This window comes from Pseudomonas sp. LBUM1669, assembly GCF_059695705.1.
In genome coordinates this window covers 6,366,826-6,424,496 of sequence record NZ_CP166784.1, presented here as the reverse complement: position 1 = coordinate 6,424,496, position 57,671 = coordinate 6,366,826, and the positions used below count along the sequence as shown (strand labels likewise).

Genomic DNA, 57,671 nt, shown 5'->3' with positions numbered 1-57,671 from the left:
GCAGCTGTTACGCGGATTCGCGAACATGCGCGGATCATCATCGACAGCGGCAGCACCACTGCCGCGATGATCCCGGAACTCGGCCAGCAGCCGGGCCTTGTAGTGATGACCAACTCCCTGCACGTGGCCAATGCGTTAAGCGAACTCGAACACGAACCGGTGCTGTTGATGACCGGTGGCACCTGGGACCCGCATTCCGAGTCCTTCCAAGGCCAGGTCGCCGAGCAGGTACTACGCTCTTACGACTTTGACCAGTTGTTCATCGGTGCCGATGGCATCGACCTGGTTCGCGGTACCACCACCTTCAACGAATTACTGGGGCTGAGCCGGGTCATGGCTGACGTCGCCCGTGAAGTGATCGTGATGGTGGAGGCCGACAAGATCGGCCGCAAGATTCCCAACCTGGAGCTGCCCTGGAGCAGCGTCCATACCCTCATTACCGATGAACGCCTGCCACTAGCGGCACGCGATCAGATTCAGGCCCGCGGCATCAATTTGATTTGCGCGGCTGTCAGTCAGGAGAAATAGCATGTGTGGAATTGTCGGCGCAGTCGCAGAACGTAACATCACCGCCATCCTGCTCGAAGGCCTCAAGCGCCTGGAATACCGTGGCTACGACAGCGCCGGTGTGGCGGTTTTCACCAACGACGAAAAGCTCGAGCGCATGCGTCGTCCGGGCAAGGTCAGCGAGCTGGAAATCGCCCTTGAAGCGGAACCGCTGGTCGGTCGCTTGGGCATCGCCCACACCCGTTGGGCCACTCACGGTGCGCCGTGCGAGCGCAACGCGCACCCGCATTTCTCCGGCGATCTGGCCGTGGTGCACAACGGCATCATCGAGAACCACGAAGCCCTGCGTGAACAGCTGAAAGCTCTGGGTTACGTGTTCACCTCGGACACCGACACCGAAGTCATCGCCCACCTGCTGAACCACAAACTCAAAGATCTGTGCGATCTGACCGTGGCCCTCAAAGCCACCGTTAAAGAGTTGCACGGTGCTTATGGTCTGGCCGTTATCAGTGCCGATCAGCCGGATCGTCTGGTGGCAGCGCGTAGCGGCAGCCCGTTGGTGATCGGTCTGGGCCTGGGTGAAAACTTCCTCGCTTCCGACCAGTTGGCCCTGCGTCAGGTCACCGACCGTTTCATGTACCTGGAAGAAGGCGATATCGCCGAAATTCGCCGTGACAGCGTGCACATCTGGGACGTGAACGGCCAAGCCGTCGAGCGTGAAACCGTGCAGTACCGCGACGGCGCCGAAGCGGCCGACAAGGGTGAATTCCGCCACTTCATGCTCAAGGAAATCCATGAGCAACCGTCCGTGGTTCAACGCACCCTCGAAGGTCGTCTGAGCCCGAACGGTGTCCTGGTGCAGGCTTTCGGTCCACAGGCTGCCGAGCTGTTCGCCAAAGTGCGCAACGTACAGATCGTCGCCTGCGGCACCAGCTACCACGCCGGCATGGTTGCCCGTTACTGGCTCGAAGAACTGGCCGGTATCCCGTGCCAGGTCGAAGTCGCCAGCGAATTCCGCTACCGCAAAGTCGTGGTGCAGCCGAACACCCTGTTCGTCACCATCTCCCAGTCCGGCGAAACCGCCGACACCCTGGCCGCCCTGCGCAACGCCAAGGAACTGGGTTTCCTCGCCAGCCTGGCGATCTGCAACGTTGGCATCAGCTCGCTGGTGCGTGAATCCGACCTGACCCTGTTGACCCAGGCCGGTCGCGAAATCGGCGTGGCCTCGACCAAAGCGTTCACCACGCAATTGGTCGGCCTACTGTTGCTGACCCTGTCCCTGGGTCAAGTTCGCGGTACCTTGGCCAAAGGCGTCGAAGCCACCCTGGTTGAAGAACTGCGTCGTCTGCCAACCCGTCTGGGCGAAGCCTTGGCCATGGACAGCACCGTGGAGAAAATCGCCGAGCTGTTCGCCGAGAAGAACCACACCCTGTTCCTCGGTCGCGGCGCGCAGTTCCCAGTGGCAATGGAAGGTGCCCTGAAACTCAAGGAAATCTCCTACATCCACGCCGAAGCCTACCCGGCCGGCGAACTGAAGCATGGCCCCTTGGCGCTTGTGGATAACGACATGCCCGTGGTCACCGTGGCGCCGAACAACGAACTGCTGGAGAAGCTGAAGTCCAACCTCCAGGAAGTCCGCGCCCGTGGCGGCCAGCTGGTTGTCTTCGCAGACGAAAAAGCCGGCATGACCAACGGCGAAGGCACCCACGTTGTCCACATGCCGCACATCCACGACATCCTGTCGCCGATCCTCTACACCATCCCGCTGCAGTTGCTGTCGTATTACGTGGCGGTGTTGAAAGGCACGGACGTTGACCAGCCGCGGAATCTGGCTAAGTCGGTGACGGTGGAATAAGTTATCCACAGGTGATCAAACTATTGGTCTTCAGGATTAAAAACTGTCTCTAGGTATTAAAAACTGTCTCGTTTTGGAGTCTCTCGGGGCTCCAAACGACGTCATTGCTTCTGGCCATCCCTGCTTTGCAGAATTCCGAGACGCTCGCCCTTGCTTCTGACCATTCTGCCCAACGAGTCCTTGCGCTCCTTTTTGGAGCGGCATATCTATCTGAATTCGCAAGCCCCATCTGCAATCCCTCTCATGAAAATCTCGCGCTTCTACATGAGGGCATCAGCAATCCGCGTAATCGCTGGGGCTATAGGCAGCGACAACTGTTACGGTTTTAATCGTCTCCTGCACGACCATACCAGCTACCCTCAACTTGCAACTTTCAGACAAGCTTTCCAAGTAGGTTATTCAGGAAGCACGTATCTATCGAGTACAACAAGGTTTGAAACCGAAGATATACGACCTGCCTTCTGCATTGCGTGCGTCAAAGAAGATATTGAATCGATAGGATTTGCGTACTGGAGGAGAGATCATCGCTACGTGAATGTGTGCGCCAAGCATAATGTCGTTTTACTAAGAAAATGCCCAGTTTGTAAAAAGAGCATTGAAGTACACGACCATGGATATGGCTATTCCCTTTTATGGAAAGGATGTAAAGGGCGTCACGTCTATGAATTCCGTGAGACAATAAATAGCGATGCCAGCGAGCAAACCTATTCAAAGATATACGAAGAAATAGGGCAATCAAGATTTTATCTTTTACGTGATGAACTAATTCAACACCTTAAAGAAAAGGCCACAGACATGGCATCTAGTGAAGAAATTTCAGAAGAAGAATTGGAAGCAGTTGAGGCTCGCCTAGAGTTCTTCAGGTTCTCTATTCCGAGAATTGATTCAGATTACAGGCCAGATCACCGTTATAGCCAACAATTGATACAAGTCGTAGCAACCATGTATGGGAGCTTCGGGTCGTTGGTGGATGATATTCGTCAAAGAGGTGGCTTAGTGAAATGCACGGATGATTCGATGCACGTAGTACGTGAATATAAGCCATTGAATTTTTAATCTTAATCGACCTTTGGATCAAAGATTTCATTGAATGCATCCAATAAACTCTCGTCCGTTGGCTTTTCAATGCTGGTACGCTTAGGACGTTTAGTGCTTGGGGGGCTTGCGTCTGAGCCAAGCTTAAGATTTTTGTGTGTTTCCCGCTCAGTCGCGGTCAGTGCGCCCTCGAATACAGCTTGAGCCGCACGGTTGTCACGATCTTTCCTAGCAAACTGAATTACATTGGATCGAATTGGTATACCGAATGGGCAGCGTAGATCTAGGCGACTGGCCTTATTTTTCTGAATAGCTTGGCGCTCCAGTTCCTCCACGTCATCTCGATGAGAAAAGTAGGAGCTTGAAATGTAAGCTCGGTGCACATCTTCAAGACCTATCCACATGCGGTTTGAGTTCCGAGCTTCTAAGTAAGAAAGCTTTAAAAGCTGCACTGCGAGCCGTTTGATTCCAAAACTGCCGCGATAGACTTCTTTTGCCAAGTCCTCGACGTTAGCACGAATTCGCCCGTTGCTGGCAGCTATGCATTCGCTTATGTAATCGGACCAAGGCTTGGAGTCTGGTTCATCTGGAAGCATCACTCTTGGCTCTGATAAGAGGCGCTGTCTATCTTCGCTGTTACGTCTAAGAAGTTTATGGATCAGACTATAATTCGATACGAAAACCATTGGTATATTCAGGCCAGACATAGTTAGGAGTAGATCCGTTACCTTGGCGGCACCTTGTCCGGTATTCACGTGCTGCATTTCTTCCAGTACTGCCAGCGATATACCGTTCTGATTAGCGCGCTGTTGGCATCTGTGTAGCAGGATTGCAACGTTTTCTCGTGTCGAGCCCTCATGGCCCAGGAAATTCATTAGAAGTTGCTTACCAGACGCTTTGCCGCGAGCGCTAGCGTACCAGTGAGAGTAAACGGCATGCGGCTGCTGATAATGACCAACTTCTATTTCAACTGGGCCGGGCATGACGCGTCGCAACGCATTGATAGTTTCAGTTTTTCCTACGCCTGCTAAGCCGGTTAGACAGATGGGAAATACCTCACCAGACTGTGGGTAGTACATTCTATTGACATAACTTCTTTCTGTGTCAAAGTTCTTGGCTGAGTGAGCGGCTGCTCTGCCCACCACCTCTGCAATGAATTCAAGGGTAAATTTATTGGGAACGAAAATTTCCTTTAGTACGCCGCCAAACAGTTCTGCTGCCAAATTAGGTTCAATGCTGTCTAGTTCGCTAACAGGTTCTGGTCGGATTGTAATCTTCTCGCGAAGATAATCCATATTCGTCAAACCATTGAAGCGAGATGTCATAAGGCTAATCATGACTTTATTCCCATCAGGCGCTTTTGGTCTTCCAAGTCACGTTGGGCAACAGAGTCCTTAACGGCGCGCCCCAGTTTCTTAACGCCCACGTCCCACTCTTTACTGGTTTCCTCTTCGAAGGTTGTCTTATGCTGTTGATCAATAGCTACCTTCTCGTGGCGTCGCTTTGCTTGCGCACGAAGGCGAGCTTCATGTATTACTTGGAGATCTTCTAGCGAAATATCGGCGCTTCCCGGTTTTATGCTTGCGGTGTAGACGAAGCTGAGTTCGATTAATTCACCTTCAATCTCGATCCATATATGACGCACGCACATGGTGATACTGTAGGCCTTCACGCGAATCACTCCGCTCCGCGCTATCCTATCAAATACTCCAGTGTCAATTAATGACGTTGAATTGTATTTGCGCCCATAGAAGTAAACGCCGTCACTACGTATTACCGCTGGAAGTGGAGTTAAAAACTCTCTGACCGCCTGCTTGAAGGGCATCAGACTCCCGCTATTACGCCCTCGTTCGTCTAAATACGTCCAAATATTTAATGGAGTCGGCGCGAATTCTTCAAGCCACATTTCTTCTGTCATATAGGAACTGCGATCGGAGGTCTCGTTATCTTTTATTGCTCTACGGACTTCCCGGCGTGCCATCTCCACTAGATTGAGTCCGCTATGAATGTAGGACGCTTGATCCTTAGTTTGCTTATCCCTAGGATGAGATGACTCTACCGTCGCTTTGGATTGTCCAGAATGTGTCGGGGTCAATTCAACGCGGCTTAGCCATTCGATGGCTTCCTCGGCCTTCATATGTGCAGCTGGACCTCTGTCGAAGACCAGCTTGCTGGACAGTCCAATACTTGGCCACTGATCGGGTTTAATCGTAATGCCAAATAATTCACAGTATTTGACCTTATCGACTGCTGCGCAAAATAAGGCCATTCGATATGCTTCCATGCTTTCACGGCCTTTAGCGAATCCAATACCAACGACGGCCCCAGATACAGCACATACCGCTCTTACCACGCAAAAAGCGTCTAGAGCAGCACCTTCAATAATTCCAGAGATCTTCTCGCTCGGATAAAAACCGTCATACTCGACCAGCTGATTTAAATTGCATAGTTGCGCTGAAAAGCTTCCCTTGTCGCCTGACGCTGCACGGGCCGCGCTCGGTCCTTTCAAATCTCGGGTAAGCGATGCGGGATCGGTTTGTTTTTTGACCCAATCCCAAAATTGATTTGGGCTAGGAAAAGGCTCACCCTTAGGATGAAAGAACTCTCGGCCCCTCACACCTTCACGAACTCGGCACCCGAAAGTTTTTCGGAGAGCAGCTCCATAAATGTCATCTTGGGTCTTGTCGGCCCGCTTAAACTCCAGAAATCCTTTTAGAATTTTTTCTTTCATTTCGGGTGTGATGGGAAACCCGCTATTTCCTCCAAAGCGAGAAGGGCGGCCAAGCTTCTTTGTTGTCTTCTCACTTCTGTCCCAGGTGCCGATCCTATGCAAGCTGGGCATGAGCGCCCATTTCGATTTGCCAAACACTAAGAAGCTGAAAAACCACAACCGTAGCCTCCCCGGATGCTGCTTAGGCTCATAGTTTTTCGCGTGTGCGTTGATGATCGCTTCGGGATTGTCGGAGGCCAGAATTTCCGCTGCCCTAGGAACCAGCTCAGTTATGGCAAGCAAGCGGCGGTTAACCTTATCCTCGTATCGCTCCTTTGGATCGACACGGCGGCTCTCTCGCCAAGAGCTTTCAATGCCCGCAGATTCGTCGAGCCATGGTGGATTGGCGTGCATGTCCATCTCAACGAGCTCTCCGGCTTCGAGCGCGGCTTCGAAGCGCAGCCTTGACATAGTAATGAGGGTGGCACGAGTTCCACGCTCGTCGAACTCGACCAACCGGACTCTGTTGCTCCCCCCATCGTTTATGAGAAAGTGATAGGCCACTCCATTGACAAGTTCACCGCAGCCTTCAGGTGCGATTAGTCGAGATCCTGTCATCATTGAGCAGTTTCCGAGAAGAATGATCGGTAATGCTCAATCACATCGCACCGTGCATGCTCAAGCGGTTGATCGATCTGAATGTATTTAAATAAATCGACAGCTAGATTTCGATCCCAAATATCTTGATAGATGCGTGTGATAAATTGATCCCGGTTACCCCATTTTTTTCCAAACGCTATAGCAACTGGCGCAAGGGGACGACCGCAGATGAAATCCTCATCTAATTGCTGACTGAAGTCCTCCAGCAACTGAGGATTTAAATCCAGTGGACGGTCGTGCGCACCAAAAATTTGATCCAAATTTGCCATTACAATCGGATCAATCTCATCAAGTGATAAATTTACTGTTCTGATTCCCGCGCTTAAATAATATTCTTCCTCTAAGCGGAGCCGCAGGTCAGCAAGTTCACGATCTTTCCGCCTAGTCGCGAGCGATTTCAAAGAAGACCGTCGTTTTTCCATGAAGTCGTATTTTGATAACTTGATGTTCCAGTTAACTGCATACGGAGCAGCGCCTGGAGCATTGAGATAGAGCAGCAAGTCTCCGAGGTAGGGGTACGCTGCCCACTTGCGCTCGCCGCTTGAGGTTTCGACTACCACCTTTGCGTGGTCCATACCGATCTGACTTGCGATGGCTAGCGTACCTGCTAGCGGTTTGAGATTGGTTCCTTGTACTAGTGGGTGACCATGCAGCGGGTGGACGTGCGCCTGCGGGTGAAGCAGCTTCTGCTCGTGTATATCGAAGACAGCCGGATGGAACAGGGCCAGTTGGGTAAATACTCGTTCAGGAATGGAGAGCAGGTGAAGCGCACGCTCAAGCTTCCGGCTGTTGAGCCGGCAAACCCGTGAGCCTTTAGGTGCCTCGCCAGGTACGGCGAATATCGCGGGTAGGTAGTCATCACCCCAGCGGAAGCTACCCTGGCGATCTCTAATTCGAGTGAGAGTTTTTTGAGAAATCATTGTTATCCATACCCATGCCACTTGGTTAGACCCGCAGCAGGTGGCCTAACTTAGTAAATGCGTACAACAATCATACGCATACGCCGCGCTGCCTTTCGGCACACGGATTTCGCTTTTTTAGGGATGAGGGGAACCCGCAGAGCTTGACGCTCCGCGTATGCGGATAGACAATGATCGTGTCAGGGGTCCAATCTTGACACAGGGGCCTAAGGTAAAACTTAGGCCCTTGTCTATTCTGGCTCCCGATAATTTACCCAGAATTAATCATTACGTTCTTACCTAATTAATATATATTCTTTTATTGGCTATATTCATCCAGTAGCGCAACTTAGTGTTAGCCGAACCCTTAACAAAATTGGGGTTTAAGCATACGCCGCTAGAACGCGTTTTTTAGATCAATTCGCAGTTATGTCTATAGCGTTACCTCGCATGGTAACTCTATGAAACGTGGATTGACAACTGGAAAAAATCGCAGAAAAAAGGCACCCCCTGACACGGCATCATTACCATGTTGATGTAGAGCGGCAGCGCTTTATAAATGTGTGCAAAAGGTCTCAATTCCCTCTCTGGATGAGGGGGAAGTTATCCACATATAGATTTCCTTATAGTATAAAAGGGCCGCGAGTTAATTCGAATAAAACTATCCACAGCTGTTCTCTGACTATAATAAGTTATCCACAGAAAAATTGACCCACGCTGAAAGGGTCACCCGGATTGGATAGCAGCCCGCATGCACACTGCTTACCTGGAGGCAAATATTGAATGGCTGAGAGGTGAGACCTTTTTCAGCCTTTGCAGTCGCCTACATCTACTCTCAGGAAACCTCCGTCCCGGTGCTACTGCGACGCAGCTGTTTGGTCTGTCTGAGCGATGCATCAAACACGACCTACCCTGCGGGATGGATGCCTTCGAACAGAACAGTGGTAGCAGGTGGGGCGATGCTAGGCAGATCATCGAGAAGCACACGATTTTTCCCTTCTTCGGTCCCTTTCAGTCTCAGGTAGCGGTCAATGACGCATTGACCCGATTGAGAAGCCCAGTAATGGGGGCGCTGAAATATCAGCTCGGTCTGGTATGCGGAGGTTTTGGTGCAGACCATCCCCTGAGGGCTTGCCAGTCGTGCATGAGGCGAGATATCGAGCTATGTGGCGTTTCGTACTGGCATCTCGACCACCAGTATCCTGGCGTAGTGATCTGCTCGACGCACAGGGAAGTGCTCAGTGAGTGCACACGAAACCGGCGGTGGTGCGGCCGTTTCAATTGGACATTGCCTGAGGAGACCACTTTAAGCGACATGAGTTATGGAGCATTGAAGAATGAGGAACAGGAGAGACTCGCTTCGATGTCCGATGCTTGTCGCGACTTGGCCGGTTTTGGACTGAATCAGCAGTTCGATTCGCTGGTAGTCGCTCACGTCTACCGGCAGTGGCTTCCTAAGGGCGGAGCGCCCCAGAGCCTGTTGGCTCATTTGCTTCCCCTGCGGAGATTTCATCCGTACGGAGGATTGCCGGCAACTGTGGAAGCTGCCGGCAGTTTTATCGCTCAGATGACGCGTTCTCCGCGCCAGCACGTTCACCCACTGAAGCACTTGGTGATGCTCACCTGGCTTTTCGGTGATCTGGAGTCTTTTGTACAGTGCTACGAGGTAAGCTCCAGACAGCTAGCAACGCCGGTCCTGCGAGATGACTGGACGAGCCCCCTGAAAGACAGGACACCGTTTCCCCCTTAAGATAAGGGATAGGCAAACGGTTATGTATATGACTAATAGTAGTGATAAGGGTGGGGAGTTGCTGGGCCAGGAACGGCGTCGCCGTTGGAGCCCAGAGCAAAAGCTGGCGATGGTTCGCGAGAGTCTGCAACCAGGACAAAGTGTTTCGGTCGTGGCCCGGCGCCATGGCGTGAATGCCAACCAGCTCTTTCAATGGCGCAAGCTTTATCAGAATGGCAGCCTCTCGGCGGTCAGTGCCGGAGAGACCGTAGTGCCGGCATCTGAGTTGGCCGACGCACTCAAACAGATCCGTGAGTTACAACGGATGCTGGGCAAGAAAACCATGCAAGTCGAGATCCTTCAGGAAGCCGTGGAGATTGCTCGGTCGCGAAAATGGATTGCGCACTCACCCTTGTTGCCGGGGGACGACCTGTGAAGCTGATCAGTGAAAGTCTCGGTGTAGCGCGCTCGCAGTTAACAGCTCGACTCAATCCTAAAACGGTACCTGGCAGGCGTCGCTGCGTGCTGGACGATGCCGCGTTGGTCAAAGAGATTCAGTCTGAAGTCAGTGAGTTGCCCAGCTATGGCTACCGTCGTGTGTGGGGCTTGCTCCGTCGTCGGCGTGAACAACAGAGTCAGGCGCCGATCAACGTCAAACGGGTCTATCGCGTGATGCGCGATCATCAGTTACTGCTGGAACGACGGATTAAACAACCCGGCGTGGCACGCCGCCATGAAGGCAGGATCGCTGTTGCCTCCAGCGATACCCGCTGGTGCTCAGACGGGTTTGAGTTTCGCTGTGAAGACGGCGACAAGCTGAGCGTGACCTTTGCCCTGGACTGCTGCGACCGCGAAGCCATCGGCTGGGTGGCCAGCCCGACCGGGTACAGCGGCGACGATATCCGCGATCTGATGCTGGAAGCGGTGGAAACACGCTTCGGTGAAGAACCGCCTGCCACCCCGGTGCAATGGTTAAGCGATAACGGCTCGGCCTACATCGCTGAACAGACACGCCAGTTTGCCCGACAGATCGGCTTGCAGCCGGTGACGACACCAGTGCGCAGCCCGCAGAGCAACGGCATGGCCGAGAGCTTCGTCAAAACGATCAAGCGCGACTACGTCGCGCACATGCCCAAACCTGACCGGGAAACGGCACTACGCAACCTGACGATTGCCTTTGAGCATTACAACGAGGAGCATCCGCACAGCGCGCTGAAATACCGTTCACCACGGGAATTTAGGCGCTTGGCAGCGGCATCAATTTAACGGGGTATAGGTGTCCGGTTTGATAGGGGCCAGTCCAATGACATCATCCAACAGCCTAGGGACCTCGTGCCGATTGATATTACTAGAGGGCCTCCGAGACCGAAGCGGTTGAAACCTCGACTCAGGGCTGTTTTGCTCAGGCGTCTTGCCGAGGGGGTAGCAAAGCGGGTGATTTGTGATGAGTTCCAGATCACCATCTCAACGGTAAACAAGCTGCTTCGATCCGAACGTGGTGTTCAAGCGTCTTGGTTATCTCGGCAAATTGATCTCAGCCAAGCTCTTCATCGTTCACGATGGTCCGACCTCCGGCAGCGGTTCCCGTCGCTCTCTCTTACTGAGCTTCGAAAAAAATGCCCGTCGTTGTACGCTTGGCTGTATCGCAATGACAGAAAGTGGCTGGACGTGCAGACCGTTCAGATGTCCAAGCCTTGTAGAAGCCGCCCTGCGCGAGTCGATTGGGGGAGCCGAGACGATAGCCTTCTACGCGAGCTGAGAGTGGAGCTAATTCGGGCGTATGGAGCGGATCATGATATGCATCTCAAGCAATCGCAGATTTTTGCCTTGATGCCTCGCCTCGCCCAGAGCTTGGAGCGAAGGGATCGTTACCCACGGACTCGTGCATATGTGAAGCTGCTATCCATACGGTAGGCCTCACTGGCATCTAGGGTTTGCATCATGAGCTCATTGGAAAAGCTGCCGATGCTGTAGGCACATCCCAAAAGATTGTCTTCTTGAAGGGCGCCGATATCTAATATTAGGTTTGAAAAAATATCTACCATTAAATGGCCGATTCCGGCCATTTAAATCTAACGCCATTAGCAGCTATGATTATCGGTAGTCTTCGTAAGGGGTTTCTTCGACCGAAAATTCAATACCGCCCGACAGACCTTGAACGCTTATATTCATGTCTTGGATTGTAAATTCCCCATCATCGACCTCATACGACAAGTCGATCTCCACCGTAAATTCTAGCGTTCCTTCTTCTTCCTGTGTCGTATCTTCAAAGGTGTATATGACATCATCCTCTCTGTCATATCGACCATTTGCATAGTCTGGGCCAGTCACCTTGACGCTGTAGCGAACTTCAACGTCGCAAATTATCTGGCAGTTCTCGTCATCAATGTGGATGATCGATGGCTCAAAATCTCGTACATCCAGTATTGAGAATTCTTCTACTTCTGCATCTTCCCAAGTCGATGAGTTGTAGGCATCCGCTTTCTCTATCTGCGATTTGATGCTGAGTTTGATTTCCTCTTCATGCTCGTCGATATAGTCTTTGATGAATTTTGAACGATCTTCATCATGAGCATTGTAGAGGTCAAGAAGCTTACTCAAACTCTCAATTTGAATAAAGCGAGGATTCTCGTCACAAAATGTAATTAGATCTTTGTCTTCGGAAACAACATAGATTTCTTCTCGACCCTTTAAAGCGCCACGAACAGCCAAAAGGGTAAATGCGTCAGGAAATTCATTTTTTTTCTTTCCGCCTTGAAACGGCGGTGTTTGATCGAAATACATCTCGACAATTTCATTTCCATTAACATTACTCAAGTCAACTATTGTAGTGTTCGACTCATCGAGAAAGTCATCGAAAACTTGAATTGCGTGCTTTTCGATTTCTTTTTGATCGAATGGTACGAATAGATTTTTTATTACGTCATCATTTGAGTTTGTTAAGATTTTCGCTTTGCGGCGAAATGAATTCACTCCGTTTATAGCATCTCCGATGTGCTCCCCAATTTTACGTTTTACTTCTCGGACTACTATCGTGCTGGTGATGTGATTTAGCTCACCATCATTACAAATATCTTTGAATGACTCCAAGGTCTTGGAAGAAAAGTCCAAACCAGCCTTCACGAAAAACTCTGTATCTATGAATACATTCCTTGTTTGCAGCGGCATCGCGACCTCCTGAGGTGATGGCTATCTGATTGTTTATACTCTCTGTGCCACCTATGCCAATCAACCCTCCTTTAGTTGACCATTTCCCGCACTGCTCAGCCGCAGCAGTCAAACGATCTGGATCGAATCACGAAAGCTTTAAACGCATCGTTGGCCTGGAGGTTGTCGGTCAAGATCTCTACAGGACAGCACGTCCTTGTATTTGCTGCCGGACTCGCTCCTGTTCCCGAGCTTGGACCTGTAGCGCGATAGCCGCCTGGATTTCCACGTAGAGTTGAGCATTCTCGTTGTCACGGTCAGCCACCGTCACAACAAGGGAGTAGGGCTCCTTATCTGCTACATCAGGGTGATTCCAATCGCGATCTTGGCGTGTTACCACCACAAACCATTTCTCGTTCGGGGACCGTTGCTTAAAGGTCCACCGAGAAGATTGCACCGTGCCTCGGCTTCGTAACTGCGCAGAAATTTCTCGGTTGGGTGTAGCGTCGTCGTTACGTGCGTCTGCCTCTTTCTGCTTTTCGCGATTAAAGGATTTCTGCACAGTTTCAAGGGAGTCTCCTTTGACCAGCCGATAGCTAATTTGAGTAGCAAGGTATTCCATGCGCGTTGTGCGAACTGCGGGTGAATACGCCAAGCTGATGCTCAGCTCGCGGGTGCCCCTGGCTTTCCGTAGGTAGGAGGCTGGCAGGGGAAGCTCATAGAATTGGCAGGAATCCTTCTCGATTGTCTCCTCACATACAAGCACAACGCAGTGATCTGAAGACCTGAACAGATCGCTTTCACTGACTTGGCCATACCCTCCAACGTCTCGGGGCATGTCTCGTTGCCAGGTGGCCTTATTTGCCTTGTAGGCTGCCTTCAGTTCATCAGGGAATGTCGAGTCAACTTCCTCTGGCAGATAAGCGTGGTTAACCAACATCGCCCTTAGCAGGTTCGCCGACGCATCGGGGTACTCGTTTAGCAACCTGCCTGCTAGGTGCGTAACGTAGGGAGCGGAGAAGCTGGTACCGCTGATCTCCTTGAAAATAGTATTGCCTTGGAATTGATGGTTTAGAGTCAGAACCCCTAACCCTCGCATATCGGCTTTCCACTGGTTCGCAGCTTGGCGCATAGGGCTGGCCAAGTTGCCACCTGGTGCGATTAGCTCAGGTTTCAGGGCACCCTTCACTGACGGGCCGTGGCGAGTGAATGGGGATGGTTGGTGTTCGGATGCTGGCGATAATTGGTAGATCTCAGGGTACTTCTGGCTGTCGTATGTCGCGTTGTGGCGGGAGACACTGCCCACGGTCAAGACGTTCAGGGCCGGTGCTGGATCTATAATCACGCTCTGTTCGTGAAGCAAATACTCCGGGTACTCCTCCCGCCAGCTTTCAATCGGCATTGGCGGTTCAGAACAGCCGCGGAAATTACCTGTGGAAACGACGAACAGGACATTATGCTTGCGCGCTAATACGTCGAGTATGTAGGCAAGTCCTCTCACGTGAGCGCCGTCGTAGGGCGCGTTTGAGTTTCCTAAGGACAAGTTGAAGATCCTGCATCCAAGGCCTACGAAATATTCAACTGCTTTGGTGAGCGTTGACTCCACTGAATGTTCGTCGTAGATCGCATCGTTGGTGTGCGGGCATTTGCGCATCACCTTTCCATTGTATAGCCAGAATTGCGGCTGCCAGAAATTGCTTCGATCACAAGCTTCGACGTCACCGTACAGGGCAATGCCGGCCACGGCTGTACCATGCCCTGCTTCATCGAACTCATCCTGCTCATCGACGAAAGACTGGCTTTCCCCGATAGCGGACTTGAGAAGTGGGTGATTTGTGTTGATACCGCTATCTAAAATACAGACTCGTGCGGCATCACGGTTTGGCGAGGGAATATTCAGGGGAAGCGCTGCGATGTCTCGATTTAGCTGAGGAAAACTGATCCCGGTCGTGGGAATGAGGTCGACTAATCTGACATCGCGGTGATTGAGCAATAGCTCCGCTTGGGCCATCGTTACCTCAACCCTGTACATGAGAAGGCTATCAAGGTTGATGCTGTCGATTTTCTTCACACCGATCTGCGCAAGCCACGCTTCGAAAGTAGTGAATAGTCGAATCCGTACAGGATGATGGACCACTTGGTGCGGCCATAGCTCAATGTCTAGCTTGAATGTCGGTGTCTTCGGAAGGCCGATGTTACGTACCGCCCAGCTTTTGCGATCTTCAGCAGACCAGCTTTCGATGCCTTCGATTGCTTGCAGGATTTGGCCATATGAGAGTTTCTGGCCGGCTATGCCCAGTTTGTTGATGTGGTCTTGGAATTTGGCTAGTCCCTCTTCAGTGGCAAATACAATGCACAGCTGCTTGTTTTCCTGACTTACAAACTCCAATCCATGTTTTTGAAGATCTTCGAAGGTCAAGGCTCCGTCGTACTGGATCTTCAACACGAATGGGGAGCCTTCGGCTGATGCAACTTGCTGCTTTGCGGCGGCTGCGGCAGTGGCAAAGTAACCATTCAGCTTTTGCCCGTGCCCACGGAGGTCTTCGCGCTTGGTAAATTTTGGAGGCTGTTTGGCGCGGCGGCGATTGTCCAAGTTTTCGCGAGCTATAGTCAGGTGCTTGTAGGTCGCCAATTCCATCATCCTTGAGTTGGGGGATTAATGCCTTCGGAGTCCTTCACGAACGAGCGCACTGCGCAGCTCCTTGATCGTCAGAAACTCCTGGCCTCTTAATATCATACGCTTCGCTGCACGACGAACTACACGCTCTACGTCGGCGCCACTCTTTCCCTCGAACTCAGTCAGAAGCTCTTTATCATCCAGCTCGAACTGTCGGCGAATACCTCGAAGTTTTAGCTGCAGCAGGGAAGTTAGCTGCTTCTGATCAGGTAAGGGAAACTCGATCGCTTCATCGAACCGGCGCCAGATCGCAGAATCGAGGATATTTTCGTGATTGGTAGCTGCCAAAATCAGACTGCTACCGTCATAAGCGTCCATCATTTGAAGTACCGCATTGACGACGCGCCGCAGCTCGCCATGCTCGCCGCTATCTCCCCGCTCCTTACCTATGGCGTCGAACTCGTCGAACAGAACGACTAAGGGGTGCTTAGCGATGAAGTCGAAGACCTTTCGAAGGTTCGCTGCTGTCTCCCCCAGGAAGGAAGATACGAGCGCGTCAAGGCGAACGATGGCCAAGGGCCGATCCAACTCGAATGCGATTACTTCCGCTGCAAGCGTCTTGCCGCATCCAGGGGGACCGAAGAAGATGATTTTCCCTGAGGGCTTCATTCCGTAGCTTCGAAGCACATCGGACCGGCGATGCTCTTCAAGCATTTCCTCAATCATTACCGAGCTACTTTCCGGCAAAATGATCTCATCCAGCGAGCGCTTAGGTGGCCTAATGTCCAGCAGTGGAAGTCCGCGTTCTTTATCCACAGGGATATCAAACTCAAACTGAGGTTTTTTAGACGATGGCTGCGCATGCATGTCACCGCCATATAGAATTCTCTCAAGATCATTGGCGAGAAGATGATGTTGCTTTTGCCGCTCCTCTTCAATAATCGCTTCAGATGCTTGACGGAACGCAACGGTATCCCCGAGCGCGCCAGCTTTCACTAGTTGTCTAAGTATTTTTCCGTTAGCCATTTATGTACTCCTGCGGATGCGTTTGGATTCAGAGTGGTCAACTCATGAAACCGATCCTTGCCCTAAGCAGTAAGAACTAACAGGATAAAATTATCAGAGCTAACATGTAACATGAACTCCATTTCGTATTCTTTATTATTACTAAGTCTATGTAAACGAACCAGTAATATCTGATGACGAGCGTATCTGTGAGCTGTTGATTTGTCCAGTGAGATCACTATTCAAGAGGCCATTTGTCGCTGATTTGGGACGGATGGCACTCTACCGGTCGTCTGGCGAGCGTTAGTGGATCTGAACATAGGTGACAGTTCCGACGCATGCCTACTTTGCTGGTCTTTACGGGACGTCGTGGTGAAGGGGGCAACCTTGTTGAAGGGGGTCTACAATTACGCATGCTTTGCATTTTCGGTGGTAACCGGCTGAAAAAACTGAGCCGCGAGCATAAGAATGCCTGGCTGCGACATGTGGAAATCGCAGTCAGAAAACAGATCCAGAGAGCCTACGACTCGGCGTGGAGCTAGCGCGAGTAGCGGCTATTAAGTGACTCCAGGAGAAGATGATGACTACCCCTAGTGAGCGCAGTCGGGCGGTGATTCAGACGCATGAATTTCTGAACGAGCTTTCTCGAGACGACTCGCTCCCCGAGAAGGTGCGCCATGACGCGAAGTTTTTGTTACGACATTTTCCGGGCCGCGCTGAAGTCGTATTAGCAGGACGCCTTGAAGAAGAGGCAGTTACCCTACCGATACCATTTATTTTTCCCGTATTTAGCTCCTCAATTGAAGAGTAGGTTATACAAGAATCGTGAAGTAGAAACTGGCCGAAGGTTATACGAGACGATGCTGTTTAGTAGGTTTGGCAAATAAACTACACGAAGCTCTTGAGAGTTTGACGCAACGTATTCGCTTAGGGCCTGAAGCATCCGATGCAGTCACTGGGTAGATCCATGTTTCAATACCTCCCGGAGATTATTTTGTCTGTCGCCAGAACCATCTCATGTCGAATCAAGCGTATGACGAAAGGGCGTCCCTTTTATCGCGACGTATTCACCACGGCTGGTTCTTCATCAGCAGTCAGTAAAGCTCTATCTCAAATGATCCGAGCAGGCCTGCTGCAACGTGTCGCCCGAGGGATCTATATGCGTCCCAAGTGGAGCGAGTACATCGGTCAGGTTTACCCTAGCCCATTAGCTGTCATGGGAATCATTACCAGGGCGAACGGCGAGGTCGTCCAGATTCATGGTGCGGAGGCGGTTCGTAGGTTCGGGCTCAGCACTCAAATGCAGGTATTGCCAACTTATTACACAAGTGGCTATACGAGAGAAATCAAGGTCGGAAATGCTGTGATCCGGCTAAGGCATGTTTCAAAAGAGCGTTTGCAGCATGCTGGTACGAAGGTGGGACTAGCGCTTACCGCGCTCTACTACCTCGGCAGAAAGGGATCGTCCGAGCTAGTCATTTCCAGGATCTGCGAAGCGTTAAACGATCAGGAGTTAACGGCACTGCGGGCCTGCGTGATGCCGATATGGATGCAGGCAGCACTGAGCCTATCCCATGGGCGGAGTGGAGAATCGTAAGTGACATGCAATCGCTTTGGGCGATGGCGTCCACCTAATTTAGATGGACGCCATGCCACACGCGACGTTATCAGGACGTGTGTTCCTCGGACGGCTACACTTTTCATTGAAGTTTGAAGATGCTGACGACCATGGTGTGCAGCGATGCGGCTCGTCACTCGCTGCTAGTACCACTGCATAACCTTATTGCTAGCCCGGGCAACGATTGCCGGGCAACGGCATCAATGATGTCGCCTTGACATCGTTAGGATATCAACTATTACTTCTCGTTATTACCGTCGCTTCACCTGCAAAAGCTGCCACCTACAAGGATGAATCAGATGAGCACTGCTCGGTTTTTATTCCTTGTGATGACGCCCGTTTTCACGAACGGCTGTAGCGTTATAAATATTTATGATGACGGGGTGAAAGTCAGCCGTTACATCGGACTTCCTATTTACTCGCTAGAGCCTAATGGTGGTGCAATTTACTTTGACGTAACAGGCTTTGGACTCATTATTAGCCCAGGTGGAGTATCGCTTGGTTATGTTCAACAAATATATGCACAAATTCCAAATGGCGACTGTTCAGTCGTATTTTTTACTCGTAGTGAGGCCCAATCAGCAGCGGTGGTCGCCTATTTAAAAAAGGCAAACATAGACCCCTCAACTATTTGCCTGACGCATAATAAGGACTGATATGAGAAGTTTAATACTAGCGTCATCATTATTTGCTGCAGGATGCTCTCCACTGCAACAAGCCCCGCTTATGTATACATCCAAACAGGTTTTTGGCGTGGACATATCTGCCCCTACGACGGAGTCCACCGGGGTAACCATGAATCTCGGATTTAAAAATGTTGACGCAGCATATGTTCCCATTGCTGTATCGAAAGAGGGGGCTGACCATATAAATATAGTTAGCGCCACTTACGGTTCAAGCGACGGCGCTCAAGGTCCTTCCTCAGGGGATCTTCAAGTATCGCGAGTCAATGCCCTGAAGGCTGCGATTTTAGGTGAGCAGACCGCCCAGAATAACTTGAAGTCCGCTAATGATGAGTTTACCGCAGCGCAGCAATATAATACCTATATTTCCGCAGGAGACACTGAGCAAGCGCAAAGCCTAGTAGCGAGCAGCGTATTTAATTCACCAAACCTGACTAGGCACAACGCACTTATCACCCTGAACAAAGAAATTCCGTCGAACGACATAACCGGGCTAAAAAGCGCGTTAATTGGCGCAGAAGAACTCCTTAGAAAGGCAACCTACAATGTCGAAATGGCCAAGAAAGATTTAGCAGAGCTGCTATATGTGCAGCGCAGCGACGCGATGTCCGTGTATGGAAGTTTCGGTGCCACGACTAACGGAAGTGCGAGCTCACTCAACAATAAATTAGGCAAAATGTTTTCCACTGGCGTTGCAGCGCAAAATTTAACAGAAGGTATCGCTCACGAAAGTGAGGCTTTGGCGAGAGGCCGTTTTTTAGCCAGCTGTATTGAGTTGGCCAAATCCGTGGACACGGCGAAAAAAGCGCAATTTTCTGAAGACTGCGCCAGAGCGGCTTTATATGCCAGAGAGCCATGAAGTTACGCTTTTGCGCAATGTAAATCCCCAAATTTTGTCGCTGATGCCCAATTGACCCAGCTACTGAAATTTGGCTGACCCAAGCCTTCGCGTCGTAAGTATTAGCAGTTCTGACTTTGAGCTGATCACTGATGGAGCAGCGTTAAGTCGGCATCTAGGTTAATTCTGCATCAGCGATAACACAATGTTGCACAATGGAATGTGAGTGTGTGCAGGACGAAAATATTCAAGAGTGGACTTTCAACATCGCCATACAGAGCTACTCTTCCTAATCCTAGAGTCTTTTTCGTCGCGCTGAGGTGAGCCATGCGCAAAATAGTCGCCATAATTATCGCATGCTTGATCGCATCGACTGTACTAGCCGAGGAGGACTGCACGGGAGCTAAGCACGTGATAGGCGAATTTAACAGCACGTTGCTCAGCGATGGGTCAATCGCCGGCTGGGCGAGAAATCATGTAAACGTTGATGGCATGAGGACTGCCTATCATAAGGTGGGGACGTCCAAAGGAGCCATGACTACTGTCTGTAATGCTGGGGAGGCATATCTACCTAATGGCACATCATTTCATGGAGCGGATGACTGCAATGCTTTCATAGAGCTCTACAGAACTGCGTTAAAAAAAGGATGGAAAGATCCTAACATCGGAGCTATCCGGTGGTACGGCGTGGTTGGCACAGACGAAGCTACTATTGCCGGTCGAACCGTTAAGGGGGTAATACCAACAGAACAACCTGACGACTCTGGTTTTTTTGTATCACCAACGAAACTGGCAGACTCGAAGTACAAAATTACAAATCAGCAACGCTATCTAAATGCCGAAGTGATCCCTTACGCAACTATAACTGACTCCAATAAACTAACAAGCCTCGGCATAAAAGTTGGAACATTCGGCGTAGCTTACAACAGAATCACACAACAAACTGTGACATTTGTCGTTGGTGATATTGGACCACGCGTAGGCGAGGGGTCATTCGCTTTAAGCAAAATGCTGGCGGGCGAACCTAATCTCCTTGCGACGAAAGCGAACTTGAGGCGTGTCAGCATCGATGCTCCAAACATTCTATGGGTGCTATTTGGTACCCGCACCGGTCTAGCTGAGAAGCCATACACGGATGTCATTATTAAACAAGCTGCAGACAAAGCCTTTGATGCATGGGGGGGTACATCCAGGATTGACCAATGCATTGCGAATGGAGAAATCTAAGGGCAATACGAAAGTACCGAACACGACTTAGGCGATGCAAGATAGCTTGCTGTTTACTTTGTGCGCAGCCTCTAACAAGGCGCTCAAATCGTTCGCTTCGCTCACTGGGACCGAGTTCCGTGGCCATTTAACCTAAATGTTTGGCCCTACCTTAGAAATCACCCGTGATCGTCACTACCGCCTCGTCCTCTGGCTTACCTTCATCCACTTCGAGGAATTACTAATGGAAAAGTTACATGCTATCGCTTGCGCATTAATCGCAAGCTTTATTTCGATAAATATAGGCCATGCAACCGAAGGTTCCGCAGTCGCAGCAGTCGCGGTTGCGCCAGATGCCGACGCCTGTCGGTACCTGCCCGGCGCGCCGTCGGCGACACGATTGATCGACCGCGCAAAGTTTTGGTTAAAGATGGAAGAAATCGTCCGACGTCGAGAAATATTCGAGTACGACTTTGAACAGCCATTGAAAGAAGCAGGCGGGAAGCCCGTAAAGGACGCATCCGGTAAGCCTGTGCTGAAAAAACGTCATGAAAAAATCTCCTTCAATTACAAGAAGGTTAGATCGATCCTCAACGGCGTTCCGAGATGCACGATCGAAGGCATCTTCGATTATTGGGAGACTAGTGGAGGCGGCGACCCCAAGGTGCTCGCACTTTCACTATCCACTGCCCTGAAGGAGTCCAATTACACTTTGCAACCCGGATATATCGAAAAATTCACAAAAACCAACCCTCCTGCGTACGCAAAACCGGATGAATTCGGTCGTGCTTACTATGGCCGCGGCCTGACGCAGCTCACCAAGATCGGGAACTACAAGACTTTTGAGAACCGACTCGGTATAAATCTAGTCAATCAGCCTGAGTTGGCCGCTATACGCGAGTATTCCATTCGAATTCTGGTCGACGGTGCACGACTTAGTCTGTTCAATACAAAGTATGGCAAAGTCGAAACCTATTTGAATGACACGACGTCCGATTGGGTAAGGGCACGAGGCTTGGTTAATCCGGGCAGTTACCGCAAACGCACCACGGGCTACTTGGCTTGCCGGTTCTACGACGCGCTGCAGCCAGCTTACATACAGCCCGCGCCTGTTCAAGACGCAGCATTGTGTATGCAGCTCAGTCGACAGGTAGACGACGGCCCGCTCTAAGTTGTTATCTAATCCTATATATTGCAGGCCCAACAAGGCACTACAGCGGACGGGTTCGACGCCGCTGAGTTTTGGCGTTGACCAGTGTCCGCATTGGGTCCAGTGTGTGTAAAAACGCTTCGTCAAAATTGAAGTGCGCGCGTCTACGTTAAATCTGAAATTTATCGGCACGTCAGCAGATGTGGATTTCGCGCAGATGTGCGATTTCCAGTCAGGTTTTGAGCACCTGTCGCGCTCGAAAACGTTTTTATGTTGATGCTGACCCCGATTGACCCAATTGCCGACGCAAGACTGTCCCATCTCCAAAACTGCAACAATCGAGCGCAGACAATGATTCACGAGGAGTCAGACTGCGTCAGTGAAATCTCGGCAACTGGGTCAGCTCGGCATCGGCGTCAACAAAATCACCGCTACATGAAAGTGGGCGCTAAACATGGAGCTACCTAAATACACCGAGCTCCCAACCCTGACGGATATATTACTCCTGCGCTGCATCTCGGAGATATGCGACATTCTCCAGGTCCACGATGTTGTTCAAATGCTTGATGAGCTCTGTCCGAACTTTGCGTAGCCCACCCCTACCTAAGCTTTTGTCGGCGCTGTAGATAGAAGCGTGTCCAGGGTTGGCCATCTCTTCTGTATTGGACTCGGTAACAGGAGACGGTTGAACATCGAAGTAGTCTTGTCCTGCTGGGTCTCTGTCTTCCCTGAGCTTGGCGTAGAAGAGCTGTGAGAATTTAGTGAGCTCACGAACATCGGGTTTGTTGGCACGTTGGGTATTCACTCGATGCGTTAACACTGACAACGGAGTCAGTGCCGGACGATCAACACTAAACCCTCGATCTTTCAGATCATCGAGGCTGACAGCGCTGGCAAGGAACTCCTGGCCATCATGCTGTTCTGGGCAAAAGAATGCTCTGACCAAGCTTTCATCTTCGGACAGTGGCGGTACATCCATGAGCTCAGATTCCCCGGATAATCGTCAAAACATGCTCTGGAAGGTGCTCAGTAAGAGACGATTCATCACTCATGAACTCTTGGCCCACTGCTGTTTTGGCATAGTACGAGTAGCTCCCGTCTCCGTAGAAGCCAAGATCAATATAGCCGAGGGCATTCTTCCAGGAGAAGTTAACCTCGCCGTCTGCCGCTGCTGTGATCGTGGGCACTTGAAACTCACTGGCAGGGAGCACATTGCTTGAAAATTGCTCGGCGTCATCGATTGCAGTTCCGTCAGGGACCTTCCCGGTGTAGCCGTCCCATCCTGGCTCCAAATCAAGTAGGCCACGAATTTTAGCCAGCATAGTGTTCTTGAGGGTATGAGCCTGGCGGAAGTCGTAGAGTGGGTATTGATTAGCTTTCGCTTGTCCCCGTAGGGTGCTCTGCACTTGGCTACCGGCCAGCAGAACTCGCGTGGCCCACGTATAGGAGGCAGTAGAGCAATCAGTGCTTTTCACCGTTCTTTGTACATTGCCAGCCTTTGCGTAGATGACTTTGCTTTTACCTTTACTTTTGGCAGGGTGCAGCCATTTCACACCGCCCGTTGTGGTTTCTTGAGCGTTGGCAAAAGGATTGCTAAGCATTGTCGCGTTCATTGTTTCCCTCCCACGACTAGGCTGAGACGACGGCAAGCTTCCTCAGTCAAAAGGTCGTTGATCACTAGCTTGTTCTGATCATGTAGCGGTTCGAAGAACTCATGGGCCACGCGAGAGAACTGGTCTGCGTCAAATGAGCAAAGTAAGGCGTCTCCGTCTTCCTCCCGGCGCAGCACTTGGACGTGATCGATAGTCACATATGTGTGCGGCGCTTTATGTTGTACCGAGATGGCAGACGAGTTGACGTTCAGATGATTAAGGATCTGTTTCCCATTAGGGTGCTCCCAGAGCCAGCCGGAGTTGTTGTGCCAGCGGTCACCTGATTCAAAATTCTTGCGGGAAAGATAATAACTGCGCGGGTTGCAAAGCAGGCGCAGATCATAAGTTCCCTCAGACGGCTCATATCGAAACTGGTCTACTACCTTGAATCCCAGCGACTTCAGGTCAAGATAGGCTTCGGAGTGTTTAGCCAGTTTGTCCAAGAATTGGAAGGCCTGTTTCGAGACTGCATCCCAGCGAGTATAGGCTGTGCAATGAATGGAAACCTGAACCCCATCGGTAATGCGCACAGCCCATTCAGGAGCCTCGTTCTCCTCATCGCTTTCGTTGGAAAACGTATAGGTGAAGATGTCTCTCTGGCTCGACTCACGAGTAGAAGCATCGAAGCTCAGCTCAACGGAGGCTGCTTTATCAAAGCGAGCAAGGGCATCGGCATAGGCAACCGCCAAGTGTTCTTCTATTGCCCCGTCCGACAAGATCGGAGCCGCAAACTCGAAGAAGAACACGGTTTCAACAACGGCGTGTGCACCGTGAACCGGCTTGAACATGCCTGTACTCATGGGTAAAAAGCTCCGAATTCCGAGCAATATGGAACGTGGGCCATTGACAGCCAAGAAGGATGGGCAGCGGCTTGAGCCTTGCTGCGCGCCGATTTCCATTTGGCTGACTTCCTTGTCTGAAGTGTGGCAGATCCGAAGAAATTCAAGGGATAAATTTTTTCAGGCTCTGGCCCACGGCCCCTCGAGAGGGGCCGTGGGCCAGAGCCTAGCTGTTCAAAATACCTATGGCAACCTTATTTGGGGCCTCCTTCACAGAGTTCTACAATTATGGTTCCAAAATGATATTTGGTCATGAGGGGCCTGCTCAATCTCCGACGTTTCATTTGACTCGTGAGGAGAGTGGGAGCTTGAGCCATTTGCAAATCCTGCGTCTCATTCAAGCAGGATTTCCCCTCAAGGACGTGAACGCCAGGGTCGGCTCCTCGAGCCTATTAAAATCTCGCAAGCTCTTACGCAGAATCGGAGAAGTCGTTCAGGACCATTCAGCGCATGAGCCCCACCAAAACGCCGTCCGATTAAATGCTCAGCAGAGCGCTGTAGCTTTCCAATACGCTCAAGTGCTTGAGCTCGCTTTGTCGGTATTTGGCTTTCAAAAACTGGCGGAGAATTGGTTGAGCCGGCCATGTAAGCACCTGTCAGGGATCGTTAATTTCGAGATGTTCGATACCTCGCTTGGCTTCAGTGTTGTAGTGAAATATCTGTAGCGCGCTCGCTGGGTGTGTAGCAGTAGCTTCTTATCCTGCAAAACGAGATAGATCTGGGGGGACGTTGACCTATTTTTTCGCCAATATAGCCCCTGTCTTGGTCGACACCATTCGTTGGCGACTGGTAGCTTGAGACCTAGGTAAACCGAGACAGCCGTTCTCGATCAGATAATTATGATTTTAGCTGGGACTGGAACGGCCTATAGAGACAAAAAATGACCCAAAAAGAAGTGATCAATATGATCTATGAGCTTTATGCTTCGCTTGAGGCAACGATCGGCCTTGACAGAGAGGTTAATCTCACCCTTCGCGTGCAACTGGATTCGGCACCAACGTGGTTATCGGACTTCGCGGGTGGTTCCGGAGAGGTGTATGACGGGTATTCAACCATGAAAAGAGAATTCAAACTAAACTCTGCCCCTGATGAGCGTCGTGTTGAGTTAGTTTTTAAAGATGAAGATTCTGCCATCCTTAGCCCTGAGTTTGTACGGCACTTCAATCCCGCCGATCCTTTTAATCAACTTCAAGCGGTTCCACTCAAAAATGAGCAAACTCTGCTTCTGGCTCACAGTGGAGAGATGTTAGCTAAAAAATATAAAGTAACTGGTAGTAGTTGGTGGAGGTGACGAAATTCGGTGTGTATTTCGTCAATTTCTCCGAAATACATAGGAGCCAAAGTTTAGTTTGGCCGGGAATCGAGTTTATCAGGATCGCTGGTATTCACTCATCGGTCGTAGATAATCGCGTCAGATTTGGGCAGATAAAGGTAGAACGCCAGTGTCTCTGATAGAAGATGTTGACGCCTTGCAGTCAATCTACATCAACCGTGCGACCGGTAACGGTAACAACGATGATGAGCGAGACTATCCACTCTATCGGCAGAGTGTCCTAGATGATCCGCACGCGGCTTCACTCGTCCCCGCTTGGGTGAAGCGGTACCGAAATCTGGATCAGTTCTGGGGCTTCATAAAGCCAAAACTTGGTTCGTACGCTGAGCGGAGGACCTTCATTTGGAATGAGTTCAGAGCGCTCGTCGACTATGCAGAATCTAGCAATGTGCATCCCTCCGACGCAGTCGTGTCCGAGGCGATGAAGCGTTTTGACGCTGAGCATGTGCGTGTCGCCTGGACTAAAGCAATTGAGCGTCGTGCTACCGATCCTGAGGGGGCTATCACCATGGCCCGGACGCTCTTGGAATCGGTATGCAAGCACATTCTGGACGAGGCCGGTGAGAATGAGCACGAAGCCACTCCCGATTTAAACAAGCTATATAAACAAACCGCCACTCTGCTCAATCTGACAAAAGCTCAGCATGAAGAGGTTGTTTTCAAGCAAATCCTGGGGGGCTGTACTGCTGTTATTGAGGGGTTAGGAGCGTTAAGAAATCGCCTCAGCGATGCACATGGGAAGGGCAAGGGTGGTGCGAAAGCTGCGCCTCGTCATGCCGAACTGGCTGTAAATCTCGCCGGTTCCATGTCTATGTTTTTGCTGGCGACGTGGGAGTCTAGGTCAAGCCAATAGGTGACTGTTCAGCTGGGTGGTGAACGAGTATGCCCGATCGTCCCGCCTACATATGCAATAGGAGCGATGCGTTCGGTCTGCGAAGTGGCCGTTTGCATTGATCCACCCGATTTAAAAACCTCGCTGCAAAACGAGTGAGGTGGCTTCTGTTCTGGTCGTGTAGCACTCGTAAATCTGACGTTGTTTACGCGGTAGGCTACGCGAGCGCTATTGGTGTAGGGAATCAGGTGCAGTTTGCGTCTTTCGTAATCAAAACCCTTTTGCGGGCGGCTATGCAGGATTGTTGATGGTCGTACCCCCTGACCAGGCACCGCCCCGCGCAGAACGCTAATGCAGGCGTCCAAATCCCAGTGAAGTCGCTAATCAGCTGTGCCCACTGGATGTAACCTCGTGACGGCCCGCCGTAGACGGACTCAAAGGGCTGAATGCCGACCTCCCAGGAAATTGACCAAAACCACATACCCCCGGCACTCAATAGCGCTGCTGGCGATGGTTTGGTGAGCACGGGCCAGTCCTTCACGTATTGCAGCATCATTAACGTGCCTAAGAAGTAGAATGGGAGTAACCGTCCGGGCAAGTCACCTACCGGCCCCGTGCTCCAAAAGCGATAAGAGCAATCGTGTCCACGATTTTTTAAGCGGACGCGATTACCCTTAACGCGAGGATCACCATGCGCCAACGAAACACGTATTCAAAATCTTTCAAAACCCAAATCATGCAGGAATGCCAACAGCCGGGTGTTTCCATTGCCGGGGTCGCGCTGAGCCACGGGATCAATGCCAATGTTGTGCGCCGATGGATCTCGGTTGATCGCAGCACGGTCTCACAACATTTACCTGCGTTTATTCCGCTGAAGCTGGAGCCGACAACTCAAGCCAGCCCCGAGACCCCCATCAGCATCGATGTGCCGTGCGGGAAAGGAAAGCTGACAGTGCGATGGCCCAACAGCGATCCACACGGTTGCGCCCAATTTGTCCGGGAGCTGACACGATGATTCGTATCGACTCGATCTGGCTCGCCACTGACCCGTTGGACATGCGCGCGGGCACCGAAACCGCGCTGGCGCGGGTGGTGACAGTGTTCGGTGCGGCGCAGCCGCACTGCGCTTATCTGTTTGCGAACCGACGTGCCAACCGGATGAAAGTGCTGGTGCACGACGGGCTGGGCATCTGGCTGGCGGCCCGTCGCTTGCACCAGGGCAAGTTCTTCTGGCCCGGCTCTCGACATGGCACGCAAATGGAATTGGGCGCAGAGCAATTGAACGCCTTGGTGCTGGGCTTACCTTGGCAACGCGTCGGGCCGAGCAATATGATATCCATCGTGTAACGTCGGCTATGGCCAGCCTGGCCGTGCATTTGTCCGATGGGTCTGTCGTCGATGCTGGCTTGCTCTGGCAAAATCGGCGACATGATTTCACTCCCCACTCTCGACCAACTGACTCCTGAACAACTGCGTGCGTTAGCGGCGCAGTTGATGCAGCGCGTCGAAACTCTCAACCATCAAGTCGACACACTGGGTAACACCGTTGAGACGATGGGCAAAAAGATCAACCGCGACCAAACGGTGATCGAGAAGCTGACCTACGAGATCGCGCAGCTCAAACGCTTCAAATTTGCCAAACGCAGCGAACAGTTAATAAGTCCGGATCAAGCCAGCCTGCTCGATGACCTGATCGACGCCGACATCGCGGCCATCGAAGCTGAGCTTGAGGCGTTGCAACCCGCTCCGGCCCTGGCCGTGGCTCGGCAAAAACCTAAACGCACAGCCTTGCCGGCCGAGTTTCCACGCACACAGATCCATCACGAACCGGACAACACACAGTGCACCTGCGGCTGCGCCCTTAAGCGTATCGGCGAGGATGTCAGCGAAAAGCTCGACTACACGCCTGGGGTGTTCACCGTCGAACAACACATCCGTGGCAAGTGGGCGTGCGATGAATGCGAGACACTGATCCAGGCACCGGTTCCCGCGCAGATCATCGACAAGGGCATCCCCACGGCAGGTCTGTTGGCCCAAGTGATGATCGCCAAATACGGTGATCATTTACCGCTGTACCGTCAGGAAAAAATCTTTGGCCGGGCCGGCCTCGCCATCCCGCGCTCGACCTTGGCGCAGTGGGTCGGCACTTGCGGTGTGCAACTGCAACCGCTGGTCGATGCACTGCGCGAAGTGGTGCTTGGACACAACGTGGTGCACGCCGATGAAACGCCGGTACAGGTGCTCATGCCTGGCGTTAAGAAAACCCATCGGGCCTACGTCTGGGCCTATGCGAGCACAGCGTCTGCCGATATCCGCGCGGTGGTGTACGACTTCAGCCCAAGCCGCTCGGGCGAACACGCCCGCACCTTCCTGCAAGACTGGAAAGGCAAACTGGTGTGCGACGATTTTGGTGGCTACAAGGCCAGTTTTGCACTGGGTGTGACCGAGATCGGCTGCATGGCTCATGCTCGGCGCAAGTTCTTCGACCTGCACGCCACGAACAAAAGCACGCTCGCCGAGCAAGCCTTACGCTATATCCAGTTGTTATACGAAATCGAAAGTGAAGTCCGCGACTTGGAGCCAGATTTACGGCGACGAATACGACAAGAAAAAGCCGTGCCTGTGATGGAAATACTGCACGCCTGGATGATCGCCCAGCGCGAGCTTGTGCACGATGGCGTGGCCATCGCCAAAGCGCTGGATTACAGCCTGAAACGCTGGATGGCGTTGTCACGTTATCTGGATGACGGCGCAGTGCCTATTGATAACAACCACATCGAGCAGCAGATCAGGCCTTGGGCTCTTGGACGCAAGAATTGGCTCTTCGCAGGATCGTTGCGCAGCGGCAAACGTGCGGCGGCGCTGATGAGCCTGATCCAGTCGGCCAAGCTTAATGGGCATGATCCGTATGCTTACTTGAAAAACGTACTGGCACGACTGCCAACACAACGGGCAAGCGAGATCGCCGAGTTGTTGCCGCATAACTGGATGCCATTACGCAACCTGTAATGCCCGTTCGCTTACGAATGGGATGCCAATGGTGCATACGAATCTACGAAAGCCATGATCGAGCGTGATCGGCATCCACTCTGGCCACTTTAGGAACATTGGGAACAAGCATAAGCCCGCGAGAGCGGCGATGAGGTTCGCACGCCGGCCACGTCTGGAACCAAACGACCTGACCAGCGCCCACCCACCCAGTGTGCATCCAGCAAACCCCACGCAGTGTGCAAGCTCCCTAGGTCCAAATCCCCAGGCTGGATTTTTTCCGAAGGCGTAGATTGTTTCAAAAGGCCTGGCGATTGTGATTTCAAAGCCCAAGGCGATCAGCATGACCCCGAGTAGGCCGGCAGCGAGTGTCTTTACTGGATTCATTCCTGGAACGGTCCTCTTTTAGGGGCTTCGGAACAGTCGTATCGTTCGAAAACCTGTGCTTCCTGTTTCTCTTTGCCCGCCATGAATCGGACTGAGAACCAGGCCACGAGATAACCGACACCTACCCCAATAAGTCCCACAGAAGCCGCAAGCTAATCATAAGGCGGAACGGCGAACAGCGTCGCTGCGGACAGTACCGAGCAGACTGCCGCGCCAGAGAAATAGTAGAGCGCATTGAAAAGCGCTCATTGAGGACGGCACCTGCCATTGTAGGATGAGCATTAATTCGAAGACGCCGAAATACAGGACAACAATTCTATCAACGTTGTGAGCCTTGAGGGCTCCTTCAGAAGGCGGGCTTGGCCAGGGCAACGGTCACAGCGGTGCATAGAGGATAGTAATACTGGCTCCTAAGAGCAGCTTCTACCCGATTTTTCCGCGATGTAATCCTCAAGATCACAGTTGGTCGTAAAGATTAAAACTGGCTCAGGCAATAAAGGCGGCCGGCACAACACTCTAAATCGAGCCCTCCAGGCGTAGTGGTTGCGCTGCTGGCGACAAAGGTACTTACTGAGTGAGTTGAGACAGTTTTTAATCCCTGGCGCTTGGCCCAAGGGCGGAATTCCGAGCACCGAGACAGTTTTTAAAACATCAAGGCCCTGGTCGAAGCGCCCGGATTACGGGCAAGGCCTGAGACAGTGTTTAATCCTTAAGATCACTATTAAAAATCGCAGCCTACGGTTGCGATTTTTTTTATCTGAATAAAGGACATGCACCATGGACCGATTCCAGGAAATGCAGGTCTTCGCCGCCGTCGCCCAGGATCAAGGCTTTTCTGCGGCGGCGCGGCGTTTGGGGATGTCGCCGGCCAGTGTCACCCGGGCGGTGGCGGCGCTGGAGAAGCGCATTGGCACGCAGTTGCTGACGCGGACCACCCGCAGCGTGCATTTAAGTGAGGCGGGACAGCGTTTTCTGGAGGATTGTCGGAGGATTCTTGCCGAGGTGCAGGAAGCTGAGGATTCGGCGGCCGGCAGTCACGCACAACCTCGTGGGCAACTGACGATTACATCACCGGTATTGTTCGGAGAGTTGTTCGTCACGCCGCTCACGGTCGGTTACCTCAATCAGTTTCCTGAAGTCACCATCAATGCGTTGCTCGTCGACCGGGTGGTGAGCATGGTCGAGGAGGGCATCGATGTGGCGGTGCGCATTGGTGAATTGCCTGACAGCAACCAGCATGCGATTCGTGTGGGCGAGGTGCGGCGGGTGATTTGCGCATCTCCGGAGTTTCTGGCGAAGCGCGGCAAGCCCCGGCACCCTAACGATTTAAACGGGGCGCCGATTATCGCCACCTCGTCCATTGGCCAACTGAGAACCTGGCCGTTCCTTGAGGCTGGGGAGCCTCTGAACGTTCGCCCGGAGCCGCGTCTCGTGGTCACGGCCAATCAGGCCGCCATTGCCGCCGCGTGCCTGGGACTGGGCTTGACCCGAGTCCTGTCGTATCAAGTGGCGAGCAAGGTCGCCGCCGGTGAGCTGGAAATCGTTCTGGCTGACTTCGAACTGCCGCCATTACCCATTCACGTGGTCTACCAAGGTGGACGCAAGGCGCCGGTGCGGGTCCGCAGTTTTGTGGACTTCGCGGTGAAGGTGTTGCGTGAACACCCGGCACTGGATGGCTGACGGGTTATTGCGCTGGCTGAAATAATGGATTGCGTTTTCTGGTTATTCTGTTGTTTTTGTTGAGAGGGGAAGATAGCACCCATCGGCGCTGATCTTTCCTGAACGGCGCCTCTACCCAGCGGAGTCGACTATGCAAGCCATCAAACTCTACAACTTCCCACGCTCTGGCCATGCTCACCGTGTGGAGCTGATGCTGTCCCTGCTGCAACTGCCGACCGAGCTGATCTTGGTCGATCTGGCCAAGGGCGCGCACAAACAGCCGGATTACCTGGCGCTCAATCGCTTTGGTCAGGTACCAGTGATTGATGATCAAGGCGTGGTGCTGGCCGATTCCAACGCGATCCTGGTTTATCTGGCGCAGAAATACGGCAATGGTCGCTGGCTGCCAACCGATCCGGTCGGTGCGGCCAAGGTGCAGCGCTGGTTGTCGGTCGCTGCCGGGCCGATTGCCTTTGGCCCGGCGAGAGCCCGGCTGATCACCGTGTTTGGTGCGCCTTACAACGCTGAAGAGGTGATCGCTTACGCCCACACCGTGCTCAAAGTGATCGATGAGGAACTGGCCGCCACCCCATACCTTGTCGGCAACGAGCCGACCATCGCCGATGTTTCGGCCTACAGCTACATCGCCCATGCACCGGAAGGCAATGTGTCGCTGGACGACTACGCCAATATCCGCGCCTGGCTGGCGCGCATCGAGGCCTTGCCAGGGTTTGTCGCCATGCCGCGTACCGTCGCCGGCCTGCAAAAAACAGCCTGATGCTCACGGCCCGATTCAGTCGGGCCGTTCTTATTGCGCGATCAGCGCAGGGGAGAAGCCGGTATGGAACGTTCACCTTGGCACGCAGGCGAGAAACAGTTGCAGGCCCACGTGGGTGTGGCTGAGCGAATGGACACATTAGGTCGTAGGGTGATTCGCGGCGAGATGCCAGATCAGCACCGCCAGTTCTATCAGCAACTGCCGTTCATGCTGTACGGCGCGGTGGATGCCGACGGCAACCCTTGGGCCAGCGTTCTTGAAGGGCCGCCGGGGTTTTCACATTCCCCGGCACCTGCGTTGTTGCAGTTCGACAGCCTGCCTGGCAGCGACGACCCTGCGCAATTGCAAGACGGCGCAGCGATCGGTCTGCTCGGTATCGAGCTGCACTCCCGGCGTCGCAACCGTATGAATGGCCGGGTCGGCGCTGTCACCGCGGGCGGCTTCGGGGTGACGGTGGAGCAATCGTTCGGCAATTGCCCGCAATACATCCAGTTGCGCCAGTTTCGTTCGGTGCCCTTGGCGGATCCGGCAACCCGTGTTGCGCAGCACCTCGATGGGCTGGATGACGCGGCCCAAGCCATGATCGCCGGCTCCGATACCTTCTTTGTCGCCAGTTATGTGGACGTCGACGGCCAACGCTCGGTGGATGTTTCTCATCGCGGTGGCCAGGCCGGTTTCGTACAGGTGGAAGGTAATCGCCTGACCATTCCGGACTTCGCCGGCAACCTGTTCTTCAACACCTTGGGCAATCTGCTGATCAATCCTCGGGCCGGTTTGCTGTTCATCGATTTCAATACGGGTGACCTGCTGCAGCTCAGCGGCCGCGCGCACGTCATCCTCGAAGGTCCGCAAGTCGAAGCCTTTCAAGGGGCCGAGCGGCTGTGGACTTTTGAGGTGGAGCGCGTGGTGCGCCGACCTGCGGCGCTGGCCTTGCGCTGGCGCTTTGACGGCGTATCACCCACCAGTTTGCTGACCGGCACCTGGGATCAGGCAAACGCACGCCTGCAAGCCAAGGCCTTGGGCGATCACTGGCGGCCGCTGCGGGTGGCGCGCATCGAACAGGAAAGCCACAGCATCCGTTCGATTTATCTGGAGCCGGCCGATGGCGCCGGGTTGCCGCTGTTTCAGGCCGGGCAGCATTTGCCCCTGCGATTCCACATTGCCGGCGACGTGCATATCCGCACGTACAGCCTGTCGAGCGCGCCGTCCGATGACTTTTTTCGCATCAGTGTGAAGCGTGAAGGCCTTGTGTCCTCGCACCTGCATGAGCAGATTCGCGTCGGCGATGTGCTGGAAGCCCGCGCGCCCCAAGGGCATTTCACCGTGGCGCCCAATGAGCGGCGGCCGCTGGTGCTGTTGGCGGCGGGTGTCGGCATTACGCCGCTGCTGTCGATGGTGCGTGAGGTGGTGTATCAAGGCCTGCGCACGCGGAGCATCCGCCCGACCTGGTTTTTTCAGAGTTCGCGGACCTTGGCCGATCAACCATTTCGTCCGGAGCTGGACCGCTTGCTGGATGGCCTTGGTGATGCGGTGCGCGTGCAGCGGTTGCTCAGTCAGCCGGAGCCGGATGCCCGCGTGGGTGAAGATTTCGACCTGACTGGGCGCATCGACGGCGACCTGCTCAAGACGATGCTTGAGGTGGAAGACTGCGACCCAGTGGACTTTGTCCTCTGCGGCCCGGGCAGTTTTACCCAGGGGCTGTACGACACGCTGCGGGAGCTGGACATTCGCGACTCAAGGATTCACGCCGAAACCTTTGGCCCGTCGACACTGCGCCGCACGCCGGACCCGGACGCCGTGGTCATCGAACAACCCCCGGCCGCCACGGTTTCGGTGCCGGTCGTGTTCCAGCGCTCGGCCAAAGAGGCGCGCTGGCAGCCGGAGGGCGGCAGTTTGCTGGAGCTTGCGGAAAGCCGCGGATTGCGCCCGGAATTCAGCTGCCGCGGCGGTTCATGCGGGACCTGCAAGACCCGCCTCATCAGCGGGGCAGTGAGTTATCCACAGCCCCCGGCGGGAGTGCCCGATGCGGGAGAGGTGCTGATTTGTTGCGCAGTGCCGGCGCAGGGTTCGCAGCCGTTGGTGCTGGATCTGTAACCAATCGGGAATGCACAGGATATCCCTTGTGGGAGTGAGTTGGCTCGCGATAGCGGTGTGTCAGCCAACTTCAATGTTGAATGTTAAACAGCCTTCGCGAGCAAGCCCGCTCCCACATTGGTTATGCGTAGGAGAGGGATTTTTCTTCCAGCAGTTCTTCATACAGCTCGGTCCACTTGCGGCCCATTTCATCGGCTGTGAATAGCTGCCGATACCGCGCCTCAGCCTTCACGCCCATTGCTGCCGCACGCACCGGGTCTTCCCACAACGTGCGCATCGCTTCACGGAACGCCTGTGGATTACTCGGCGGCACCACCAGCCCGGTTTCGTTGTGGATGTTGATGTAGCTGGTGCCGGTACCGATTTCGCTGGAGATCATCGGTTTGCCGTACATCGCGCCTTCGAGCAGCGAGATGCCGAACGCTTCGGAGCGTAGATGCGACGGAAATACCACTGCGTAACTCAACTCCAGCAACGCTACCTTGTCTTCGTCACCCAAGCGCCCCAAGAAGTGCAGATTCTGCAAACCCAAGGCCTTGGCCTGAGCATGCAGTTCGGCTTCCAGCGGTCCGGCCCCGACGATCACCACCGGATAATTCAGCCCTTGCATCGCGTCGAGCAGAATATGCAGCCCCTTGTAGTAACGCATGACGCCGACGAACAGGAAGAACCGGTCACCCACCTGTTTACGCCAGCGTTCAGTACGTGCAGCGTCGGGCTGTGGATAACCTGACTTGTCCAGCCCGTAGGTGATGACTCGGGTTTTCTCGCGGTAGTCCTGAAGCACATCGCTGGTGTGAAAGTAGTTGGGGGAGGCCGCGACGATTCGGTCGGCGCTGTCCAGAAAACGCCGCATCAATGGACGGTAGAGTTTGAGCAAATGGCGCTGGCGAATGATGTCCGAGTGGTAACTCACCACGCAGGGTTTTTTAGTGGCGCTGAAAAAATGCACCAGGTCCATGAAGGGCCAGGGGAAGTGGTAATTGACCACGTCCGCCTCAGCCGCCAACTCACGAAACTGCTTGAAGACGCTGTAGGAAAAACCGGTGGAGGCCATCTGAAAATCCATCCGGGCCTGATGAACCTGATGATGACGGATCTGTATCGCGTCAGGTGCCGGGTTGTTGCTCAACGTCAGTACCGTACTGTCGACCGAGTGGCGCGCGCCGCTCTCGCAGAGTTGAAAAATGACCTGTTCGATGCCACCCATCGAGTCGGGCAGATAGGTTTTATAAAAGTGCAGTACGCGCATATCAGTCTCCCATAGCCTGGCGGTAAGCGCGGGCCGTGGCCTTCGCGCAACGCTCCCAGGAAAAAAGCTTCGCTTGTTGCAAGCCGGTTTCGCGACAGACCTGCCAATGCAGCGGGTCGTCGATGAGCCGATTCATGGCATCGCGCAAGGTGTCTGGATCGTCCGGTGCTATGTAGTTGCCTGCGGCGCCCGCGACTTCCGGCATGGCCGAATGCTCGGTCAGAATCACCGGGGTGCCGCTGGCCATGGCTTCCAGGACGGGCAGGCCGAACCCTTCGTACAACGAAGGAAAGATCAATGCCCGGGCGCCGGCCAGCAGCTGTGCCAGCGCTTCATCGGGCAGATACCCGAGCAGGCACACATCGCCGGTGGCCAGGGCTGCGCGCAATTCATCACTGAATTGTTCGCCTTGCCAACCGGCCATGCCGGCGATCAGCAGTGGAAAACGCTGGCGCACGGCTTCCGGTAATCGGGCGTGGGCACGCAGGGCCAGCGTCAGGTTCTTGCGCGGCTCAAGGGTACCGACGCACAGGAAGTATTCCCGCGCCTCGACGCCGTGAGTCTTGAGCACCGCGTCGATGGCTTCAGGTTCCCGTGGGTGGAAACGTGCGGCCACGCCCAGCGGTGCGACGACAAAACGCTCGGCCGGCAGCGCGAAATACGCTTGGGCTTCGTCGGCAATGTACTGCGAGTCGGTGAGAATCAGACTTGCCCGTTGCACGCCGTCGGCCAGCCGTCGTTCGATTTCCCGCAAACGCGAAGGGGGTTGCGTCTCAGGGTAGTGCAGGTGCGTCAGGTCATGCAGGGTGATGACCGTCGGGCCGTCGAACGACAGCGGCCACAGGCTCGGTTCGTGATAGAGGTCGATGGTCTTCAAGCGACCCTGATCGAAGCGTTTCTGCTCCAGCCAGCGCCGTGCCTGATATGCCCCCGGAATCTGTCGCAGCAACGGCGTCAGTCGCGAATATCCGGGCATCGCTGCTTCCGGCAAATCCGAACTCCAGCCCCAGCCGTGGAACAGTGCGAGTTCGACATCGGGTTCACACGCGAGGGCGTTCGCCAGTTCGGCGACGTAATGGCCGATACCGGTGCGCGGGGCTTGAAGGATCCGGGCGTTAAGGGCAATTCGCATGTTGCCTCTCTTGCACGACCGGCGCGTCTACCAGATTGCGCAGGGTGCGTTCGGCCAGTTGCGCACTGGCTTCACGCCAGCCGATCCACTGCCAGTCCGCCACGCTACGGGCGGCCGGGAATTGCCCGGAGCGTTCGAAACCGGTGACCAGGTCAGCCAGGCTTTGCGGCTCGGCGAGGTCAAAGTACGCCATGAACTCGCCACCGATTTCACGGAAGATCGGAATGTCGCTGCCCATGGCCGGCAAACTGCGCTGCATGGCCTCCACCAGTGGCAAGCCGAAGCCTTCAACCCAGGACGGAAACACCAACGCGCTGGCGTGGGAATAGGCGTGTTCGAGGCTGGTGTCGCTCAGGTCGTTGAACATGAACAGGCGTTGATTCAGTTGCGGGTGATTGCGCACGCGGGCGAGCAGGGCGTCGCACTTCCAGCCGATGCGCCCGGCGATGCACAGCCGGGCTTGCGAGCCAGAAGCCCAGGCGCGTTCAAAGGCGTCGAGCAGGTAGTCATGGTTTTTGCGCGGTTCGATGGTACTGACCATCAGGAACACCGGCTCCGGCGTTTCGAACAGCCGTGTCAGGCGCGGCTCGACGGCGGCGGTGACTTCACTCAGGTCCAGTTCGGAGCCGAGATGAAAGTAATCGAACCACAGCGCATTGGCTTTGGCCGGCCCCAGCCGCCGCTGCAATTCTTCACGCACCTGATCGCGCACCGTGGCGGAGATCGCCACGTAGCCGTCTGCGGTTTGGGTGATCCAGTTGAACCACTCGTTGAAAATCTGCACTAGCCGCGTGTCGTAGAACTGTGGGTGAGTCAGCGGAATGAGGTCGTAGATCACCGAGACAATGCCCACGCCTTCACGCTTGAGCTGTTCGGCAAACGGGAAGAAATCGCTGTGCCAGGAAGAGTCCAGCAACACCAGTTGATCACCCGGCTGATGCTGCAACGGCGAGCAGCGTTTGGGCAGTTGATACTGGTTGATGGCGTCGATCAGCCGCAACGGAATGCTGAAACAGCCGATTGCCGTGAGGCGGTAGGCCACGTGCAGAAGGCGCTTGACCACTCGCGAGTGACTGCGATTGTGCAAGCGTTGATGCAGTTGCCAGAAACGATGAGCCAGCCGCTCCAGTCGCCCACCGAACGTCATAAGGCCGTCGAAAAACGGGATGTTCAATGTGCCCAGTTTCAGCACCCGGTAGAGTTTGCCCTTGAGCATCACCACCGGAATGCACTCGACACCGTCGACGCTTGCCGGCAGTTGATTGATGACGTTACGCACCACCCGCTGAATGCCCGAATTGACCTTTGGGTGCAGGAACACGTGGGTGCATTCCACCAGAAGACGCGTCATGGCGTGTGCTCCGAAACAGTCGCCTCGGAGCGGGTAATGGTGGTTTTCGCCGCTAGCCACGAGCAGCCGACGAAGTCTTCATGTCGGTTGTTGATGACATGGAACACCAGCCCGTAATCGCGCCATTCGTAGTTGCGATCCAGATGCGAGTCCAGGCGCGACAGGCTCAGGGACACGGAATAGTTGCCCTTTCCAAGGCCCATGACGAAGGAAAAGCGGTACGTGTAGCGCTCCCCTGCGTGCAGATCTGTCAGGGCCTTGTCCTGACGATGGGTGTTGATGCCATACATCATCTGACCCAGACGGTCCTTGAGTATGAAACCGAGCACCAATCGCTCGATGTCCTGACGGACTTCGACCTGGACTTCCAGCACCACGGCCTGACCGACCTCGGCGGCGTCGATGGAGCGTTCATTCTCGTCCAGCATCCGCACACTGAGGATGGCTGCTTCACCGGTGCCGGAAACAGTTTGCACTTCCCCGTCCGCGAGCATTTCCTGACGCACGATCTGGCCTTCACGCTCGGCCATCAGGGCGTTGTAGTAATCCAGGACCGCTTCGGGTTTGCCGTACATGGCCATGCAGCCGTCTTTGAGCAGGATCGCCGAATCGCAAATCGACTGGATGGCCGAACGATCATGGGAAACGATCAGCAGGGTGGTGCCGGCCTTGCGGAAGCTGCGGATGCGTTCGAAGCTCTTGTGCTGGAAGTAGGCGTCGCCCACGGAGAGGGCTTCGTCGACGATCAGGATGTCCGGACGCCGTGCGGTGGCCACGCTGAACGCCAGGCGCATCTGCATGCCGCTGGAGTAGGTGCGCACCGGATGGTCGATGGCTTCGCCGATTTCTGCGAAATGCTCGATATCGGGCATCAGCGCTTCAATCTCATCGACCTGCATGCCCAGCAGTTGCCCGGCCATGAATGCATTCTGCCGGCCGGTAAAGTCCGGGTGAAAACCCATGCCCAGTTCCAGCAGCGCCGCCACCCGGCCTTCGAGTTCGATCTTGCCGCAGGTAGGTTGGGTGGTGCCGGTGATCATCTTTAACAAGGTGCTTTTGCCAGCGCCGTTGGCCCCGACGATGCCCACCGCTTCACCTGGGGCAATCTCGAATTCGACGTTTTGCAGCACCCAGTGCTGGTGGTGGCGCAGGGGCGAAAACGGGATCAGCCACTCGGCCAGTCGGCTCCAGCGGGTCGGGTATTGCTTGTAGGCCTTGCCCAGGCCGGTGACGCGAATATGCCCCATCAGAGTTCATCCACCATTTCACCGACGCGCTGGCGAAACAGACGTAGCCCGATCAAACAGAACACCACGCCAGTGACAAAAATCGGCAGCAGCGAACTCCAGACCGGCCATTGCCCATAAAGAAACATGTTTTGATAGCTGACGATCAGGTTGGTCAGGGGGTTGAGCTGCAGCAGGCGCTGAACCCAGTCCGGCAGGATGCTCATCGGGTACACAATGGGCGTCAGCCAGAACCAGAATTGCAGGCAGATGCCGAAGAGTTGCCCGACATCCCGGAAGAAGACATTCAACACGCCGAGTATCATTCCCAGCCCGGCACAGAACATCATTTGCAACGCCATCAGCGGTATCAACGCCAGCAACGCCATGCCCGGCCAACGGCCGGTGATCAGTAGAAAGCCCAGGAACAGGCCCATGATGATTGCGAAGTTGATGCCCGCGTTAAACAACACAATCACCGGCAGACAGACCCGCGGGAAGCTGATTTTCTTCAGCAGATTGGCGTTTTCCAGAAACATGTTCTGGCTGCGCAGGGTGATTTCCGCAAAGAGTCCCCAGGCGAGCAGGCCGCCGCACAGGTAAACGCTGTAGGCCATGCTGTCATCCACGCCAGGCAGGCGCGCGCGCATGATGTGGGAAAAAATCACGGTGTAGACGATGATCATCGACAGTGGATTGAGCACCGGCCACAGGGCACCGAACAGCGAATTGCGGTAACGCGCCTGAAACTCACGCTGGACGCTGCCGAGGATGAACCCTCGGTAGCTACGCAGCGTGCGGTATAGGGAAAGCAGCATTCAAACCGTCCTGCCATATTGGTCTTCGAAGCGAACGATATCGTCCTCTCCCAGGTATTCACCGCTTTGCACTTCAATGATCACCAGGTCGATCACGCCCGGGTTTTCCAGGCGATGCTTGTGACCGGCGGCAATGAAGGTCGATTCGTTCTTGGCCACCAGGTGGGTGCCGGTGCCGTTGTTGGTGACCTTGGCCATGCCTTCGACCACCACCCAGTGTTCATTGCGGTGGTGGTGCATTTGCAGCGACAGCTTGGCGCCAGGCTTGACCACGATGCGCTTGATTTTGAAGCGCGGGCCTTCCTCGAGCACGGTGTAGGTGCCCCAGGGCCGGCTGACCGTGCGGTGCAGGCGATAGGCCTCGTGCTTTTTATCCTTGAGCTGCTTGGCCACCCGGCGCACATCCTGCGCGCGATCGGCGTGGGCGACCAGCACCGCGTCGGCGGTGTCGATGATGATCAAGTTATCCACACCCACCGCGGCCACCAGCCGGTCTTCGCTCTGGACGAAGTTGTTGTGGCTGTCGACGAACACCGCGTCACCGCTGGCACGGTTGTTCTGCGCATCCGCGGGCACCAGCGCGGCCACCGCGCCCCAGGAGCCGATGTCGCTCCAGTCAAAACCGGCGGGCACCACGACCACTTTGTCGGAGCGTTCCATCAAGGCGTAGTCGATGGAGATGTCAGTGATCTCGGCGAACAACGCCGGGGACAATTCCTGCTGCAGGCACCCGGCCGTCTCCACGGGGGCGCTTTGCGCCATGCAGGTTTGCGTCTGCTCCAGCAGGTCGGGGGCATGGATCTGCAATTCGGCCAGCACGGTCGTGACCGAGAAGCAGAACATCCCCGAGTTCCAAAGGAACTTGCCGCTTTCCAGGTAATGGGTGGCGGTTTGCAGGTCCGGTTTTTCGACGAAGCGCTGGACCTTCGCGGCGCCTTTTCCGTCCAGCGCCGCGCCGGTCTCGATGTAGCCAAAACCGGTCTCCGGGGCCGTCGGCACCACGCCGAACGTCACCAGGAAACCGTCCTTGGCCAGTGCCACGGCGTGTTCGACCGCAGACTTCAAGGCGTCTTCGTTGAGAATCAAATGGTCGGCGGGCATCACCACCATGATCGCGTCATCGCCGTGCAGGGCTTGCAGTGACAGGGCGGCGGCGGCGATGGCCGGGGCCGTATTGCGGCCTGTCGGCTCCAGCAGAAAGTGCCCGCGATGGCGACTTAGCTGCGCCTCCTGATAGTGATCCTTGCTCTGGAAGTAGTAGTCGCGGTTGGTCACCGTGACGATATCGCCCCAGCCATCAAGCAGGCCGGCCGCTCGCCGATAGGTTTTGCCCAGCAGTGACTGACCGTCGGGCAGGGTCATGAACGGCTTGGGATGGCCCTCGCGGGACACCGGCCACAAGCGAGTACCGGCACCGCCGGAGAGAATCACAGGAATCAGCATGGCCTACTCCTTGGCGACGCGTTTCATGTCCGCATCCATCATCATGCGGATCAAGGTATCCAGGTCGGTTTTTGGTTTCCAGCCCAATACGCGCTGGGCTTTGGCCGGGTTGCCTAGCAGCACTTCGACCTCGGCCGGGCGGAAGAACGCCGGGTCGATCTTCACGAAGTCTCGGTAGTTCAGGCCCACGTGATCGAAGGCGATGCGGCACATCTCGCGCACGGTGGTGGTCACGCCGGTGGCAACCACAAAATCGTCCGGCTTGTCCTGTTGCAGCATCAACCACATGGCTTCGACGTAATCGCCGGCAAACCCCCAGTCGCGTTTGGCGTCGATGTTGCCCAGGCGCAGTTCCTGCTGTTTGCCCTGCTTGATGCGGGCGGCAGCGTCGGTCACTTTGCGGGTCACGAACTCGATGCCGCGCAGGGGCGATTCATGGTTGAACAGGATCCCGCTGCTGGCGTGCAGGTTGAAGCTTTCGCGGTAGTTGACGGTGATCCAGTGGCCGTACAGCTTGGCCACGCCGTATGGGCTGCGCGGGTAGAACGGCGTGTTCTCGTCCTGCTGCTCGGCCTGGATCAGACCAAACATTTCGCTGGTCGACGCCTGGTAAAAACGCGTGTGCGGACTGAACTGGCGGATCGCTTCGAGCAGGTGAGTCACGCCCAACCCGTCGACGATGCCGGTGGTAACGGGCTGATCCCAGGACGCCGCGACAAAGCTTTGCGCCGCCAAGTTGTAGATTTCGTCCGGGGCAGACTTGATCACCGCACGCTGCACCGAGCAGGCATCGGCCATGTCACCGTCCAGGTAAACGATGTCGCCCTCGACCCCCATCTCACGCAGACGCCAGCGCGCATCGCTGCTGCGCCGCGCCACCAGACCGTGGACTTTATAACCCTTGTCGAGCAGCAGTTTGGCCAGATAAGCGCCGTCCTGACCGGTGATCCCTGTGATCAATGCACTTTTTGTCATTCTTCTTTTACTCGCTTCTCCCAGTCGGACAGGATCGCCCGCAGGGATTGTTGTGTTGTGATTTCAGGCGTCCATCCTGTGGTCTGGGCGAGCTTGGCAGAGCTGCCACAAACGCGACGCTGATCCGCGCGGCGAAGACGCGCAGGATCCTGAATCAGTTGCATGTCGACTTGGGCGAGGTCCCCCAGTTGTTCGATCAAGCTGCGGATGCTCTGCTCGCGCCCCGAGCAAATGTTGTAGACCTGCCCCGGCGTGCCCTTTTCCAGCAGCGCCAGATAGGCCGACACCACATCGCCCACATCGAGGAAATCGCGCGTGACATCAATGTCACCGACTTCCAGTTGCGGGGCTTGCAGGCCTTGTTTGATGCGGTTGATCTGTCGCGCGGCGCTGGCGATGACGAAGCTGTCTTTCTGGCCGGTGCCGATGTGGTTGAACGGGCGGGCGACCAGTACCGGCCAGCCTTCACTCAAGCCCCATTGCAGGCTGAGGAATTCGGCTGACAGTTTGCTCACGGCATAGGGGTTGCGCGGGCAGGGTGGCTGGAGCTCGGTAATGGGCAAGTGTGATTCGGTCACTTGCCCGTAGACGTCGCCGGAGCTGACGTACAGGAAAGTCCCTTTGAAGCCGCGGGCCTTGAGTGCCTGAAGCAGGTTCAAGGTGCCGAGCAGGTTGATATTCAGCGTGCGCGCCGGATCGCGGAAGGCTTCGGGAACGAAGGTCTGGCCGGCCAGGTGAATGACTGCGTCGGGCATCTCTGGCCACAGGTTTTCGAGGCTTGCTGGTTGGCTCAGGTCGTACCGGGAAGCGACAGGCAGAAGCTCCCATTCCGAGGCATCAGCCTTCAGGCGAGATTGGATGTGTTGTCCTACGAATCCACTGAGACCCGTAACGAACAGACGCTTTTTCAAACAGCGGCCCCTTGGTCATACACTTCGTCCATTCCCCACAGGCTTTATGGAAATGTCTGACGGACCGGGTGGATTGCTTGGTCGAAAGACAGGCGAAATGTTTTGTTGTAGTTGTTTGGTAGCCAATCTGTGCCAATTGCGCGGCAATTTCAACAGGTCCCACCGTGACCGGTCAGTTCTCGTTAGCGTAGCCCGATTTATTCTCGCCGGGCGGTTCACGAATCCTCAGCGGATGTGTTTAGAATGCCCCTCGTCACGATTATCCAGGGTTCGGCCGGGTGGTATTCACACCCCGCGAAACTGACCATTAAAACAAGAACGTAGACGGGCAAGAAGACGATGGACGACGACCGGCAAACGCCGGGTCGATCCGTGGCTTTGCCGTCATAGAGTGAGGCTGCCGGGATGGCGGCTTCATCGTGGGATGCCATGAATTTCATTCTTTACTCGGACGTCAACGACAGCTCCATCAGTCAGAGCCTTGGTCGTCCTGAATACAGTTATTACTTCGTGCTCAAGGCTTATCGCCCGGTGCTCGAAAGCCTCGGGCGGGTGCATGTGGTGTCCTCCACCGCCGATGTCGATCCTCTCTATCGACAATTGCTGGCCGCCGGCGAAGACAGCCTCTTCCTGTCGTTCACCCCGCCGCAGAAAACCCCGAACGACCTTGAATGCCCGACGATCTGCGTGGTGGCCTGGGAATTCGACTCCATTCCCGATGAGCAATGGGATAACGACCCACGCCAGGACTGGACGCAGATGCTGGCGCGCCAAGGCCGGGTCATTACGCTTTCCAGCCACACGGCCCGGGCGATTCGGCGGGCCATGGGCGAAGACTTCCCCGTGCTGGTCTTGCCCACGCCGTTGTGGGAGAACTTCGCCGCCATTCGTAGCCGCCACACCAGCGCGCCCGTTAATGTCGGTTCGACCCTCGACATCAAGGGCTGCATCTTCGACACGCGTTCCCTCGGACTGAACGCCGATGCGCTGATTCCGGTACCGCCGACCGCCGAGGAACTGGCGGCGCTGGAGGCTTTGAAACCACCACCGTTGACGCTAAAACGCCGCTTCGTGATCGCTCGCCATTACCTGCACATGTGGCGCCGGGACATGGGAAAAACGCTGCCCGTCCCAGTGCATCGCACGCACTTTCTAAGCCAGTGGTACTGGGAGGGCATTCGCGACCTTCTTTCAGATGCTGCACATGAACGGCTTGCCGGGTACCTGCCGGCCATCGCCGGACCGCAGACGATGGCAGTGCCCGTGCCTGAACCGCGCAACTGGCCGGACACCACCACCCAGGTCGAGACTCAGGTCGACGGCGTGGTGTACGTCACGGTGTTCAATCCCCGTGACGGTCGCAAGAACTGGCATCAATTGATCACCGCATTCTGCTGGGCCTTTCGCGAAACGGATGACGCCACGCTGGTGCTGAAGATTACCCAGAGCGACCTGTCGTCCTACTACGACGAGCTGATGACCTTGCTCGCGCAACTCTCGCCGTTTGCCTGTCGGGTGGTGGTGATGCACGGTTACCTGGACGATCCGCAATATGCGCGGCTGTACGAAGCCGCCAGTTATTACGTCAACGCGTCGCGCTGCGAGGGTTTGTGCCTGCCGCTGATGGAGTTCATGGCCAGCGGTAAACCGGTGATCGCCCCGGACCACACCGCCATGGAGGATTACATCGATGAGCGTGTGGCGTTCGTGGTCAAGTCCAGCGAAGAGCTGACCATCTGGCCGCAGGACACCCGGATCATCTACCGGACCCTGCGTTATCGACCTGACTGGGGTTCGCTGAACACTGCCTACGAAAACAGCTACCGGATGGCCAAGGAGCAACCGCTGGAGTACCGGCGCATGTCTGGCGACGCGGTCGAGCGCATGCACGACTACTGCGCCTTCGCCCCGGTGCAGAAGCGCCTGGCGGATTTTTTCGGGCTGACGCCGCAGGCTTTGCCGGCAGCGGCTGTGACGGATAACGCCTCATGCTGATCATCATTCATTCGGAAACCAACCAGCACACCATCGCCCAGAACCTCGGCCGTTCGGAGTACAGCTATTACTTTGTGCTCAAGGAATACCGGCCAGTGCTGGAACGCCTGGGCCGCGTGGTGGAAGTCAGCGACCCGCAGACCGAAGTCGATGCCTTGTACCGCGACGCGCTGTCCCGTGGTGAAGACTGCGTGTTCCTGTCGTTCTCGCCGCCGCATCGCACGCCCGTGCACTTCGCGTGTCCGACCTTGCCGGTGTTCGCGTGGGAATTCAGCACCATTCCCAACGAACCCTTTGCCGGTGAACCGCGCAATGACTGGCGCACAGTGTTGAGTGCTTCTGGCGCGGCGATTACCCATTCCGGCTACACGGTAAACGCCGTGCGCGAGGCGATGGGCGCCGACTATTCGATCGTCGCGGTGCCAGCGCCAGTGTGGGACCGATTCTCGGCGCGCGGCGCGCAGTTGCAACGTCAGCCGCTGGCGAGTCAGGTGCGACTGAAGATCAAAGGCCTGGTGGCGGACAGCCGCACACTGGACTTGCGGGCCTTTGGGCCGGCGCAGTTACGCGAAGGCGAAGGTATCGATTTCGAAGCACCGCCCCGTGAACACGAACTGGTCCTTGACGGCGTGATCTACACCTCGGTGTTCAACCCGGGTGACGGGCGCAAGAACTGGGAAGACATGCTCAGTGCCTTCTGCGTGACGTTCCGTGAAGTGGACGATGCGACGCTGGTGCTCAAACTGACCCACCACGATGCCGAAGAAGCGCTGACCGACATCCTTCACCATTTGTACAAAAACCAGTCCTATCGCTGCCGCATCGTGCTGATTTACGGCTACCTCGCCGATCCGGATTACGAGCAACTGGTGCAGGCGACCAGCTTTGTGGTCAACACATCCTATGGCGAAGGCCAGTGCTTGCCGCTGATGGAGTTCATGTCCTGCGGCAAACCGGCGGTGGCGCCACGCACCACGGCGATGATCGATTACCTGGATGCCGATAATGCGTTCCTCATCGACTCTACCGACGAACTGACAGCCTGGCCTCACGACCCGCGCAAGGCGTTCCGAACCCTGCGTTACGTCACAAACTGGGCATCGTTGTGCAGCGCTTATCGGGCCAGTTATGACGTCGCCAAAAATGACGCCGAGCGCTACGCGCAGATGTCCGCGCATTCGGTGGCCAGCCTCGAAAAATTCTGCAGCCAGGCCACCGCCGAGCAACGACTGAAAGCCTTCTTCGCGCAGCTCCTTGAAACCTGCGTCGCTTTGGATACCCGCGGAGCATGATCCGCGCAGTGTTGAACGGGGTGGATAACAGGGCAACGTCCAGGAGGACGACATGAGTAACGACAGACGGATCATGGACATCGAGTTGTTGCGCGGCATTGCGGTGCTCGGCGTGTTGTTTCATCACCTGCAAGACAGCCTGTTTGCGGCCCCGGTGCCGCTGTTGCAAGCCATCACCGCGTGGGGTCAGCCGTGGTGGGGCGTGGACCTGTTTTTCGCCATCTCCGGGTTTGTCATTGCGCGCAGCCTGATCCCGGCGTTGCGAGGTTGCAGCACGCGCCAGGAATACTGGCAGCAGACGCGCAACTTCTGGCTGCGCCGGGCCTTTCGGTTGCTGCCGTCAGCGTGGTTATGGCTGGCGCTGATGTTGCTGGGCTGCATGTTCCTCAATCGCTCCGGGGCGTTCGGCACCCTGCACGCCAACCTTCAGGCGACCCTGGCCGGGGTCGCGCAGTACGCCAACTTCCGGTTCGCCGACAGTTTCTATAACTACGAATACGGCACCAGTTTCGTCTACTGGAGCCTGTCGCTGGAGGAGCAGTTCTATCTGCTGTTCCCACTGCTGATTCTGATCTGCCGCAAGCACTTGGTCTGGGCCTTGCTGGCGCTGGTCGCGGTGCAGTTGTTCACATTGCGCACACCGATCCTGATGGTGGTTCGCACCGATGCGCTGGCACTTGGCATCCTGTTGGCGATGTGGAGTGCGCAACCTTCGTATCTGCGCTGGGAGCCGACGTTCTTGCGCCGGCCATGGGCCGGTGTGACGGCGCTGGTCGTGCTGTCGCTGGTGCTCAGTTTCATGGCGACGGATCGCTTCACCTTCACTCATTACCGCATCGGCACGATTGCTGTGTTGTGCGCGGTGCTGGTCTGGATCGCTTCCTACAATCGCGACTACCTGCTGCCACGGGGCGTGTTCAAGAACCTGATGACGTGGGTCGGCAGTCGCTCTTACGGGATCTACCTGATCCACATACCGGCTTATTTGCTGGTGCGCGAATTCACTTTCCGCTTGCAGGGCGCTGGTCTGCCCAATCCCGGCGGCCATCCGATCCTGACGCTGATGATTGCTGGCGGGCTGATCGCCTTGTTGAGCGAACTCAACTACCGCATCATCGAAATGCCCATGCGTAACCGCGGTGCCTCGCTGGTCAAACGCCTGGGCACGTCCCGAACAGCCGCCCAAACCTCTGGAGCTACCTCATGCTGAGCCTTTTGAAGAAACTCACGGCGGGTACGCCCGCGCCCGCGGCGCCTGTGGCGGACAAGGTCGAGAAGGTCGATCCATACATGCTCGGGCTGCACGACGCGATGCTCAGCGGCTGGTTCAATCAGCAAACCGGCGAGCTGTTCACCGGGTTCCCGGTGACCGCCGAGGACACGCTGCTGGACGTCGGCTGCGGTGATGGCGGCAACGTGCATTTCTGCGGCATGCGCGGGGCGAAGATCATCATCGCCGACATCGATGCGGCCAAGGTCGAAGCCACCCGTCAGCGTCTGGGCGACACGCCGGCGCGTGACGTCGAATGCCACGTCACTGACTGCAACCCGCTGCCGATTGCCGATGCGACGGCTACTCGCGTGGTGTCCACCGAAGTCATCGAACACGTAGATGATCCGGCGCAGTTCCTTGCTGAACTGGTTCGTGTCGGCAAACCGGGTGCGCTGTATTTGCTCAGCGTCCCGCACCCAAGCTCCGAAGACCTGCAAAAAGACATCGCGGCGCCCGAGTATTTCCAGAAGCCCAACCACATTCGCATCATCAGCGAAGAGCAGTTCAAGGCGATGGTCAGCGACGCTGGCCTGGAAGTGCTCAGCCACAGTCAGTACGGGTTTTACTGGTCGATGTGGATGCTGTTGTTCTGGGAAGCCAAGGTCGACTTCAGCAATCCTGACCACCCGCTGCTCAACCACTGGGCCGACACGTGGCAGGCCATTCTGGCGTCGCCGCGGGGTGCGCAAATCAAACAGGCGCTGGACGCGGTCGTGGCGAAAAGTCAGGTGATCATTGCTCGCAAGCCATCGGTGTAGGGACTCTTTGTAGCAGCTGCCGAGCAGCGCGAGGCTGCGTTCGGCTGCGCAGCAGTCGTAAAATCAGGCGACGCGGTGTTTCAGGCAAACCGTGCATTCAGGGTTTACGACTGCTGCGCAGCCGGACGCAGCCTCGCAGGCTCGACAGCTGCTACAGAGAAAGGGGATTCATGGATTTTTTTGTTCGACTGGCGGTGGTACTTGCCGCGCTGGTACTGCTCAACGGTTGCGAGCAACACGACGCGCAACCCCTCGATCAGCAACTCTACGTCTGGCAACGGCAATGGACATCGGCGCATGACGCCGCACTGCAAGACAGCCGCGCGGACTTTTCGACCTTGCGGGTACTGGCCTTGCAGGCGTTTCCCCAGGCGGGCTGGAGCCGGGCGCGGATTGATCCGGCGCTGCTCAAACGCGATGGCCGACCGTTGATTGCGGTGATTCGCCTCGATGGCCAGCTCAAGGCGCTGGATCAGGACGACGTCACGGCGCACATCCAGCAAGTGCTCAGCGATTGGCAAGGGCAGGGGCTGACGCTCTCCGGCGTGGAAATCGACCACGACGCCGGTAACGCTCGACTGCCGGCTTACCGCGAATTCCTCACGCACCTGCGCGCGGTTTTGCCCACCTCGTTGCGGTTAAGCATCACCGCATTGCCGGCCTGGCTCGACAGCCCTGAATTGCCGGCACTCTTGGCGACCGTCGACAGCAGCGTGTTGCAGGTGCATGCGGTGAGTGATCCGCGTCGTGGTTTGTTTGACCCCGATCAGGCCAGGCAATGGGCCAACGCCTGGGGCCGCATCACCTCAAAACCCTTTTACCTGGCGCTGCCCGCTTATGGCGTGGCCTTGTTGCCGGGCGCCAGCGGTGCGCCAGTCGTTGAAAGTGAAGTGCCGGTCGAGCGCACCGGCAAACGTCAGGAATTGCTGGCGGACCCCTTGCAGCTGAGCGCTCTCGCCGCCGAGCTGCGCGCCGACCCACCGGCGCATCTGGCCGGCCTGATCTGGTTTCGCCTGCCGCTGGCCGGTGATCGCCGGGCCTGGAGCCTGAACACGTTGAGGGCCGTGGCTCGCGGAGATGCCCTCGATAGTCGCTTGAGTGTGAAACTCATCGCGCAAGACGACCTCTACGACATCAGCGTCAGCAATCAAGGCAATCTCGACAACGCCTGGCCCGAACGCGTGACACTGGCGGTTCGGGGCTGCGATGGCGCCGACGCGCTGGCCGGTTATGCGTTGCAACAAAGCCCGGATCTGCTTACCTTCACCCGCTTGCGTGACGGCCGCATACCGGCCGGCGAGCAGCGCGCCATCGGTTGGGCTCGCTGCGCACACATTGATCAAGGAGGTTTGAATGTTCACCCGTAACTGGCCCCGCCATGTGCTTTGCCTGAGCCTCAGCCTGCCGCTGGGTTCGGCGCTGGCCTGCGGGCCGGACTTCCCGATGCGCTTGCTGGACAACCGCGCCCAATCGTTGGCGGAGCTGCCGGAAGGCAACTTCCAATTCGAGATCAATCGCCTTGGGCATTTGATCGCAGGGCTCAAGAACGTCGAGACGTCCCCTTACAGCCTGGAGGCGACCGACTACGCTGAGCAGCGGGACAAGGCCGAGCAGGCCGGGTTGACGGTGGAGCAGCAGGCGCTGGTCAAACAACTGCGCGCGCTGACCGATGCCCATCAAGTCGACACTCAGGGCGCGAGCCTGCCGGCCGAGCTTCGGTTCTATCTGGCGGGTGCGGTGGCGTTCAACGCCGGTGATCATGCGCTGGCCGCCGAGTACTTCCAGAAAGTGCTGGCGCTGCCGGCGGATCAACGCGCATTGCGCAGCACCTGGGCCGCTTATTCATTAGGCCGGACGCTGTTTGCCCTGAGCGCCGAAGCAGACGCAGCGCCCGATCTGCTGGGGCAGTCGCGAAAAGCCTTCGAGCAGGCCCGTCAGCTGAACATCGACGGCTTCAGCGATCCATTGGAACTCGGTGTCGCCAGCCTCGGCGAGGAAGCCCGCGTGGCGCGCACCGCTGGCGACTGGAACAGCGCCATCAACCTGTACGCCACGCAAAATCGCCACGGTTCGGCGGTGGGTTACACCTCGCTGAAGCTGTTGATGGCGGATCTGCTGGCGATGCCTGAGGATCAGTTGACCGAGTTGCTCAAGGGCAAACCGGTGCAGCAACTGGTGACAGCGTCGCTGATCAGTCGCCTGGGCTGGTCATTCGGTGATCAACCGCCAAATGAGCTGAAGCTGATCAAACTCCTGCAAAGCAGCACGCGCGGCAGTCTGGACAACGCTGACCGACTGGCGGCGATGAATTATCAACAGGGCGATTACACCAGCGCCAAAGCGTTCCTTGAGCATGCCGGGGACGGCGGTCTGGCGTGGTGGCTGCGGGCGAAACTGGCGCTGCGTGAGGGCGACAAAAACGCGGCGGCTGCGGCGTATGCCAAGGCGGCCCAGGCCTTCCCGCAGAACGAGTCGTGGGGCGAGCGACGCACGCCCGACTACGATTTCGAAAGCCTGCAGCCCAAGTGCCGGGTCGAGGGTGAAAGCGCGATCCTGGCGCTGCAACGCGGGGATTACCTGCAAGCGTTCGATCAGCTTTATCGCAGCCAAAGCATTTATTGGTTCGATGCCGCGACCGTTGCCGAGCGCGTGCTGACCGTTGATGAGCTCAAGCATTACGTCGACACCCAGGTGCCGGCGCCGCCAGCGCTCAGCCAGCAGGATCGCGACAACTACGTGCCTTTGCCGGTGGCGGCGCAACTGCGCAATCTGCTCGGGCGTCGCTTGTTGCGCGAGGAGCGCTACGACGAAGCGTTGGTGTACTTCGACAACCCCGATCTACAGAAAAAAGCCCGGCTGTATGCGCAACAGCGGCAGTTGGCCGATGCGGCGTGGTGGCCAACCAAACGCGCCGCCGCTCTGTTTAATGCGGCCTGGACGGCACGCGAGTGGGGCATGGACATCCTGGGTTATGAAATGGCCCCGGACTACGCCACGTTTGGCGGCAATTACAGCCTGGAGACGGCTGAACTCAAGGTCGGTCCATTGGTGGCCGAAGGTGAAGTCCAGCGCCAGCAAGCCAGTGCTGCGCAGCCCGACGAGCGCTACCACTATCGATTCGTCGCCACGGCCTTGGCCAATCGCGCCGCCGATAACCTGCCTCACACCAGCCAGGCCTTTGCGGCAGTGTTGTGTTCGGCGGCGGGGTGGAACAGCAGCCTTGAAGACCAAAGTGCGCTGTACCAGCGCTATGTCAAAGAAGGGCCCTACGTGGAGTGGGCGGTGGATTTCGGTCACCAGTGCCCGTATCCCGACTTCGAAAATGTCAGCAAACGATATGTGACCCAGGCGACTGACGCCGCCCGTTCGGCGCTGCGGCCGTACAAGTGGCCATTGCAGATCGGTGGTGTTATCGCGGTGACGGCCGCGGCGTTAGTGTTGATCAACCGGCGCCGCCGTAAAGTGCAGTAAGGCTCAGGCCTGTTGAACAAAGGTCAGCCGCACGGCGAAGCCGATCAACAGGCTGCCGAACAACCACTGTTGCAGGCGCTGGGCCGAGGGACTGCGTTGCAGCCAGCGGCCCAGTGCGGCGCCGGTCAAGGCGTAGGCGCTGTCGAACAGCAACCCGACGCCGACCAGCAGCATGCCCAATACCGCAAATTGCGCGAGCACAGGGCCGGCGTGAGGGTTGATAAACTGCGGCAGTAACACCGAGCAGAACAGCAACGCCTTGGGGTTGAGCAGGTTGGTCAGCAAGCCGCGCTGGATTGCGTCTTGCCAGCGAGGTTGTTCGAGGGGGGCATTGCCGCCATTCAGGTTCGGCAACATGGTGGTTCGCAGGCACTGAATGCCGATCCACAGCAGGTAAGCGGCACCCGCCAGGCGCACCACATCGAAGGTCCACGGCGCAGCTTTGAACAGCGCCGCCAGCCCTAACGCGGCCAGCGCCACATGACATCCACGAGCAATGCCCAGGCCCACCGCCGTCGCCAACGCCGCGCCTTTGCCCTGACGGGCGCCGGTCTGCAGCAGCAAAATCATGTCCGGGCCGGGCAATAAATACACCACCGCCAGCGCCATGAAAAACAGCCAGAGTCCTTCCACGTTGCACCCCATTCGTTGTCGATTTGGTAGCGCCAGTCTAGGGTTGAAGGGCGGGACAGGTGCTTGCAAAGTCAGCTTCTAAACGCTTGGTAATTGGCATAACCTGCCACTTTGTGACGATAAAACCATCAGGATCTGCCAAGCCATGAAACTGGATGCCTACGACCGCAAGATTCTCGCCGCCCTGCAACGGGACGGGCGCCTGAGCAATGTGCAATTGGCCGACGAGATCGGATTGTCTGCTTCCCCCTGTTTGCGCCGGGTGCGGATGCTGGAGGAGGCCGGCGTGATTCGCGGCTATCAGGCCAATCTTGATCGTGACGAAGTGGGGCTTGGGCTGACGGTGTTTGTCGGGGTCAAGGTGGAGCGCCACAACGATGAACAGGCCGAAGCTTTTCGCGTGGCCGTCACGGCACTGCCGGAGGTGATTTCGGCATTCCTGGTGTCAGGGGAATCGGATTTTCTGCTGCAAGTGGTGGTGCCGGATTTGCGCGGGTATGACCGCTTTCTCACGGAGCGACTGCTGAAATTGCCGGGCGTGAGTGACATCCGCAGCAACTTTGCGATTCACACGGTGAAGACGCCGGGGGCGTTGCCGTTGGGGCATTTGCCGCTTTAGACCGAGTCGGCCCAATCGCGAGCAGGCTCGCTCCGACAGGGGATTTGTGGCGTTCACAAAACCAGTGTGGGAATGAGCCCGCTCGCGATAGCGATAGTCCAGACTCCATCACTCTCCAGGCTTACATCTGCGTCGCCATCCCCTCCACATTCATCGCCGCCTGACGCAACGCCTCGGATCGCGTTGGATGCGGATGGCATGTCAGCGCAATGTCTTCAGCCGAAGCACTGAACTCCATCGCCACACAATACTCACCAATCATTTCACTGACACTCGGCCCCACAAGGTGCACGCCGAGAATCTCGTCGGTGCGCTCGTCTGCCAGCACTTTGGCAAAGCCTTCGGTCTCGTGGTTGATCTTCGCCCGGCTGTTGGCGGTGAAGGGAAATTTGCCGACCTTGTAGGCGCGACCTTCTGCCTTGAGCTGCTCTTCCGTCTTGCCGACGCTGGCCAGTTCAGGCTTGGTGTAAATGACGTTGGGGATCAGGTCGTAGTTGACCTCGCCCGCCTTGCCAACGATCTGCTCGATGCAGGCCATGGCTTCATCTTCGGCCTTGTGCGCGAGCATCGGCCCGGACGTGACATCGCCGATCACCCACACGCCCGCAGCTTCGGTGCGGTGGCCTTTGTTGGCGAGCATGCCGCGCTTGTCGGTGGTGAGCCCGACGTTTTCCAGCCCCAGGCCTTGGGTATAAGGGCGGCGGCCGATGGACACCAGCACGTAATCGGCTTCGATCAGCTCGGCGGTGCCGCCAGCTGCGGGCTCTACGCTGAGCTGAACGCCGTTTGCGGAGGGGGTGGCGCTGGTCACTTTCGAGCTCAACTTGAAGCTGATGCCCTGTTTGCTCAGCGAGCGCTGCAGGGTTTTGCCCGCCTCACCATCCACGCCGGGACAGATCCGGTCGAGAAATTCGACCACCGTCACCTGAGCGCCCAAGCGCCGCCACACCGAGCCCAGTTCCAGGCCGATGACGCCGGCACCGATCACCACCAGGTGCTTCGGCACTTCGGCCAGCGATAATGCCCCGGTGGAATCGAGGATGCGTTTGTTATCGATCTCGACGCCGGGCAGGGGAGTGGGCTCGGAGCCGGTGGCGATGATGATGTCTTTGGCACTCAGTTCGGTCTTGTCGCCCTGGCTGTCGGTCACCGTCACTTTGCCCGGACCGTCGATATGGCCCCAGCCTTTGATCCAGTCGACTTTGTTTTTGCGAAACAGAAATTCGGTGCCCTTGGTCAGCCCGGTCACGCTTTCATCTTTCTGCTTCATCATCTGGGCGAGGTTGAGGGTGGGTTTGACCTCGATGCCCAGGTTGGCGAATTCCGTCCCCATGGCCGCGTCGTAGAGTTCCGAGGCATGCAAAAGCGCCTTGGACGGCATGCAACCGACGTTGAGGCAGGTGCCGCCGAGCGTCGCGCGACCTTCCACGCAGGCTGCTTTCAAGCCCAGTTGTCCTGCGCGGATCGCTGCGTTGTAACCGCCAGGGCCACCGCCCAGTATCACGACGTCATAAGTGCTCATGGATGTACTCCTGGACTGAAAGGGAAATGGGCTGGGTAACCGTAGCCTTCGATTAAAATTACGGACGTAATATGTGCGTTTGTGACTATTTCGGTCAAGGCTTCGGCGTAGCGACAGGTTGGGCATCTTTAGATGGAGCGATTTAATACAAAAATTTCACCACTTTCGTTATATCGTAACGAATTGCGATGTGGCCAATGATAAGCACTGGGGTGGTATGCAAGTCGATCTCGATGTCGATGGAACGCAGGTAGCCGGGCTGCCGCGCTTTCAGCAGGCGGTTTTTCAAGGGCGGCGATTGCGTCAGTTCGCCATCGGCCTGAGTGCCCTGGCGGCGGTCGGGTTCTTATTGGCGTTCTTTGTCGGGCTGTTTGCACCGCTGTCGCTGTGGGCCCCGTTGCTGGTGAATCAGAGCGCTGGTTTGCTGGTGCTGATTGCCGGCCTGCAATCGGCATGGTGGGTGACTCAGTGGCGCGCACAAGCGATGAACCCACCGCTGCCAGTGGTGGTTTCGGATGAAACCGTTGCTCCCGAAGGCTGGTATGAGCGACTGCTGGAGCGGCTCAGTCAGCGCTGGGTGCGCATGCTTGGGCAGATCGGCGCACCGACCCTCTGGCTCGCCGGTTGGGCGCTATTGGCGATCTACAGCATCAGCCAATTCTGGAACCTCGCGTTGCCGCCCGCTGCGTCGGGAGTATCGACGAGCGTCGGCGCCGCGCTGTCGCTGTTGCTGGCTTTCGGTTTGCTGGTGCTTGAGCGTCAGCTCGCCCAGGAAAACGTCGCCGAGTGGCCTGAAGCGGGGCAGTTGGCGCAACTGAGCCGGGTGGCGATCATTTGCCTGGTGCTCAGCGCGTTGTGTTTGTTGTTTGGCAGCGAAACTTCGGTCTGGCCGGTACGCCTTGCCGTGTTGATCGGGTTGCAGCCGGGACTGGTTGCGGCCGAGTTGCTGCTACGCGCTATGTTGTCGTTGTTCAGTCCTCGCCGTGAACAACTGGAACCGACGTTGCTGGCACGAAGTGTTGTCGCCGACATGCTGCGCTGGCCGCCACAACCGTTGCTGGCGTTGCAGCACGAACTGCATAACCGCTTCGGCATCGACCTGCGGCAGATCTGGGCCTTCACCTACATGCGTCGGGCGTTTTTGCCGGTGATGGCGGTGGTGGCGATCGTCGGGTGGTCGCTCACCGGCGTTCACGAAATACCCCTGCAAGGGCGGGGCATCTATGAGCGTTTCGGTAAACCGGTTGAGGTGTTCGGTCCTGGTTTGCACGCCGGTTTGCCGTGGCCATTGGGCCGGGTACTGAACGTTGAAAACGGCGTGGTTCACGAGTTGGCGACCAGCGTTGGCGAAACGTCGGCGCGGGTCGTCCTGGAACCGGCGGAAGGGCCGGCGCCGGCAATTGCCAATCGCTTGTGGGACGCCAGCCACGTGAACGACAAATCTCAGGTCATCGCCAGCAGCCGTGCCGACAAGCAGAGCTTTCAGATCGTCAACATGGACGTGCGCTTTGTCTATCGCATCGGTCTGACCGATCAAGCGGCCTTGGCCGCGACGTACAACAGCGCCGATGTACCGACGCTGATTCGCAGCACCGCCAGCCGGATCCTGGTTCACGACTTTGCCTCGCGGACCCTCGATGGTTTGCTCGGCGAAGACAGGGCAGGGCTGGCCGAAGAGATTGGCCGCGCCGTGCAATCCGATCTGCAGAAGCTCGACAGCGGTGTGGAAATTCTTGCCACGGTGGTGGAAGCGATCCATCCGCCGGCCGGTGCAGCCAACGCTTATCACGGAGTTCAGGCGGCGCAGATTGGTGCCCAGGCATTGATCTCGCGTGAGCGCGGGGCGGCAACGGAGGCGACCAATCAGGCGCAATTGCTGGCCAGCATCGCCCGCGATCAGGCGACGGCCAGTGCCCATGAAATCAATTCCACCGCCAAGGCGGCTGATCTGAAATTCACCGCCGAACAAAAAGCGTATGCCAGCGCCGGCCAGTCGTTCGTGCTGGAACAGTATTTCAGCCAACTCACGCAAGGCCTGGCCAACGCCAAATTGCTGGTGCTCGATCATCGTCTGGGCGGCAGCAACAATGCGCCGACCATCGACCTACGTACCTTCACGCTGCCGGCTGATCCTGCGTCGCCGCGCAATAGCGCTCAGCCGGGAGCTGCCAATTGAGCCAGTCGCATACTCACGATCACGATGACCACGCCGGCCACGATCACGGCCATGGCGGACATCACCATGGTCACCACCATCATCACGGTGATCCACAAGAAGCCGGGCAATTCCCGTGGAGGCGCATGGGTTGGGCGGCGTTGCTCGTTGCATTCGCCATCGCGGCAGCGAGTCTGGTGCAGGTTCGCTCGGGGGAGGCCACGGTGATCACGCGCTTCGGCAATCCTTCGCGGGTGTTGCTGGAGCCGGGTCTTGGATGGCGCTGGCCGGCACCGTTTGAAGCGGCCATTCCGGTCGACTTGCGGCTGCGTACCACCTCCAGCGGATTGCAGGATGTGGGCACGCGGGACGGTTTGCGCATCATTGTTCAGGCTTACGTGGCGTGGCAGGTACAGGGCGACCCGGATAACGTGCAGCGCTTTATGCGCGCCGTGCAGAATCAGCCGGACGAAGCGGCGCGGCAGATTCGCACGTTTGTGGGATCGGCACTGGAAACCACCGCGAGCAGTTTCGATCTGGCCAACCTGGTCAACACCGACGCCAATCAGGTGCACATTGCCGACTTCGAAGCGCAGTTGCGTAAACAGATCGATCAGCAGTTGC

49 protein-coding genes (2 of these 49 only partly in view) are annotated in these 57,671 nt (G+C 56.1%); 30 read left to right on the top strand and 19 right to left on the bottom strand.

Translation table 11 applies throughout. The features are described from left to right. The 3 genes from ACA051_RS29860 to ACA051_RS29850 all read left to right on the top strand — a co-directional run. Positions 1–528, top strand: the 3' portion of a protein-coding gene (locus tag ACA051_RS29860) for a DeoR/GlpR family DNA-binding transcription regulator (protein WP_010465456.1). 249 nt of this gene lie to the left of the window's left edge; the window shows 528 of its 777 coding nt (coding positions 250–777); its start codon lies off the left edge, out of view; it ends in the stop codon at positions 526–528. Position 529: 1 nt separating this feature from the next. Then, on the top strand, positions 530–2,362 hold the full coding sequence (glmS, locus tag ACA051_RS29855) for a glutamine--fructose-6-phosphate transaminase (isomerizing) (protein WP_497372995.1): 1,833 nt from the start codon (positions 530–532) through the stop codon (positions 2,360–2,362). Positions 2,363–2,512: 150 nt separating this feature from the next. Further along, complete coding sequence (locus ACA051_RS29850) at positions 2,513–3,418, top strand: TniQ family protein (RefSeq protein ID WP_497372993.1); 906 nt, start codon at positions 2,513–2,515, stop codon at positions 3,416–3,418. A gap of 2 nt (positions 3,419–3,420) precedes the next feature. Here the strand turns inward: ACA051_RS29850 and ACA051_RS29845 are convergent, their stop codons facing one another. From ACA051_RS29845 to ACA051_RS29835, 3 genes are all read right to left on the bottom strand, one after another. Next, a complete protein-coding gene (locus tag ACA051_RS29845) occupies positions 3,421–4,692 on the bottom strand; it encodes an AAA family ATPase (protein ID WP_497372991.1) in 1,272 nt (423 codons plus the stop codon). A gap of 38 nt (positions 4,693–4,730) precedes the next feature. Continuing rightward, positions 4,731–6,623 (bottom strand): TnsB C-terminal domain-containing protein, encoded by a 1,893-nt coding sequence (locus ACA051_RS29840; protein WP_497372989.1) that lies wholly within the window; start codon positions 6,621–6,623, stop codon positions 4,731–4,733. Between the two features lie 101 nt (positions 6,624–6,724). After that, a complete protein-coding gene (locus ACA051_RS29835; protein WP_497372987.1) occupies positions 6,725–7,687 on the bottom strand; it encodes a PDDEXK family nuclease in 963 nt (320 codons plus the stop codon). Positions 7,688–8,417: 730 nt separating this feature from the next. Here ACA051_RS29835 and ACA051_RS29830 point away from each other — a divergent pair. From ACA051_RS29830 to ACA051_RS29820, 3 genes are all read left to right on the top strand, one after another. Continuing rightward, positions 8,418–9,416 carry a TniQ family protein gene (locus tag ACA051_RS29830; protein WP_497372985.1) on the top strand — a complete coding sequence of 333 codons (999 nt, stop codon included), beginning with the start codon at positions 8,418–8,420 and terminating at the stop codon, positions 9,414–9,416. A 28-nt stretch (positions 9,417–9,444) separates the two neighbouring features. Continuing rightward, positions 9,445–10,661 (top strand): IS3 family transposase gene (locus ACA051_RS29825; RefSeq protein WP_497372983.1). Its coding sequence is split into 2 segments (ribosomal slippage): positions 9,445–9,790 and positions 9,790–10,661, totalling 1,218 coding nucleotides; the frame shifts between segments, so codons are not numbered across the junction. A 66-nt stretch (positions 10,662–10,727) separates the two neighbouring features. After that, a complete protein-coding gene (locus tag ACA051_RS29820; RefSeq protein WP_497372981.1) occupies positions 10,728–11,309 on the top strand; it encodes a TnsD family Tn7-like transposition protein in 582 nt (193 codons plus the stop codon). 180 nt (positions 11,310–11,489) lie between these two features. Here ACA051_RS29820 and ACA051_RS29815 read toward each other — a convergent pair whose 3' ends face one another. The 3 genes from ACA051_RS29815 to ACA051_RS29805 form a co-directional block, all read right to left on the bottom strand. Beyond that, a complete protein-coding gene (locus tag ACA051_RS29815) occupies positions 11,490–12,563 on the bottom strand; it encodes a PIN domain-containing protein (protein ID WP_497372979.1) in 1,074 nt (357 codons plus the stop codon). A gap of 178 nt (positions 12,564–12,741) precedes the next feature. Then, positions 12,742–15,174, bottom strand: coding sequence for a S8 family peptidase (locus tag ACA051_RS29810; protein WP_497372977.1), 2,433 nt, complete (start codon positions 15,172–15,174; stop codon positions 12,742–12,744). Positions 15,175–15,198: 24 nt separating this feature from the next. Further along, the gene (locus ACA051_RS29805; protein ID WP_048721856.1) at positions 15,199–16,185 is read right to left on the bottom strand and encodes an AAA family ATPase; all 987 of its coding nucleotides are present in this window, start codon (positions 16,183–16,185) and stop codon (positions 15,199–15,201) included. 556 nt (positions 16,186–16,741) lie between these two features. Between ACA051_RS29805 and ACA051_RS29800 the strand changes: the two genes are divergently transcribed. From ACA051_RS29800 to ACA051_RS29775, 6 genes are all read left to right on the top strand, one after another. Beyond that, positions 16,742–16,975 (top strand): BPSL0761 family protein, encoded by a 234-nt coding sequence (locus tag ACA051_RS29800; protein WP_497372975.1) that lies wholly within the window; start codon positions 16,742–16,744, stop codon positions 16,973–16,975. 222 nt (positions 16,976–17,197) lie between these two features. Then, entirely contained in the window at positions 17,198–17,761 is a 564-nt protein-coding gene (locus tag ACA051_RS29795; protein ID WP_497375656.1) for a DUF6088 family protein, read from the top strand. A 320-nt stretch (positions 17,762–18,081) separates the two neighbouring features. Further along, positions 18,082–18,438, top strand: coding sequence for a hypothetical protein (locus tag ACA051_RS29790; protein WP_497372973.1), 357 nt, complete (start codon positions 18,082–18,084; stop codon positions 18,436–18,438). A gap of 139 nt (positions 18,439–18,577) precedes the next feature. Continuing rightward, a complete protein-coding gene (locus tag ACA051_RS29785; RefSeq protein ID WP_497372971.1) occupies positions 18,578–19,324 on the top strand; it encodes a hypothetical protein in 747 nt (248 codons plus the stop codon). A gap of 306 nt (positions 19,325–19,630) precedes the next feature. Continuing rightward, positions 19,631–20,530, top strand: coding sequence for a hypothetical protein (locus ACA051_RS29780; protein ID WP_497372969.1), 900 nt, complete (start codon positions 19,631–19,633; stop codon positions 20,528–20,530). A gap of 223 nt (positions 20,531–20,753) precedes the next feature. Beyond that, positions 20,754–21,680, top strand: a complete 927-nt coding sequence (locus tag ACA051_RS29775; RefSeq protein ID WP_497372967.1) for a hypothetical protein — start codon at positions 20,754–20,756, stop codon at positions 21,678–21,680. Between the two features lie 478 nt (positions 21,681–22,158). Here the strand turns inward: ACA051_RS29775 and ACA051_RS29770 are convergent, their stop codons facing one another. From ACA051_RS29770 to ACA051_RS29760, 3 genes are read right to left on the bottom strand one after another with little or no spacing between them, the layout of a single operon-like run. Further along, positions 22,159–22,638 carry a hypothetical protein gene (locus ACA051_RS29770; protein WP_497372966.1) on the bottom strand — a complete coding sequence of 160 codons (480 nt, stop codon included), beginning with the start codon at positions 22,636–22,638 and terminating at the stop codon, positions 22,159–22,161. Between the two features lie 4 nt (positions 22,639–22,642). Continuing rightward, complete coding sequence (locus ACA051_RS29765; RefSeq protein ID WP_497372964.1) at positions 22,643–23,272, bottom strand: hypothetical protein; 630 nt, start codon at positions 23,270–23,272, stop codon at positions 22,643–22,645. Continuing rightward, positions 23,269–24,210, bottom strand: coding sequence for a TIGR04255 family protein (locus ACA051_RS29760; protein ID WP_497372962.1), 942 nt, complete (start codon positions 24,208–24,210; stop codon positions 23,269–23,271). Before ACA051_RS29760 ends, ACA051_RS29765 begins: the two co-directional genes overlap by 4 nt. A gap of 248 nt (positions 24,211–24,458) precedes the next feature. On the opposite strand from ACA051_RS29760, the gene ACA051_RS29755 reads away from it, so the two are divergent. The 9 genes from ACA051_RS29755 to ACA051_RS29715 all read left to right on the top strand — a co-directional run bounded on the left by ACA051_RS29755 (position 24,459) and on the right by ACA051_RS29715 (position 34,221). Next, positions 24,459–24,815, top strand: coding sequence for a hypothetical protein (locus ACA051_RS29755; RefSeq protein ID WP_497372960.1), 357 nt, complete (start codon positions 24,459–24,461; stop codon positions 24,813–24,815). Between the two features lie 215 nt (positions 24,816–25,030). After that, the gene (locus ACA051_RS29750) at positions 25,031–25,441 is read left to right on the top strand and encodes a hypothetical protein (RefSeq protein ID WP_497372958.1); all 411 of its coding nucleotides are present in this window, start codon (positions 25,031–25,033) and stop codon (positions 25,439–25,441) included. Between the two features lie 151 nt (positions 25,442–25,592). Further along, positions 25,593–26,336, top strand: a complete 744-nt coding sequence (locus ACA051_RS29745) for an abortive infection family protein (protein ID WP_497372956.1) — start codon at positions 25,593–25,595, stop codon at positions 26,334–26,336. Positions 26,337–27,006: 670 nt separating this feature from the next. Further along, positions 27,007–27,330 (top strand): IS66-like element accessory protein TnpA, encoded by a 324-nt coding sequence (gene tnpA, locus ACA051_RS29740; RefSeq protein ID WP_497372954.1) that lies wholly within the window; start codon positions 27,007–27,009, stop codon positions 27,328–27,330. Further along, positions 27,327–27,662 carry an IS66 family insertion sequence element accessory protein TnpB gene (tnpB, locus tag ACA051_RS29735; RefSeq protein ID WP_497372952.1) on the top strand — a complete coding sequence of 112 codons (336 nt, stop codon included), beginning with the start codon at positions 27,327–27,329 and terminating at the stop codon, positions 27,660–27,662. The genes tnpA and tnpB overlap by 4 nt, the downstream gene beginning before the upstream one ends. Before the next feature lie 81 nt (positions 27,663–27,743). Then, on the top strand, positions 27,744–29,324 hold the full coding sequence (gene tnpC / locus ACA051_RS29730) for an IS66 family transposase (protein ID WP_497372950.1): 1,581 nt from the start codon (positions 27,744–27,746) through the stop codon (positions 29,322–29,324). 1,143 nt (positions 29,325–30,467) lie between these two features. Next, positions 30,468–31,370 carry a LysR family transcriptional regulator gene (locus ACA051_RS29725; RefSeq protein WP_497372948.1) on the top strand — a complete coding sequence of 301 codons (903 nt, stop codon included), beginning with the start codon at positions 30,468–30,470 and terminating at the stop codon, positions 31,368–31,370. A gap of 130 nt (positions 31,371–31,500) precedes the next feature. Further along, positions 31,501–32,127 carry a glutathione S-transferase family protein gene (locus tag ACA051_RS29720; RefSeq protein ID WP_497372946.1) on the top strand — a complete coding sequence of 209 codons (627 nt, stop codon included), beginning with the start codon at positions 31,501–31,503 and terminating at the stop codon, positions 32,125–32,127. Between the two features lie 63 nt (positions 32,128–32,190). Next, complete coding sequence (locus ACA051_RS29715; protein ID WP_497372944.1) at positions 32,191–34,221, top strand: pyridoxamine 5'-phosphate oxidase family protein; 2,031 nt, start codon at positions 32,191–32,193, stop codon at positions 34,219–34,221. A gap of 121 nt (positions 34,222–34,342) precedes the next feature. Here the strand turns inward: ACA051_RS29715 and ACA051_RS29710 are convergent, their stop codons facing one another. The 8 genes from ACA051_RS29710 to ACA051_RS29675 are packed head-to-tail and all read right to left on the bottom strand — an operon-like array spanning position 34,343 to position 43,329. After that, complete coding sequence (locus ACA051_RS29710; RefSeq protein WP_497306610.1) at positions 34,343–35,473, bottom strand: glycosyltransferase family 4 protein; 1,131 nt, start codon at positions 35,471–35,473, stop codon at positions 34,343–34,345. A gap of 1 nt (position 35,474) precedes the next feature. After that, positions 35,475–36,605 (bottom strand): glycosyltransferase family 4 protein, encoded by a 1,131-nt coding sequence (locus ACA051_RS29705; RefSeq protein ID WP_497372942.1) that lies wholly within the window; start codon positions 36,603–36,605, stop codon positions 35,475–35,477. Beyond that, positions 36,589–37,956, bottom strand: coding sequence for a glycosyltransferase family 4 protein (locus ACA051_RS29700; RefSeq protein WP_497306606.1), 1,368 nt, complete (start codon positions 37,954–37,956; stop codon positions 36,589–36,591). Before ACA051_RS29700 ends, ACA051_RS29705 begins: the two co-directional genes overlap by 17 nt. After that, positions 37,953–39,203 carry an ABC transporter ATP-binding protein gene (locus tag ACA051_RS29695; RefSeq protein WP_497372940.1) on the bottom strand — a complete coding sequence of 417 codons (1,251 nt, stop codon included), beginning with the start codon at positions 39,201–39,203 and terminating at the stop codon, positions 37,953–37,955. The genes ACA051_RS29700 and ACA051_RS29695 overlap by 4 nt, the downstream gene beginning before the upstream one ends. Further along, positions 39,203–40,000 carry an ABC transporter permease gene (locus ACA051_RS29690; protein ID WP_497306602.1) on the bottom strand — a complete coding sequence of 266 codons (798 nt, stop codon included), beginning with the start codon at positions 39,998–40,000 and terminating at the stop codon, positions 39,203–39,205. The genes ACA051_RS29695 and ACA051_RS29690 overlap by 1 nt, the downstream gene beginning before the upstream one ends. Further along, a complete protein-coding gene (locus ACA051_RS29685; protein ID WP_497372938.1) occupies positions 40,001–41,443 on the bottom strand; it encodes a mannose-1-phosphate guanylyltransferase/mannose-6-phosphate isomerase in 1,443 nt (480 codons plus the stop codon). Positions 41,444–41,446: 3 nt separating this feature from the next. Beyond that, positions 41,447–42,418, bottom strand: coding sequence for a GDP-mannose 4,6-dehydratase (gene gmd / locus ACA051_RS29680; RefSeq protein WP_131059016.1), 972 nt, complete (start codon positions 42,416–42,418; stop codon positions 41,447–41,449). Then, complete coding sequence (locus ACA051_RS29675) at positions 42,415–43,329, bottom strand: GDP-mannose 4,6-dehydratase (protein WP_497372936.1); 915 nt, start codon at positions 43,327–43,329, stop codon at positions 42,415–42,417. The genes gmd and ACA051_RS29675 overlap by 4 nt, the downstream gene beginning before the upstream one ends. 429 nt (positions 43,330–43,758) lie before the next feature. Here ACA051_RS29675 and ACA051_RS29670 point away from each other — a divergent pair, with 429 nt between their 5' ends. From ACA051_RS29670 to ACA051_RS29645, 6 genes are all read left to right on the top strand, one after another. Then, a complete protein-coding gene (locus ACA051_RS29670) occupies positions 43,759–45,324 on the top strand; it encodes a glycosyltransferase (protein WP_497372934.1) in 1,566 nt (521 codons plus the stop codon). After that, positions 45,318–46,616: a glycosyltransferase gene (locus tag ACA051_RS29665; protein ID WP_497372932.1), complete on the top strand. Its 1,299-nt coding sequence runs from the start codon at positions 45,318–45,320 to the stop codon at positions 46,614–46,616. The genes ACA051_RS29670 and ACA051_RS29665 overlap by 7 nt, the downstream gene beginning before the upstream one ends. A 52-nt stretch (positions 46,617–46,668) precedes the next feature. Then, the gene (locus tag ACA051_RS29660; protein ID WP_497372930.1) at positions 46,669–47,826 is read left to right on the top strand and encodes an acyltransferase family protein; all 1,158 of its coding nucleotides are present in this window, start codon (positions 46,669–46,671) and stop codon (positions 47,824–47,826) included. After that, the gene (locus tag ACA051_RS29655) at positions 47,820–48,647 is read left to right on the top strand and encodes a class I SAM-dependent methyltransferase (protein WP_497306591.1); all 828 of its coding nucleotides are present in this window, start codon (positions 47,820–47,822) and stop codon (positions 48,645–48,647) included. The genes ACA051_RS29660 and ACA051_RS29655 overlap by 7 nt, the downstream gene beginning before the upstream one ends. A 170-nt stretch (positions 48,648–48,817) precedes the next feature. Next, the gene (locus ACA051_RS29650; protein WP_497306589.1) at positions 48,818–50,014 is read left to right on the top strand and encodes a DUF3142 domain-containing protein; all 1,197 of its coding nucleotides are present in this window, start codon (positions 48,818–48,820) and stop codon (positions 50,012–50,014) included. Then, positions 50,001–52,118, top strand: coding sequence for a hypothetical protein (locus ACA051_RS29645; RefSeq protein ID WP_497306587.1), 2,118 nt, complete (start codon positions 50,001–50,003; stop codon positions 52,116–52,118). Before ACA051_RS29650 ends, ACA051_RS29645 begins: the two co-directional genes overlap by 14 nt. Positions 52,119–52,121: 3 nt before the next feature. Here the strand turns inward: ACA051_RS29645 and ACA051_RS29640 are convergent, their stop codons facing one another. Beyond that, positions 52,122–52,751: a LysE family translocator gene (locus ACA051_RS29640; RefSeq protein WP_497306585.1), complete on the bottom strand. Its 630-nt coding sequence runs from the start codon at positions 52,749–52,751 to the stop codon at positions 52,122–52,124. Positions 52,752–52,896: 145 nt separating this feature from the next. On the opposite strand from ACA051_RS29640, the gene ACA051_RS29635 reads away from it, so the two are divergent. Further along, positions 52,897–53,370 (top strand): Lrp/AsnC family transcriptional regulator, encoded by a 474-nt coding sequence (locus tag ACA051_RS29635; protein ID WP_027926238.1) that lies wholly within the window; start codon positions 52,897–52,899, stop codon positions 53,368–53,370. Positions 53,371–53,491: 121 nt separating this feature from the next. Here the strand turns inward: ACA051_RS29635 and lpdA are convergent, their stop codons facing one another. Beyond that, positions 53,492–54,892, bottom strand: coding sequence for a dihydrolipoyl dehydrogenase (lpdA, locus tag ACA051_RS29630; RefSeq protein ID WP_497372928.1), 1,401 nt, complete (start codon positions 54,890–54,892; stop codon positions 53,492–53,494). 217 nt (positions 54,893–55,109) lie between these two features. On the opposite strand from lpdA, the gene hflK reads away from it, so the two are divergent. Together hflK and hflC are read left to right on the top strand one after the other, a co-directional pair. Next, positions 55,110–57,068, top strand: coding sequence for a protease modulator HflK (gene hflK / locus ACA051_RS29625; protein WP_497375654.1), 1,959 nt, complete (start codon positions 55,110–55,112; stop codon positions 57,066–57,068). Continuing rightward, positions 57,065–57,671, top strand: the 5' portion of a protein-coding gene (gene hflC / locus ACA051_RS29620) for a protease modulator HflC (protein WP_497372926.1). Its footprint extends 431 nt past the window's final position; 607 of the gene's 1,038 nt are visible here — the first part of the coding sequence; it begins with the start codon at positions 57,065–57,067; the stop codon falls past the right edge of the window. Before hflK ends, hflC begins: the two co-directional genes overlap by 4 nt.

Bases quoted from the DNA above. Each gene is read 5' to 3' on its own strand.
- ACA051_RS29660 (WP_497372930.1), top strand. From the start codon at position 46,669: ATGAGTAACGACAGACGGATCATGGACATCGAGTTGTTGCGCGGCATT.
- ACA051_RS29830 (WP_497372985.1), top strand. From the start codon at position 8,418: ATGCACACTGCTTACCTGGAGGCAAATATTGAATGGCTGAGAGGTGAG.
- ACA051_RS29650 (WP_497306589.1), top strand. From the start codon at position 48,818: ATGGATTTTTTTGTTCGACTGGCGGTGGTACTTGCCGCGCTGGTACTG.
- ACA051_RS29780 (WP_497372969.1), top strand. From the start codon at position 19,631: ATGCGCAAAATAGTCGCCATAATTATCGCATGCTTGATCGCATCGACT.
- ACA051_RS29665 (WP_497372932.1), top strand. From the start codon at position 45,318: ATGCTGATCATCATTCATTCGGAAACCAACCAGCACACCATCGCCCAG.
- ACA051_RS29725 (WP_497372948.1), top strand. From the start codon at position 30,468: ATGGACCGATTCCAGGAAATGCAGGTCTTCGCCGCCGTCGCCCAGGAT.
- ACA051_RS29690 (WP_497306602.1), bottom strand. From the start codon at position 40,000: ATGCTGCTTTCCCTATACCGCACGCTGCGTAGCTACCGAGGGTTCATC.
- ACA051_RS29645 (WP_497306587.1), top strand. From the start codon at position 50,001: ATGTTCACCCGTAACTGGCCCCGCCATGTGCTTTGCCTGAGCCTCAGC.
- gmd (WP_131059016.1), bottom strand. From the start codon at position 42,418: ATGACAAAAAGTGCATTGATCACAGGGATCACCGGTCAGGACGGCGCT.
- ACA051_RS29705 (WP_497372942.1), bottom strand. From the start codon at position 36,605: ATGCGAATTGCCCTTAACGCCCGGATCCTTCAAGCCCCGCGCACCGGT.
- tnpB (WP_497372952.1), top strand. From the start codon at position 27,327: ATGATTCGTATCGACTCGATCTGGCTCGCCACTGACCCGTTGGACATG.
- ACA051_RS29710 (WP_497306610.1), bottom strand. From the start codon at position 35,473: ATGCGCGTACTGCACTTTTATAAAACCTATCTGCCCGACTCGATGGGT.
- ACA051_RS29655 (WP_497306591.1), top strand. From the start codon at position 47,820: ATGCTGAGCCTTTTGAAGAAACTCACGGCGGGTACGCCCGCGCCCGCG.
- ACA051_RS29765 (WP_497372964.1), bottom strand. From the start codon at position 23,272: ATGAACGCGACAATGCTTAGCAATCCTTTTGCCAACGCTCAAGAAACC.
- ACA051_RS29845 (WP_497372991.1), bottom strand. From the start codon at position 4,692: ATGGATTATCTTCGCGAGAAGATTACAATCCGACCAGAACCTGTTAGC.
- hflK (WP_497375654.1), top strand. From the start codon at position 55,110: ATGCAAGTCGATCTCGATGTCGATGGAACGCAGGTAGCCGGGCTGCCG.
- lpdA (WP_497372928.1), bottom strand. From the start codon at position 54,892: ATGAGCACTTATGACGTCGTGATACTGGGCGGTGGCCCTGGCGGTTAC.
- ACA051_RS29750 (WP_497372958.1), top strand. From the start codon at position 25,031: ATGACCCAAAAAGAAGTGATCAATATGATCTATGAGCTTTATGCTTCG.
- ACA051_RS29695 (WP_497372940.1), bottom strand. From the start codon at position 39,203: ATGGGGCATATTCGCGTCACCGGCCTGGGCAAGGCCTACAAGCAATAC.
- ACA051_RS29835 (WP_497372987.1), bottom strand. From the start codon at position 7,687: ATGATTTCTCAAAAAACTCTCACTCGAATTAGAGATCGCCAGGGTAGC.
- ACA051_RS29775 (WP_497372967.1), top strand. From the start codon at position 20,754: ATGGAAAAGTTACATGCTATCGCTTGCGCATTAATCGCAAGCTTTATT.
- ACA051_RS29795 (WP_497375656.1), top strand. From the start codon at position 17,198: ATGACGAAAGGGCGTCCCTTTTATCGCGACGTATTCACCACGGCTGGT.
- ACA051_RS29785 (WP_497372971.1), top strand. From the start codon at position 18,578: ATGAATCTCGGATTTAAAAATGTTGACGCAGCATATGTTCCCATTGCT.
- ACA051_RS29715 (WP_497372944.1), top strand. From the start codon at position 32,191: ATGGAACGTTCACCTTGGCACGCAGGCGAGAAACAGTTGCAGGCCCAC.
- ACA051_RS29635 (WP_027926238.1), top strand. From the start codon at position 52,897: ATGAAACTGGATGCCTACGACCGCAAGATTCTCGCCGCCCTGCAACGG.
- tnpA (WP_497372954.1), top strand. From the start codon at position 27,007: ATGCGCCAACGAAACACGTATTCAAAATCTTTCAAAACCCAAATCATG.
- ACA051_RS29685 (WP_497372938.1), bottom strand. From the start codon at position 41,443: ATGCTGATTCCTGTGATTCTCTCCGGCGGTGCCGGTACTCGCTTGTGG.
- glmS (WP_497372995.1), top strand. From the start codon at position 530: ATGTGTGGAATTGTCGGCGCAGTCGCAGAACGTAACATCACCGCCATC.
- ACA051_RS29720 (WP_497372946.1), top strand. From the start codon at position 31,501: ATGCAAGCCATCAAACTCTACAACTTCCCACGCTCTGGCCATGCTCAC.
- ACA051_RS29670 (WP_497372934.1), top strand. From the start codon at position 43,759: ATGAATTTCATTCTTTACTCGGACGTCAACGACAGCTCCATCAGTCAG.
- ACA051_RS29800 (WP_497372975.1), top strand. From the start codon at position 16,742: ATGATGACTACCCCTAGTGAGCGCAGTCGGGCGGTGATTCAGACGCAT.
- ACA051_RS29815 (WP_497372979.1), bottom strand. From the start codon at position 12,563: ATGCCGCTGCAAACAAGGAATGTATTCATAGATACAGAGTTTTTCGTG.
- ACA051_RS29805 (WP_048721856.1), bottom strand. From the start codon at position 16,185: ATGGCTAACGGAAAAATACTTAGACAACTAGTGAAAGCTGGCGCGCTC.
- tnpC (WP_497372950.1), top strand. From the start codon at position 27,744: ATGATTTCACTCCCCACTCTCGACCAACTGACTCCTGAACAACTGCGT.
- ACA051_RS29770 (WP_497372966.1), bottom strand. From the start codon at position 22,638: ATGGATGTACCGCCACTGTCCGAAGATGAAAGCTTGGTCAGAGCATTC.
- ACA051_RS29790 (WP_497372973.1), top strand. From the start codon at position 18,082: ATGAGCACTGCTCGGTTTTTATTCCTTGTGATGACGCCCGTTTTCACG.
- ACA051_RS29760 (WP_497372962.1), bottom strand. From the start codon at position 24,210: ATGGAAATCGGCGCGCAGCAAGGCTCAAGCCGCTGCCCATCCTTCTTG.
- ACA051_RS29700 (WP_497306606.1), bottom strand. From the start codon at position 37,956: ATGACGCGTCTTCTGGTGGAATGCACCCACGTGTTCCTGCACCCAAAG.